The organism is Planococcus dechangensis (assembly GCF_042654465.1).
GTDB lineage: Bacteria > Bacillota > Bacilli > Bacillales_A > Planococcaceae > Planococcus > Planococcus dechangensis.
The window spans coordinates 1-57671 of the sequence record NZ_JBHSGL010000005.1 but is presented as its reverse complement, the minus strand read 5'-3'; the positions used below and the strand labels follow the sequence as shown (position 1 = coordinate 57671).

Below are 57671 nucleotides of genomic sequence, written 5' to 3'. Positions count from 1 at the left end.
TAATTCCACTAATGTGATTCCTTTTTGATTGCCTAGCATTTTAACCGCCCTCCGTTACGATAGGCGGTTTTTTTGCAGCATAGCGGATATAGGAATATGTTTCGCTGCTAAGTCGATAACTTCCATTTTGACTGGCTTTGTTGCTGAAAACTTTCAAATGCACTTTGTACAATTTAACCCGGTCTTCCTGGGCGCATTGTACTTTAGTTCCTGGTCCTGTCGCTGTCTGTTCTTTAAGCAAAAAAGCTTCGCATTGCAAATAAATATCTGCCACATAACGATAATCCCCATCTTTTTGATAGCGAACATAAGAATCAGCCGTATATGGGGAATTAGCCAGCGATTCGGCAGGCAGTTTGCTGTAATTTAACTCCAAAAGCTCTTTATCAATTAATGCTGAAGACAGAAACTCAGGTTCTAGGGAAGTTGGATCAGTAGCACTTGTTTCCAGTATTTTTTCCCATTTGGATGCATGAAGGATAGATGCCATCTCTTGGCGCGCGAGATGCATCGTATCCAGCTTGACTTCTGTCTTAGCATTAAAAGTGGTCATCTGGGGAAATACTGTCATAACCCCGACAAAAACAATCCCGAGAATCACCAGAGCCGCCAGCACTTCGACAAGCGTCAACCCTTTTTCAGTTTTCCATTGCTTCATACGCGCACTCCTTTCTTCCGATCAATTTTTATGGATGATACTTCCTATTAAAAAATTATTTATGACTATATCTGACTGTATTTTTATTATTGCATGTATTTGTTCTTTTGACACGGTGTTTTTATAGGAAAATCAATACTTTTTATTAATTCTTTTGCTTTTATTTCCAATTTTTATAAGATAAAAAGACTACAGAATCGGCCAAAGCCGTTCTGTAGTCTTATTTTGTGTAGGCTGCCACTTTATTGCGCCCTGCCTGTTTGGCACCTGTATAAAGTGCACGGTCGGCGTTGCGGATAATGGCCATGCCGTCATCGCCGTCTTCCGGGGCTGCCGACACGCCGATGCTCATCGTAATGTGCAGTGTCTCGGCCTGTTTATCGCTTTGTATGCTTTGCTGGATCGTGAATTCAGTGTCAGCTATTTGCTTGCGCAAGTTTTCCGCAAGCAATAGCGCCAGTTCTTTGCCGTAATGCGGAAGCAAGACAACGAATTCCTCGCCGCCATAGCGGGCAAGTGTTCCTTCCTCACCGACCGCCTCTCTCAATAAATCAGCCAGCTGGATGAGGATTTCGTTGCCGCTTTGATGCCCGTAAGTGTCGTTAATCGACTTGAAGCGGTCGATGTCCATCATGATGAGCGACAGCTGATCCAAAGAACCGGTTGCGATTTCCTTCATGCAGTTCTCGAGCGTTTCATCCAGATAGCGGTAATTGTACAACTTGGTCAGCCCGCAGCGTTCGCTTTTGGCGATAACTTTTTCCATATAGCCGGATTTTTCGAGCGACACCGCAAAATAGGTACTTAAGATTTCCATGATTTGCAATTGATTGGCCGAAAAAGCGAATTCTTTTCTCGATCCGATCAGCAGCACGCCTTCGATTTTATTGTTTCGGGAAATGGGTGTCGCCATGATGCTTTCGATATCTTTCGGCAGCTGCACCGTCGACAGCTCGATCCATTGCTTTTGCTTGCCGAACAATAGCGGCGCATTGTGCGCGATCACTTGCCCGGCGATGCCTTGCGTATACGGCACAGCCGGCAAATCCATGTCCACCAATCGCCCGTCTTCAAAAATCCGTAAGACGAGCAGTTGGCTGTTGCGGTAATCGATGACGTAGGCGTAATCGGTCTTGAACATCGTCGCCACGTGTTCAATAAACTGGTCGATCACTTCATCCTGGGACAAGCGGTCCGCAAGCTGATGCCCGATATGGCCGGCCTTTTTCAAGTCGATATTGATTTTCTCCGAGCTATTGTAAAGGCGCAGCACGACGGTCATGACCATAAACGGCAAGCCGAGTAGCATCAAGGCAGAAACCCCGATCGCTGCGTCCAATACATAAAGCGTGATCGCATACGGAAAAATCAGCAGCGTGATCAAGAAATCCCATATCGAGTCGAGCGAAATAAATGATTTCGAAGTTTTACTCAAGACGTCGTCCGCATATAAATACAAATGATTGGCGACGAGATAGACAAGCTGGTAAAGCAAACCGTAAGAAACGATGTGCACAAAGCTTGTCGATCCAATTTCGCCTCCTGCTGCAAAAAATATCAGGCCCGTCAATGTCGACAAGACAAAGAACATTAATGAGTTAAATGAAAAACGTTCGTTTCTTGAGACCGCATTTCTCGTGCGGAACAGCAGGACGAGCATCGTCAATTGAGACATAAGAATTTCGATAAACAAGCCGTATTTCAAGAACACCGCAATGGTTACCCATTGGACGAGGTACATCGGCGTTCCGTTGATATTGAGTGGCAAGAGCGCAGTTAAGACTGCAAAAGCGGCGAAGGCCAATAATTCCCACTCAAATAAGACTTCCGGCGGGTAAGATTGATAGACCGCATACAAACCGGCGGGAACAATTAATATCCAAAGTACCCATAAAAGCAATTTCCTTTTTTTATCGCTGTCCATCACATCTACTCCTCATGGGATTCACGCTAATCACTCACGTTCAAGTACTCGCTCAAAAACGGAATGCCCGGCTTGCGCATGTCTGAAAGCAAATAAAGTGAACCCGTGACTATAGTCACTTCCTCGTCTGCTGTTACAGGTAATATATCATATAAATTTTTAATTGTCTTTATTTTACTGTTACTTAAACGAAATAATTTCTCCGCCGGCAATGCACGCTCATTGGAGAAGTCAATAAAGACAAAATTATCGCTGATCGTTTCCAGTTTTCGGAGAACCTTTTCATAGTCTTTATCGCGAAGCATCCCGAGCACGATCCGCACTTGTTCGTCAGGAAAATCCGCTTGAATCGTTTCCACCAATGCGTGGATGCTCGCTTCGTTATGCGCCCCGTCGAAGATCAGCCCCGGTGCTGCCGTCTCGAAACGGTAAGCAATTTCGGCCTGTGCCAATGCTTGATGTGCCGCGGCTTCGTTAAATTCCGCTCCCAGCACTTCCATAGCGGCGTGATATGCCAGGCTGGCGTTCCATTTCTGGTGCGCTCCTTTTAATTTCAACTCGCCTTCGTAAGGGCTGTTCGGTATGATCAATTCAGCGTGCTGCTGCCGTGCTTCTTCTTTCACTACTTGCAGCGCCTCGTTCTCCAGCGGACCTGCGATGACGGGTTTCCATTTTTTGATGATGCCCGCTTTATGGTATGCGATGTCTTTCAGTTCGGTGCCGAGGAAATTGGTATGTTCTTTGGCAATAGACGGAATGATTGCGACTTGCGGATCGATGACGTTCGTCGAGTCAAAGCGTCCTCCCATACCCGCCTCGATAATGGAGACATCAGGCGCGGCGTTGCGGAATTGCAGGAAAGCGGCCGCGGTCAGCAGCTCGAAATCCGTCAACGCCGTCGTCACTTTCGACAGTTCGCACATGACATGGTCGAGCGCTTGACGCGTGACGGGTTCACCGTTCATCTGAATCTGGTCGTGGACGTCGATGATGCCCGGCGAATAAAAGCTGCCCACCGTTTTGCCGTGCGCTCTTAATACCGCTGATAACAGCGCCGCGGTCGAACCTTTGCCGTTCGTACCCGCTATATGGACAAAACGCCCTTGCTTGTGCGGGTTGCCGATTTCCTCGAGTGCAGCAGTAATCGCAGCGAGTCCCGGTTTGATGGCGTTTTCTGTGGTGATGTTCCATTTTTTCTTGTATCGTTCCAGCCCATTGATCATTTTCTAACCTCTATTCTTATCAACGTGATACACTTTTTTAGTATGAGTATATCATGAAGGTGGAATGGATATGTTGAGTTGTTGGGTCATCTATAACGGAAGCCTCGTTTCCGATAAATTCGAAGATCAAGCGCAATTGGTGGCGGAGGCGGCCAAGCGCCAAGGGATTGCTGTAACCGTCAAGAAAAACCACGAAATCCAGATGACGCTCGGGCAAGCACAAGCGTTTCCGGATTTCGCTATTTTATTGGATAAAGACGTCCTGCTCGGCTATTTCCTGAAAAGCCAAGGCGTGCCGGTCTATAACGATCCGGCCATCATCGATTTATGCGACAACAAGGCGACGCAATATATCCGCCTTGCCGAGCAAGATATTCCAATGCCAAAAACGATCGTAGCGCCGAAAGTCTACCCGAGATTCTCGATCCGCGATTCGGGCTATTTTGAAGGAGTGCTCGGTGCACTCAGTTTGCCGATGATCATAAAAGAAGGCCACGGCTCGTTCGGCATGAAAGTGTATTTGATCGAAACGGAAGATGAATTTTACGATAAAGTCGACAGCTTATCCGGCATTGACTATGTGTTCCAGGAATTTATCGAATATAGCCGCGGACGGGACATCCGTGTCAATATCGTCGGTGGAAAAATCGTCGCGGCGATGAAACGGCAATCCGACACTGATTTCCGGGCGAACATCACCAACGGCGGACGCGCGTTTCCTGTTGAGCTTTCACAACAGCAACAACAGCTTGCCCTGGATGCTGCAAAAGCGGTCGGCGCAGTATTTGCCGGGGTCGATCTGTTATACGGGCCAAACAGCCAGACGCTCGTCTGTGAAGTGAATGCCGCTGCCCACATCCGCAATATCCTGAATGTTACAGGCGTCAACGTCGCTGATGCAATGATCACCTACATCAAGGAGGACTTGGCATGATTGTCTTGTATGAAACAGCAGCTGCACATACGAATGCCGGCTTTATCGAAGAACTGAATCGCTTTGCTGTAGCCGATTTGCTAGTGTGGGACGATTGGAGCGACGAGGGGCTCGAATCTTTAGCAAGTCAGTTGAAAGGCCAGTTCGTGTTATTCCGTGTTCGGCGACCACACGCTTCACGTTTTTTGGAAGACCGCGGCGTGCGTCTCATCAACCGTGCCGAAGTGAACCGCGTTGCTAACGACAAATGGCAAAGCTTTCAATTGTTCCAGCTGCTCGGTCTTCCTGCGATCCCAACTTATCGTGCTGCACTTGAATACCCATGCATCGCCAAAACGGAGGATGGCCACGGAGGAGTGCATGTGTGGCTGCTCGAGTCGGAACAGGATATGCCAGCCGTTGATGTTCCGCTTCTCTATCAGCCGGTCGTGCCGCATTTAGCAGACGTCCGTGCGTACGTCATCGGGACGGAAATTGTCGGTGCCGTCAAACGTAGCGCACAAAACGGCTTTAAAGCGAACTTTTCGCTCGGCGCCTCGGTCGAACGATTTGAACTGACCGCAGTGCAGCGAATGGATGTCGAAAAAATTGCCAAAGCGCTCCATAGCGATTACATCGGTGTGGATTTCTTGCTGTTAGATGATGGGCGCCATTTGTTCAACGAACTCGAAGACCCGGTCGGCGCCCGTGCGTTCTATCAAACCCATGACGACAATATCGCACAACTGCTGATGCAGCACATCGCTAAACTGGAAAAGGAATATCCGTTTCGGGAGCCGGACTTGAGTTAGCCCGAACGCGAGCACGAAGTAAGCGAGCGCCCGAACGGAATGACTGACAGCAATATATCTGCAGACAACAAAAAGCGATTCCCAATCCGGGAATCGCTTTTTTTCTTAAAGATTTTTCAATTCTTCCATGCGCTTTTCAACAGTCGCATGCTTTTCAATATAATCTACTTGTTTTTTGCGCTCTTCTTCGACGACCGCTTCCGGTGCTTTTGACACGAAGCGTTCGTTAGAAAGTTTGCCTTCGACAAGTTTGACTTCCTTCGCCCATTTATCGAGCTCTTTTTGCAGGCGTTTCAGTTCTTCTTCAATATCGATCAAGCCTTCCAAAGGCATGAACAATTCCGCTCCGGAGACAACCGCAGACATCGACTTCTCAGGTGCTTCGATGTTGTGACCGATCGTCAAAGTTTCCGGGTTGCAGAAACGTTCGATATACGCCGCGTTTTCTTCGAGCACCGACAGAGTCGCTGCGTCTTTCGCGCTGATGGTCATCGGCACTTTCTTACTCATCGGCGACTGCACTTCCGCACGGATCGTCCGCACAGAACGGATAACGTCCATCAATAGCTTCATGCTGTCTGCCTTTTTGTTGTCGCTAAGTGCCGGGTCCACTGTCGGCCAAGCGGCGATCGTGATCGATTCACCTTCCGTCGGCAAGTTCTGCCAGATTTCTTCCGTGATGAACGGCATGAACGGGTGCAGCAAGCGCATCGTGTTATCGAGCACGTAGGCAAGGACAGAACGCGTCATCGCTTTTGCCTGCTCGTCTTCCCCGTACAATGGCAATTTCGCCATTTCGATATACCAGTCACAGAAATCATCCCAAATGAAATTGTAGAGCGAGCGCCCGACTTCGCCGAACTCATAACGCTCGGCAAGGTTTGTCACTTGCTCGATCGTTTCGTTGAGGCGCGTCAGGATCCACGTATCCGCCACGGATTTTTCTCCGGACAAATCGATGTCCTCGTAACGCATGCCTTCCATGTTCATCATCGCAAAGCGCGAAGCGTTCCAGATTTTATTGGCGAAGTTCCACACCGACTCGACTTTGTCGTTCGAGTAGCGCAAGTCTTGCCCAGGTGATGACGCGGTCGCCAAGAAGTAACGCAAGGAATCTGCGCCGTATTCTTCGATGACATCCATCGGGTCGACGCCGTTGCCGAGCGATTTGGACATTTTGCGGCCTTCCGCATCGCGCACAAGCCCGTGGATCAATACGTCTTTAAACGGCTTCTCGCCCGTGAATTCAAGTGCTTGGAAAATCATCCGCGATACCCAGAAGTTGATGATGTCATAACCCGTCACCAGTGCATCGGTCGGATAATAACGGCTCAGCTCGTCGTTTTGTTCCGGCCAACCTAGTGTCGAGAACGGCCATAATGCAGATGAGAACCATGTATCGAGCACGTCTTCGTCCTGTGTCCAGTTTTCAGCGTCGGCCGGTGCAACGTGTCCGACATAGATTTCGCCGGTTTCATTATGATACCAAGCCGGGATCTGATGTCCCCACCACAATTGGCGCGAGATGCACCAGTCGCGAATGTTTTCCATCCAGTGCAAATAGGTTTTTTCAAAACGGTCCGGCACGAAATTGACGCCGTCTTCGCTTTTCTGGCTATCGACCGCCGCTTTTGCGAGCGGCTGCATGTCTACGAACCATTGCGTTGACAAATACGGCTCCACTACAGCACCGCTGCGTTCGGAGTGTCCGACCGAGTGAAGGTGCTCTTCGATCTTGAACAACACGTCCATGTCTTGAAGGTCTTTGATGATCGCTTTGCGGCATTCGAAACGGTCCATGCCTTCATATTTGCCGGCGTTTTCATTCATTGAGCCGTCTTCATGCATGATCAGCACGCGTTCCAAATTGTGGCGATTGCCGATCTCGAAGTCATTCGGGTCATGGGCAGGCGTGATTTTTACGGCGCCGCTTCCGAATTCCATGTCGACGTAATCGTCCGCTATAATTTCCATTTCACGGCCGATAATCGGCAAGATGATCTTTTTCCCGATCAAATGCTGGTAGCGCTCGTCTTTCGGGTGAACCGCCACCGCCGTATCCCCGAGCATTGTCTCTGGGCGCGTCGTAGCGATTTCGATATGGCCCGATCCATCTGCCAGTGGGTAGCGCATATGATAAAACGCACCTTGTACATCTTTGTAAATCACTTCGATATCGGAGATCGCCGTTTTTGTTGCCGGGTCCCAGTTGATGATGTATTTGCCTCGGTAGATCAACTTTTTCTCATACAGCTTGACGAAGACTTCGCGCACCGCTTCAGACAAGCCCTCATCCAAAGTGAAGCGCTCGCGTGAATAATCAAGCCCGAGGCCAAGCTTCGACCATTGCTGACGGATATGCCCTGCGTATTCTTCTTTCCATTTCCATGATTCTTCAAGGAATGCTTCGCGGCCCATCGAGTAACGCGAACGGCCTTCTTCTTTCAGCTTGCCTTCCACTTTTGCCTGTGTCGCGATGCCGGCATGGTCCATGCCTGGCAGCCACAAGGCGTCATAGCCTTGCATGCGCTTCATGCGCGTCATAATGTCCTGCAAGGTTGTATCCCAGGCGTGTCCCAAGTGAAGCTTGCCCGTTACGTTCGGCGGCGGGATGACGATCGTATACGGCGTCTTGCCGCTTTCCGGTTTCGCTTCGAAAAATTTATTGTCCACCCACCAGTCGTAACGCCCTTGTTCGATCGCTTGCGGTTCGTATTTCGTTGATAATTGTTTGCTCATCCAAATTCCTCCTTCTTGCCAACTTTCGGCTCTGGTTACTGTCGAACTTAAAAATGAATACAAAAAAACTCCTGTCGTCTCGTAAAGGACGAAGGAGTTTTTCGCGGTACCACCTTTATACACAGGCAGAATTCGCCTGGCTCTCAAGTTCGATAACGGATTCGCATCCGGTCGCCGCTACTCATTTCACGGCTACTGCTCCGAGGTGACATTCAAATGCGGCCCATGAAAGCCTCTCACCCGGCGGCTTTCTCTCTGAAATGGTCCTGACACTTTACTATCCTCTTCAACGCATACATATCCTATTGCTCTTATTGTACTCAATAGCCTGATTTAGCGTCAAGCTTTTTCACATAGTAGGTCACCAATGGAGCTGCAATGAGCAAGATGAAGAACAAACGGAATAAATGAAAGCTTGTCACAAGTGGCACGTCCGCTCCCGCTTCTAGAGCCGTGATGGTCATCTCCGCCATGCCCCCAGGAGCTGCACTCAAGAAGAAGTCGAGAAACAAATACTCCGGCAACAGCCGTTCCAACCCGTATGCTAGCCCGGCAGAAAACGCGATAAGCAGCACAGTGTTCAAGAAAACCGCACCGGCTAGGCGGCTGTCCAACGAGTCGCCTAGCTTTTCCATCGACAAGCCGAGATGTGTCCCGATCAACACTTGCGCGATGATGATGACGAGACTCGGCAAATCGATCAAATCGCTGCCGGTCACTGTCTGCACTACGGCCATCGCAAGCACCGGCGCCATCAATTCACGCGCTGGAAATGAAATGCGCTTCATGAGCCAGTATAAGGCATAACCGAATACGAGCGCGATGCCGAATGCATACGGCGAAAAGCGGAAGCTTGTTTCCGCCAGCTCACCAGGTGCGCGGCTGGACAAAAATCCCGCAGCTACCGGCACCGTAAAGACGATGAGCAAAATACGGAAAGTCTGCATGACCGATACGACCGTCACATTGGCCGATTTAACTTCTTCAGAAATCAATACCATCTGCGACAAGCCGCCGGGCATCGAACCGAGCAGCGCCGTCGACAAGCTGACACGCGTCATGCGCTGGAACAAAAAGCCAAGCAGCAAACTGAACACAACGATTGCAATCGTCATGACCAACATATAAGGCAGATCCGCCACCATCAAAATAACCGACTCCTGTGTAAACGAAGCGCCGATCTGGACACCGAGCAACAACAGCCCAAGCGTCCGGAATATTTTCGGCCAGTGGAACTCCATATCGGTCACTTGCCGCAAGATCAGAAATGCTGCCATGGGACCTAACAGCCACGGCAGGAACAGCCCGGTCAAACTAAGCAAAAAACCAGCGCTGAGCGCGATGGCCAAAGTAATGAGAAAACGTTTCACTAAACTACCAACTTTCACTAATTAAAATTCCAAGTAGTTTTATATTACCAGACTATTAGACCGAAAATGAATTTCTATTCAATTTCTTCCTAAAGAATCATCAAAATTATCACCCCAACTGCTTGCGATGCTCCAAAGCAAAGCGGGCACTTCAAATAATAAAAAAACTGCCCCCAAAAACCATTTAACATGGTCTTCAGGGGTCAGCTCGTTTTCATTTATTTTGCCAGTTTCTCAAACACCGTATGGAATGCTTGAACTGTTTTTTCGATATGTTCCGGAGTGTGGGCAGTCGATAAGAACATGCCTTCAAACTGGGACGGCGGCAGGTAGATGCCTTCTTCTGCCATCAAGCGGTAGTACTCCGCAAACAATGCCAAATCCGAACTCGAGGCCGTTTCGAAATCGACCACTTCCTGATCGGTGAAGAAAAAGCCGATCATCGAGCCTGCACGGTTGACCGTGTGCGGGATATTGTATTTCTCAGCCGCTTCACGGAATCCTTTTTCAAGCTGGTCCGCACGTTCATTGAACGTGTCATAGCTCGCTTCGTTCAAGCGTGACAAAGTCTCGAATCCAGCACGCATTGCGAGAGGGTTTCCGGACAAAGTGCCCGCTTGGTAAATCGAGCCGCTCGGTGCGACTTGTTCCATGATTTCACGCTTGCCGCCGAACGCGCCGACTGGCAGTCCGCCGCCGATGACTTTGCCGAGGCAAGTCATGTCAGGGATCACGTTGTAATGCCCTTGCGCGCATGTATAGCCGACGCGGAAACCGGTCATCACTTCATCAAAGATCAACACCGTGCCGTTTTCATGCGTCAAATTGCGCAGCTCTTGCAGGAATCCTTCAGCCGGCGGGACAACGCCCATATTGCCGGCGACCGGTTCGACAATCACTGCCGCCAAATCTTCCCCGAATTCGCGGAACGCAAAACGTACGCTTTCCAGATCATTATAAGGAACTGTGATGGTGTTTTTCGCTACAGATTCCGGAACGCCTGGCGAGTCCGGCAATCCAAGTGTCGCAACGCCTGAACCCGCTTTGATCAACAAGCTGTCTCCGTGGCCGTGGTAGCAACCTTCGAATTTGAGGATCTTGTTGCGGCCGGTATAGCCGCGCGCGACGCGCAGTGCGCTCATCGTCGCTTCTGTACCCGATGAGACCATGCGGATCATTTCGATCGATGGCACACGTTCCTGGACCAGTTTCGCCATATCGTTTTCGAGCTCGGTCGGTGCGCCGAATGAAGTGCCGAGTTCCGCCTGCTCCTGGATCGCCTTGACGACATCCGGTTGGGCGTGCCCGAGAATCAGCGGGCCCCACGACAACACGTAATCGATATATGTATTGCCGTCGATATCTTTAATGGTAGCGCCTTTACCGGATTGCATGAAAATCGGATCCATATTGACCGATTTGAATGCCCGTACCGGACTGTTGACGCCGCCCGGCATTAAGGTTTTTGCTTCTTCGAATGCTGCTTTTGAACGTTCGTAACCCATATTATTTCCCCTCCAGCCAGCGTACCGCGTCTTTTGCGTGGTACGACATCAGAATATCTGCGCCCGCACGTTTCATGCTGAGCAATGTTTCCAAAACGATTTTCTCCTCGTCTACCCAGCCGTTTTGTGCAGCTGCTTTGACCATGGCGTATTCGCCTGAGACATTGTAGGCGACGATCGGAATATCGAAGTTATCACGCACTTCGCGGATGATATCAAGATAGGACAGCGCCGGTTTGACGATCATGAAATCCGCGCCTTCGTTGACATCGGATGAGGCTTCGCGCAATGCTTCCATGCGGTTTGCCGGGTCCATCTGATAGGTTTTGCGGTCGCCGAATTGCGGCGTTGAATGTGCTGCTTCACGGAATGGCCCGTAATAGGCGGAAGCGTATTTGACGCCGTATGACATGATCGGCGTGTTGGTAAATCCAGCCTCGTCCAGCCCGTAGCGGATCGCAGCGACAAAACCGTCCATCATATTGGATGGTGCGATGATGTCTGCCCCGGCTTTCGCCTGTGAAACGGCTGTGCGTGCAAGCAAATCGAGCGACTCGTCATTCAAGATGACGCCGTCTTCGATCACGCCGCAATGTCCGTGGTCTGTATACTGGCATAAGCATGTATCGGCGATGACCACCAATTCCGGATGGCGCGCTTTCGCGAAACGGATGGCTTCTTGCGTGATGGCGTGGTCGTGGTAAGCTCCAGAGCCAACCGGATCTTTGTCTTTCGGAACACCGAACAGGATAACGGATGGAATACCAAGTTCTACCACTTCGTCGAGTTCTTCTCCGAGGCGGTCAATGGAATGTTGATACACGCCCGGCATGGATGAAATTTCATTTTTCACATTTTCGCCTTCTACGACAAATATCGGGTAGATGAAATCTTCTTTTTGGATCGATGTCTCGCGAACCATGGCGCGAAGGTTCACAGAGCCGCGCAAACGGCGATGGCGGTCAAATTTCAAATCTGTCATGAATTGCAACTTCCTTTCATTATTTCATGGATAATCTCTATATACGTATATTTTTGCGGGCGGAAATGAACCGTGCCCCCCGCATCCATAATGGCTCGTTCGGTAATATGCCCGATCGCCGCAGATTGGATATGGCGGAAATCCCCGCCTGCTTCGATATATGCAGAAACGGCCGAAGGGCTCGCGAAAATGATGATGACGCCTTCTAGCTGCGCCATTTGTTTGGCATGCTCCGTTTGTTTCACCGTATCGTAGACGGTCCATTCATCGATTTTCAAGGGCATCGACAAGATGGTATCTTTTGCCAAAGCGCCGCGCACAAACAAGCAGCGCTCGCTGCCGGCAATTGCGGGAAATTCCTGGACAAACACGTCGGCACTGAAGACAGACGGAATAAAGTCGACCGGATAGCCATGCTGTTCTAGTAGCTCAGCGGTTTTATCGCCGACTGCCGCAATTTTCGCATGTGTTTTCAAGCCGATCCGGCAAAAAGCTTCGGCGCTGTTTCGGCTCGTGAAAATGAGCCAGCCATAACGTCCGAAATCTGGTGCATCGGTATTCCGCAGCACCGTTTCGATGAGCGGCACATAGCGCACGCTGGCGCCATACTCGATCGCCAACTGCTGTGCTTCTTTCGGCAAACGGCTGCCCGTAAAGATGATGGTCGGGTGTTTTTTACACATTGCTTTCTGCGATGACGCGCTGAATCAAATCATATCCGCCTTGCGCACTGATTTTATCAGCTACAATGCGTCCCGCTTCGATTGGATCGTTTCCTGCAGCAGACTCTTTATACACTTGGTCGCCTTCTGGAGCGGAAATCAATCCAGTGAATGAAATTTTATCACCAGAGACGGTCGCATAGCCCGCGATCGGCACTTGGCAGCTGCCGTTCATATCTTTCAGGAATTTACGTTCTGCCGTGACAGCAAGTTCCGTCACACGATCGTTCACTTTCGCCAGTTCAGAGAGCAATTCCGCATCGTCTTCGCGACATTCGATCGCCAATGCCCCTTGGCCGATTGCCGGCAAGCAGTCTTCTGTCGACATGAATTCCGTCACCAAATCATCGCCCCAGCCCATGCGTTTAAGCCCGGCCGCTGCCAAGATGATGGCATCAAAATCACCCGCACGCAGCTTCGCTAGGCGTGTGTCGATATTACCGCGGATCCACTGGACATCAAGGTCCGGACGCAACATCAAGAGCTGAGAGCTGCGTCGCAAGCTGCTCGTTCCGACCACTGCGCCGACCGGCAAATCCATCAATTTAACATGATCATTGGCGATATATGCATCACGCGGATCTTCCCGTTCAGGGATGCAGCCGATGACAAAGCCTTCAGGCAATACAGCCGGCATGTCCTTCATGCTGTGGACCGCAAAATCGATTTCTTCATCGCGCAGCGCTTGTTCGATTTCTTTGACGAAAAGGCCTTTGCCTCCGACTTTCGACAATTGAACGTCCAATATACGGTCGCCTTTTGTAACGATCTCCTTGATCTCAAATTCGAACGGCGCACCTGCCGCTTTCATTTTTTCGATGAATTGATTGGTTTGCGTCAACGCCAATTTACTTCTTCTAGAACCTACAATGATTTTTCTCAATTAAATCCTACCCTTCTATTAATACCAAAAATGAAATTCCGATAAACGGCTGCCGAAAAAGAAATTGAGCAGCAAGAATAAAAATGCATATATATGAGCCCAGGCATAATTCATGCCATTCAAGGAGCCTTGCCGGTGCCGCCATAAGATGACGCTGTAGATGATCAACAAGATGAACGATCCGACAATTTTCACATCCAATAAAGAAAACTCTTCAAGTGAGACAACCGCCCATTGAAAGCCAAGGACGAGCGACACGAACAACAGCGGAATGCCGACCAAGATGGAAATGGTCGCGCCTTGCTCGGTTTGGCCGAGCGACGGCAAGCTGGTCCATTGCTTGGTCCATTTTTTCTGCTTCAGCAAACGGTATAGCAGCAAATGCAGAGCCGAGAAAACGAACGACAACGAAAATGCCGCATATGACAGAATAGCGAACGTGATGTGGATGAACAATAGCTCAGACACTAACGCTTCGCCGACTGGCGAGCGTTCGATCTGCACCGGTGCAAACGTATGGATAACCATAAAGATGAATCCGATCATATTGATCAAAAATACCGCAAAGTCAAAGCGGTAAAAAATCCGCAGCACGAGCGACAGCGTAACCAGCAGCCAGGCATAGAAATAAATGCCTTCAAATAACGTCAAAACCGGAAAGCGCTGCGTCTCGATGATGTACAGCACAAGAAACACGGTTTGCATAAGCCAAACAATCCCAAGAAGTGACATGGCGATCCGGATGGCTTTTTTCGTAGTATATAAATAATCGACAAAATAAAAGACAAGACTGACAGCATATAGTATAACCATAGCTTCATGCAGCCTTGCCATTGTTATATCAGCCATCCCATTCCCCTTCGTCTCCATAATTAAAGGCGTTTCGCCTCTACATTTTAACATATAGAATCGAAAACGCCTCATTATAAGATAGCTTTGTCCCGCTTAAACGGGCGGTAAATATGCGATTGGACCAACAGGCAATCAGCGGGGACAAACGCTTCCGACCGATTGGGCTGTTTCTTTAAACAGTATAGCCTGGAGCTTCAATTGTTTCCTGTTGTTTTTCAAGACGCGCTTGCTCCGCTTTTTGGCGGACGGCACGGGCTTGCTTGTCACGCTGTTCTTCCACTTCTTCTTCGATGCCGAAGATCTGCATGAACAACTCTAATTGTTCGCGTGATTTTTTCGCGGTGCCCATTTCTTTCGCCTGCAAAATCGGCTCTTTCAATAATTGATTGATGATTGATTTTGTATGTTTGTTGAGGATTTTCTTTTCACGGTCCGTCAAATCCGGCATCTTGTTTTCGATGCTCGCCATCGTCTCGGCTTGAATGCCGAGCGCTTTCTCACGCAAGGCAGAGATGACCGGGACGACACCGAGTGTACCGAGCCAATCGTTGAATTGCTCTGCCTCTTGTTCGATCATGACGCCAATTTGTTTGGCGGCGCGTTCACGCTCAGCAAGATTCGCTTCGACGATGCCTTGCATGTCATCAATATCGTACAAGAAGACATTTTGAAGGTCGCCGATGCGCGGATCCATGTCACGCGGTACCGCAATATCGACCATGAATAAAGGCTTGCCTTTGCGGAGCTTTTCGACAAACTGCATCAATTCCAAGTCGATGACGAAATCAGTCGACCCTGTAGAAGAAATGAGGATGTCCGCTTCAAGCAATGCACATTGCAATTGATTCAACGGCTTTGCGTTGCCGCCGAATTTGTCTGCCAGCACTTCCGCTTTCTCGAATGTGCGGTTGATCACGGTAATGCGATCTGCGCCGCTGCCTTGTAAGTTTTTGATGGCGAGTTCGCCCATCTTCCCTGCTCCGAGAATGACGACATGCTTGTTCTTCAGCGTTCCGAAAATCTTTTTGCCCAGCTCAACAGCCGCATACGATACCGATACAGCGTTTTCGCCGATCGCCGTTTCGTTATGCGCACGTTTTGCGAGCGTGACGGCTTGCTTGAACAATTGATTGAAAACCGTCCCTGTCGTTCCGATTTCCTGCCCTGCAAGAAAACTGGACTTTACTTGGCCGAGAATTTGCGTCTCGCCCAGCACCATCGAGTCGATACCGGCTGTAACACGGAACAAATGATCAATCGCTTCGTCCTGTTCATGAAGGAACAAATATTGAGAGAATTGTTCCATCGGAATGTTAAAATAAGAAGCCAAAAATTGCTTCACATAAAAACGGCCGGTGTGAAGTTGATCCACTACGGCATAAATTTCCGTTCGGTTGCATGTCGATACGATCACGTTTTCCAATATGCTTTTTTGTTGTTGCAGCGCTTGCATCGCTTGTGGAAGCTCGCTTTCGATGAACGACAGCTTCTCACGGATCGATACAGGTGCTGAACGATAGTTGACCCCGACTACGAGTGTATGCATGGGCTTAAAACACCTTTCACGTTCAATATTTCATTTCCCTAAGTATACCACTTCAAAAGCGGAATATGCCTACGATTTTGTGAACAAGGCATGAACCTGCTTATTAATAATCATTCTAAACTTAACCTTATTCCAATTCTAGCAAAGCGCGAATACCGTAACAAGTATAACGCTTGTAGTCGGAATAGACTGTGAACTTACACACAATATCCATTCTTTTTTGGCTCTTTTATGATTGCACTATTGAGGCATCAGGAACGAGATTATAGAGATGAATATATGTGAAATGGGTGTTGTAGAGATTGCGCTGCAAGGGGCACGCTTGCCGAGGGGCGGGCGTCGAGCCAATGTGCCGCAAAGGGCGCGCCACATTTGTCTCGCCTGTCCCGCGCAGTCCCTCCGGCGTCGGCCCCTTTCCGCTTCATCTCTAGTTTTAGAATAGTAGTAAATCTCATCACTATCTCTATATTTATAACTGATTAGTATCTGCTTGTTGATTTGTATAAGTTCAGGTACTCAGCATCTCGAAATTCATAATTAGTTTATACAACTCCAAATAAGCGTTGCCACTTAGTCCATGAAGCTGATTAAAGAAATAACTTCCTAACTCAAAGAATTCTATGTCATCTCCTAGCCGCACGGCGTATGCGGCTTAACAGCCCGTGCTCCCATATCTGCTAAGCAGATGCGTCGCAAATGAATCGGCTCAACTTCCTTTCGACAATTCATTGGCTAGCCGAAGCAATGAGACAAGTGCTTTTCTTGGCTCATTGCGAGAGGCATGCCCTAAGCGGAAGGCGGTTTTTTCGATAAGAAGCCTATAGAGAACCATGTATTTCACTCATTTGTCTAATCATCCTTAACCGTTGCTACTAGCTATAGATAAAAACCAATAAAAAAAACAAGGACCGAAAAATCAATGATTTTTCGGTCCTTGTCTGTTTTCAGCTCATGCGTTTTTCGATTTGCTTCCAGGCTTCGTCTTTGCCGAGCCCTGTTTCGGAAGAGAAGACGATTAATGGATCGCCTTTTTCCATGTCCAGTGTTTCGCGGACAATTTTCTTATGCTTGTCCCATTTGCCTTTTGGAATTTTATCCGCTTTAGTGGCAATGATGATGCACGGGATATTGTAATGCTTCATGAAATCATACATCATCTGGTCATCTTTACTCGGCGGATGGCGCAGGTCGACGATTTGAATCACCGCACGCAATTGCTCGCGGCTGGTGATGTAGGTCTCGATCATCTTGCCCCATGCTTCACGTTCGGTTTTCGAGACTTTCGCATAGCCATATCCTGGTACATCGACAAAGAACAATTGCTCTTCAATCTTATAGAAGTTCAAAGTTTGTGTTTTGCCGGGTTTGGATGAGATCCGCGCCATGCTTTTGCGGCCGATCAATTTGTTGATAAAAGATGACTTCCCGACATTCGACCGTCCGGCAAGTGCAAATTCAGGCAGTTCCGTCTCCGGGTATTGTGCAGGGCGTACTGCGCTGATCACCAATTCTACGTTATGGACTTCCATTATTTGTCTCCTTCCAATGCAATCTCGAGCGCTTGTTCCGCTTGGCTGACGAGATGGAATTCCAATTCTTCACGAATGGATTCTGGCACATCATCGAGATCGCGTTCGTTTTCTGCAGGGACGATGATCGTCTTCAATCCTGCTCGGTGGGCACTCAAGGTTTTTTCTTTCAGCCCACCAATCGGCAAGACACGCCCGCGCAGCGTAATTTCGCCTGTCATCCCGACATCGCGGCGCACAGGGCGCTTCGTGAGTGCAGACACCAGCGCAGTCGCAATCGTCACACCGGCAGAAGGACCGTCTTTTGGAACGGCTCCTTCCGGCACGTGGATATGGATATCATGCGATTTGTGGAAGTTCGGATCGATGCCAAGCGCTTCCGCTTGAGCACGCACGAATGATAGGGCGGTTTGTGCCGACTCTTTCATGACGTCTCCGAGCTTTCCTGTCAATTGCAGTTTGCCCGTACCGGCAGACAAGGATACTTCAATCTGCAAGGTATCGCCGCCGACAGCCGTGTATGCAAGTCCAGTCGCTACGCCTACTTGATTCTCCGTTTCAGCGACGCCGTAACGGAATTTCTTTTTGCCGAGATACTCTTCGACTTCTTTCGCTCCAACCGTTACATGCTCTTGTTCTTTCGACACAATTTGCTTGGTCACTTTACGGCAAATCGATGCGATTTGACGCTCCAAGCCGCGTACGCCGGCTTCCCGTGTATAGTAACGGATCATGGCGACGAATGCATCTTCTTCGAATGACAGTTGCTCTTCGGACAAGCCATGTTCTTTCACTTGCTTTGGAGCCAAATGGTTTTTGGCGATGAGTTTCTTTTCAAGCTCCGTATAGCCGGCAATCGAAATGACTTCCATCCGATCGCGCAAAGGTCCTGGAATCGATCCGAGGTCGTTTGCGGTTGCGATGAACAGCACATTCGACAGGTCATAGCTTTCTTCGATGTAATGGTCGCTGAACGTATTGTTTTGCTCCGGGTCCAGCACTTCGAGCATAGCCGAGGACGGATCGCCGCGGAAATCGTTGGACATTTTGTCGATTTCATCGAGCAAGAATACCGGGTTGACCGTTCCTGCTTTTTTCATCCCTTGAATGATGCGTCCTGGCATCGCGCCGACATAAGTCCGGCGGTGGCCGCGGATTTCCGATTCGTCACGCACGCCGCCTAGCGAAATGCGGACGAAATTACGGTCGAGTGATTCGGCGATCGAGCGCGCAAGTGAAGTTTTCCCAACTCCCGGGGGCCCGACGAGGCACAGAATCGGCCCGCGCAATGACTTGGTCATCTGTTGGACGGCCAAATACTCGAGCACGCGTTCTTTGACTTTTTCCAATCCGTCGTGATCACGGTTCAATACTTCTTCTGCATAGTTGATATCGAGGCGGTCTTCGGTCGCTTCCGACCAAGGAATCGTAATGAGCCATTCGATATAATTGCGGATAATGCCGCTTTCTGCTGCGGCAGAAGGCAGCTTCTCATAGCGGTCCAATTCTTTCAGCGCCGTCTTCTCAGTCGATTCGGGCATGCCGGCATCATTGATGCGCTTTTTGAGGTCCGCAACTTCTGCGCCTTTGCCATCCTTGTCGCCAAGTTCGGTTTGGATCGCTTTCATCTGCTCGCGCAAATAAAACTCTTTCTGGGTTTTTTCCATCGCTTTTTTCACGCGGTCGTTAATGCGCTTTTCGATATCTTGGACTTCCTGTTCATTGTGCAGACGGCTGATCAATAGTTCCAGGCGCTTGCTGATGTCGAAAGTCTCGAGCACTTCCTGTTTTGCCGGCATTTTCAGTGACAAATGGGAAGCGACCATATCAGCCAGGCGGCCCGGCTCTTCGATATCTGACACTGTATTGAACGTCTCGGTCGTCACTTTTTTCGAGTTTTTGCCGTATACTTCAAATTGCTCCAACAAAATACGCATCAATGCATCTTGTTCGGCATCGCGCTCCGGTTCATCGGGGAACGATGTCACTTCGACTACAGTAAATTTGTCTTCTTCTTCATAGTCTTTCCACTGGCCGCGCTCTAAGCCCTCGACGAGCACGCGGATCGTGCCGTTCGGCAATTTGAGCATTTGCTTGACGTACGCCAAAGTGCCGATTTTATGCAAGTCATCTTTTTCTGGCTGTTCAACGGCCATATCTTTTTGGGCAGCCAAAAAGACGATTTGATCATCCATCATCGCTTGTTCTAATGCCGCTATGGAACGGTCGCGCCCGACATCGATATGCAGAACCATTGCCGGGAAGACGAGCAGCCCGCGAAGTGGCAAGAGCGGGACTCGCTTTGTTACTTTTTTCTTCGCCATTGTAATCCACCTCCGTTAATTCTCTATAACTCGAGTACTGCTAAGTATTTTCGTGAAAAAAAGGGCTGACTCCCGTACGCGCGGATGTGCACGATTCAGAGTCAGCCCGTATCATCCTATTCTTGTGTATCCGCCGGACAATTTAAGCGGATGTTTTTTCGTTGCTGCTGTTGTCTAACACCGTGCCGTCTTCAAGAATCAATTTAGGCTGGACATTATCCGTCACCGTCTCTTTCGTGATGACGCATTCGGTAATGTCTTCACGGGATGGCAAATCATACATCACATCAAGCATGATGTTTTCGATGATTGAACGCAATCCACGCGCGCCTGTTTTGCGTTCGATCGCAAGGCGGGAAATTTCCACCAATGCTTCGTGTTCGAACGTCAATTTCACGCCATCAAGCTCCATCATTTTCTGATATTGCTTGATCAATGCGTTTTTCGGCTCTGTCAGAATTTGCACAAGTGCATTTTCATCCAATTGCTCTAAGCTTGCGAGTACCGGCAAACGTCCGATGAATTCAGGAATCAAGCCGAATTTCAGCAAGTCTTCCGGAATCAATTGGCTAAGAAGAGACTTGTCGTCCAACTCTTCTTTGTTCGGGTCTGCGCCGAAACCTATAATCTTGTTGCCGAGACGGCGTTTGATGATCTGCTCGACACCATCGAACGCGCCGCCGACGATGAACAAAACGTTCGTCGTATCGATTTGGATGAATTCCTGATGAGGATGCTTGCGTCCGCCTTGCGGGGGAACGCTTGCTGTTGTACCTTCCAAGATTTTCAGCAATGCTTGCTGAACGCCTTCGCCCGAAACATCGCGTGTAATTGATGGGTTTTCGGATTTGCGCGCCACTTTATCGATTTCATCGATATAGATAATGCCTTTTTCTGCACGTTCTACATCGTAATCAGCTGCCTGGATCAGTTTGAGCAAGATGTTTTCGACATCTTCCCCGACATAGCCGGCTTCAGTGAGTGATGTAGCATCGGCAATTGCAAACGGTACATTCAGGATGCGCGCGAGTGTTTGCGCTAGCAAAGTTTTCCCGCTTCCTGTAGGCCCGATCAAAACGATATTCGATTTCGAAAGCTCGACATCGTCGATTTTGCTGTTGGAGTTCACGCGCTTGTAATGGTTATAAACTGCTACAGCCAATGATTTCTTCGCTTTTTCCTGGCCGATGACATAACCGTTCAAGGTATCCAAAATCTCTTTTGGTTTTGGAACTTCTTTGAATTCGACTTCTTCTTCCGTGCCGAGCTCTTCCTCTACGATTTCCGTGCAAAGTTCGATGCACTCGTCGCAAATATATACACCTGGTCCAGCGACCAGTTTACGAACTTGTTCCTGCGGCTTACCGCAAAATGAACACTTTAAATGCTCTTTTTCGTCATTGAATTTGAACAATGTAGTCACCCCTATTCAAGCCATTATCTTACAAGATTAATCTGATTGTATCAACTAATTAGAACTATTCCAATCAAACCGTCTTTATATATGAAGAAACTCTAACTATAGAAAACAAAAACTATATTTTGTGCGGCAATAATTCAAAGCGATTGGGTCGATTTAACATTATGTATAGAAAACAAGGTGCGGATGCCGCACCTTGTTTTATTGAAAGATCTTATTGGTTTTATTCAGAAGCCTTAGCGTCGTCAGAGATTTTAGCGTTCTCTACTAGGAACTCAACCGTGTTTTGCATGCGGATGTCGTTCTCAAGCATTTCAGTGCCGCCAAGCGCTGTTTTGATTTGTTCTTTGTCCATGTTGAACTGGCTAGCCATTTTTTCAAGCTCTTTGTCGATGTCTTCAGAAGTGACTTCCATGTTTTCCGCTTTAGCGATCGCTTCAAGCGTCAATGATACGCGTACACGTGTCTCGGCATCAGCTTTCATTTGCTCGCGGAGTGCATCTTCGTCTTGTCCTGAGAACTGGAAGTACAATTCCTTGTTCATGCCTTGTTGGCTTAGGCGCTGTTCGAAGTCCTGCATCATGCGGTCGATTTCCGTGTTGATCATCGCTTCAGGAATTTCAACTGTTGCGTTTTCAGCAGCTTGTTGCACGAGGTCATCGCGTAGTTTAGCGTCAGAAGCAGTTGCTTTTTCAGCTTTCAAGCCGTCTTTCATTTTCGTGCGAAGTGCATCAAGGCCTTCTACTTCTTCGTCAAGTTCTTTAGCGAACTCGTCGTTAAGCTCTGGCAATTCTTTTGCTTTCACTTCGTTTACCGTTACTTTGAACGTTGCTGCTTTTCCAGCAAGTTCTTCTGCATGGTATTCTTCAGGGAAAGTAACTTCCACTTCTTTTTGTTCGCCGGCTTTAGCGCCGACCAATTGCTCTTCAAAACCTGGGATAAATGAGTTTGAACCGATTTCTAGCGAGTAGTCATTGCCTGCTCCGCCTTCAAACGCTTCTCCGTCTACGAATCCTTCGAAATCGATCACAGCAGTATCGCCATTTTCGATTGCGCTGTCTTCTTTGACAGTCAATTCAGCCATACGTTCCTGGCTTTCTTTCAATTGCGTTTCGATTTCCTCGTCCGTTACGTTGACGTCTTCTTTCGTAACTTCAAGGCCTTTGTATTCGCCAAGCTGCAATTCAGGCTTTACTGTCACTTTCGCAGTAAAGACAAGCGGCTGGTTCTTTTCCAAAGTTTCGATGTCGATTTCAGGGCGGTCAACTGGGTTGATTCCTGACTCTTCGACTGCGTTCGCATATGCATCGGGAAGGATGAAATCAAGTGCGTCTTGGTAAAGTGATTCTACACCGAAACGCTTTTCGAACATTTGGCGTGGCATTTTCCCTTTACGGAAACCTGGTACGTTAATTTCTTTGACGACTTTTTTGAATGCTTTATCAAGTGCGCCGTTTACTTCTTCAGCCGGTACTTCTACTGTTAAGACTCCGACGTTACCTTCTTGCTTTTCCCATTTTGCTGACATGTATAAGCCCTCCAAACATTTTTTTACAAAGTGTGTACTTTATTTGTACGAATTTTTGACAACCTCCACATTATATCATACATACGAGCAGGTTCAACTATTTCTAACCATTGCGCAATTCTATGTAGGCCTCCGCTTGCTTCAGCAGATCTATCAGTTCTAAGTTGGCATGTTCCGGCGTTTCCCCGCTGAACAAACTGTCGAGATAAAGACGGTAAGCCTCCGCAATGTCCGCTTCCTCGAAATCTTCCCAGAAAAACGGATACAGCAAGTAGATATGCCGGTCGACCAATTCCATCGCCATCTGCAATTTCGCAGGTTCTTTCTCCAGCGCACTTTCGAGCATCATGCGGATATTGAGCAGCCGGGTATCTTTCAAGGGGTCTGGGAGTGCTTCAATGGCAAACTCACGCATATAATGAAACTTTTCTAAATGGACAGTTCCAGAGAGCCCTTGTTCACGCAGCATCAATAATAAATAAGACTTTGCCACCCAGTCCACCTGAGGGTGTGCGATGAGCTTTTGTAATTGTTTTTGCATCGCAGCGTATGCGTCTTTCGGGAGTTCGGTCACGCGCTGTTCCTGCTCAAGCGGGCTCAACTGCAAGAACGGCTCTGTCGCGTAGCGTTCGACATCTTTTTTAAACGAAGCGGTGCTGTCTGCTATGCGCTCATTCAACTCGCGCAATTGATGGAATTGCTCGAGGCGCTCTGCTGGCAGAACGTTTTCCTCGATCAGCACTTCGATCATTTTTTCCGCTTCCTGAAACTCTTTCACTTGCATTAAAATGCTTATGTATAACTCCATCGTCTCCAAGTAATGGATGGGTCCGATGCGCAGCAATTCTTTGACCACTTCGAGGGCTTCTTCATAGTCGCCCAGCTCATACAAGCTATATGCATATCCGCCAAGAGCTGCTGCGTGCTCCGGCTCATAGACAAGCACTTGATACAATTTGTCGCGCGCTTCTTCGTATCGTTCATTCTTCAAACTGGTCATGCCTTCCGTCAACAGACGCGTGACGGTCGTCGGGAAAACAATGACATTGCCCTTGCGTGTTAAATCTCCAAATTTCTTCCGCATCCTACCACCTCTTTGTCCATTCATCATACCATAGGAATTAGCTCAGTAAAAACCTAAGCTGGCGCTATTATGCGCCAGCTGGCTGACCATTCAAGACAAGCTGGTAGCGGACTTCTGCCTTTAAAGAATGAGCGACTGGGCAATACTTCTCTCCACTCACCTGGATTGCGTGAAGCACTTTATCTTTCTCGATATCGCCCTCGACCAAAAACGTCACCGTTACCGCTAAAAACTCTTTTGGCGGCGCTTTGCGCTTTTCCCCTTCGGTGACAATTTCAATCGAACGCACCTTGCCCATTTTTGAACGCAGGATCATGATGACATCCATTCCGACACAACCCGCGAGCGATCCGAGAAGCGCTTGCATGGGCAACATGCCTTGTTCGTGCCCGACCCCTTTATGGGCATCCATCTTCAACACATGGCCGCCTTGCCCGCTCGCTTCAAAAACAAAATCCCCTTGCCATTTCGTGCTGAGCTTCAACAATTCCGTTTCCACATCTATCACCCTCTCCGCTTTTCTCTAGTGTATCACCAGAATTCAGAACATTTCATCTTTTAGCAAATAAAAAACTGCCCGCAAATGCGGAGCAGTTTTAAATGAGGACATGGGCAGCGACGTATGCTATGTAACAAACCACTTCACGCGCAAAAAACGGTGCCGTTTTAAAAAAGCTTGTGAACTCGGTCGTAGGAGTTGGAGATGAATGCGCATCAATTCCCGCATGCTCTGCCATAAGCAATGCTCGTTTCATATGCAATGGATCGCTGACGACCAAAAAACTCGATAAATCGTTTGCCGCGGCAAGCTCGCCGGCAAACTTGAAGTTTTCGGAGGTGACGAGTGATTCGGTTTCAATGAGAATATCTTCAGCCGGCACATTATTACGGATGGCAAAACCCCGGCTGACCGCTGATTCCGCAAAATCCGCACCGTCGGTAATGCCGCCAGTGAAAATGATTTTCTTCACATAGCCTGCTTCGTATAAATCGATTGCATGGCGTATCCGCTGTTCGAGCACAGGAGAAGGCTCTTCGCCGATGATTTTCGTGCCGAGGACAATTGCCGCATCTGCTTCAAATATTTCCGACTCATTGCCGAATGCCCATATGCTTAACGCGGTCGATGCGATGAGGCTCGCTTGAAGAAGCGAGAAAATGATCAAAATTCGTTTCCAGTTGATGTTAAACACGAGTCATTTCCACCTTTAGGTCTGTTTTTTCTCTATCTTTTTCCATTGTACTCGAATGCACGCAAATAAACAGCAGAAAATCAAATGGCCATCATTTGCTCACAAATGAATGGCCACGATAGCGACAAATCAAACCCGGCTTCCCAATTAGGGTCCAAGCTTTTATTTTGCCTGTTGAAAGGAAACTGTAAAAATGGACATCTCAAATTAACAACTCACTGCAAAGCAATAACATTCAATTAACCTCTCAAAAGAACAGCCGTCCTTTTCCGATGATGACAGAACTGCCGCCGATCTTCACTTTCTCAATGCTGCCGACCTGGCCAGTCACCGTGATATCGATCGTACTCGGCCTACCCATCTCATAGCCTTGTTCACTGCGAATCGTGAAAACGCCAGTATCAGCTGTAGGCAAAGCACCGTGTTCAACCAAATAAGCACCGAGCGGACCGCTAGCAGCGCCAGTGGCCGGATCTTCAGCAATCCCCATGGCCGGGGCAAACATTCTTCCGTGAACCGCCGATTCAGCATCTTCTGTCTCAGTCGTAAAAGTGAAAATGTGTTGCGTGTCCGGATGGTTGCTGAAATGCCGTTCCCATACATCGAGCCGGAAATGGACACGCCGGATCGATTCAAGCGACCGCAGTGGAATGAACAAAAAAGGCACGCCGGATGATACGGTCTGAACCGGCAAATCAGGATGAAGCTCTTGCTCTGTTAAAGAAAGCAGTTGGGCTGCAAGTTTTCTGTCGTGCAATGCTTTGTTGAAAATGGGCACTGGTTGTGTCATCTCAACAGTAAGAATCTGTCCTTTGCCTTTATGGACTGATACCGGGATATCCCCGATTTGTTCTTCCAGCACCCAGTCGTTTCGGCCATCGTTTGTCTGGACCGTCTCTGATGATGCTAAAACATATGCGGCGCCAATCGTTGGGTGCCCAGCCATCGGAAGTTCCATTTGAGGCGTAAAGATCCGCAGCTTCCGGATATTTTCGCCTTTTGTCGGCGGGAACACAAACACCGTTTCGGAAAGATTCAGCTCCGCAGCGATCTTTTGCATCATTTCTGTCGTCAAATCCGGCCTTGCTTCTATAACAGCCAATTGGTTTCCGCCAAAAGGCGCAGCGGTGAATACATCTACTAATGTATAATCCAAAGTTTTCATCGCCAGGCTCCTTACTGTCCGTTTTTGTACAGCAAACTGAATGTGCTGATTCCATTCTTTTGGGGGTTGCCAAACTTTCACTAGTAGCGCCAGGATCGTTCTTTCAACCAATTATTGCTTTGTTTGATTATACCATCTCTCCAACCTGTCATCCTGCTCAAAATTGTTGCTCCATGTTCTTTACACGAACCTCGACGACCATGAAGACGGCATTTACTATTTCCACAACGACAAATTATTGAAAAACAAAAAAAGCAGCCTCTGCAAGAGAGGCTGCTTTTGTAGCGTATGGCAATATTACGTCCCAGGAGGGATTCGAACCCCCGACCGACGCCTTAGAAGGGCGTTGCTCTATCCAGCTGAGCTACTGAGACATGACTTTCCTTCTGAAAGACAATTTTAATTATAGAAATCATTCGAAGAAAAGTCAATGCTATTTCAAAAAAATATCATAATGTTTATTTCAGCCACTCCGGCATGGCTTCGCTGAGCTTGCGCAATGCTTGTCCACGGTGGGAGATGGCTGCTTTTTCTCGCGGCTCAAGTTCCGCCATGGCGCGTTCCTGCGACGGTACGTAAAAAATAGGGTCATAGCCGAAGCCGTTTTCGCCGCGGCGCAGGCGTAAGATTTCGCCTTCGCAAGAACCCGAGAAAGTCACCGTCTCTTCACCTGGTGCTGCAACCGCCAAAACACAGCGGAAACGCGCTGTACGTTCCGTATCGGGTACTTGCGCCAACTTCTCCAGCACTTTGTCGATATTGGCGTCGTCGCTTTTTTCCCCGCCGGCATAACGCGCCGAATAGACGCCCGGCTCGCCGTCCAATGCATCGATTTCAAGGCCACTGTCGTCCGCGATAACCGGTATGCCAAGTGTTTGTGCTACGCCTTCCGCTTTTAAGATCGCATTTGCTTCGAAGGTCGTTCCGGTTTCTTCGATATCCAAATCTTCAGCGACATCTTTCAATGTCAGCACTTCATAGCCTAAAGGCGCGAGCAAGGTTTCAAAGTCTTTCGCTTTTCCTTTGTTTTGTGTGGCGATGATAATTTTTTTCATGATGCTGACTCCACCTTTTCACCGATGCGATGAGCCAATTCACCGAGGGCGTGCTTCTGGATGTCGATCAATTGGCGAATGCCGTGCTCGCCAAGGTCGAGCATTTCATTCAACTCCGTACGGCTGAACGTTGCTTCTTCGCCGGTTCCTTGCATTTCCACAAATTCTCCGGATCCAGTCATCACTAAATTCATGTCAACAGCAGCCGTGGAATCTTCTGCATAGTTCAAATCCAGAATGGCTTGCTTATCGCTCGTGATGCCGACGCTTGTCGCCGCCAAATAATCCGTCACCGGAAATACCGGAATATCCAACTTGCCGAGTGCGATGGACATTGCGATAAAAGCGCCTGTAATCGACGCCGTACGTGTCCCGCCATCTGCTTGAATGACGTCGCAATCGATCCAGAGCGTACGCTCCCCGATTTTCTCCAAGTCTACGACAGCACGCAATGAACGGCCGATCAGGCGTTGGATTTCCATTGTGCGGCCGCCGAGCTTGCCGCGTGTTGCTTCACGCTGGTTGCGGCTATTGGTCGCACGCGGGAGCATGGAGTATTCAGCCGTGATCCAGCCTTTGCCCTGGCCTCTCAAAAAGCTTGGCACCCGTGATTCAATGGTGGCGGTGCAGATGACTTTCGTCTGGCCGACTGTAATCAAAACAGAGCCTTCCGGATGAATCAAATAATCCGTTTCCACTTCCACTTGGCGCAATTCATCAATTTGTCTTTCATCTATTCTTATCATGTAAAATCCTCCTCATATATTCAAAAAGCTTACCATATTTTTACCGCAACAACAAAAACCCGGCGGCTGAGCCGTCAGGTTTTCGCGAACTGGATCGAACGGATGCTAGGCTCATCAATGGCGAGCCATTTTCGGATGATCGTGCGGAAAATCTCCGTTGAACCAGAAGTATAAAATTGGTGGACAGGCGGCTTTTTGCGCTCAGCAAACTTATCTGAATAGCTTAAGTGCCGTGACACATCTTTTGCCGTTTCTTGTGCAGATGACAAGACAGTGACTGTCTTGCCAAGTTCCTGTTCGATAAACCCTTGCAACAACGGATAATGCGTGCAGCCGAGAATCGCTGTATCGAATTCCTTCGACTTGATGATGCTCAGCGTTTCCTTGACAATGCGCCGCGCAAACTCCCCTTCGTATTCATCACTTTCCACGAGCGGAACAAAACGCGGGCAGGCCAGCTGAATGACCTCGGACGACGACACAAGCGATTTGATCGCCTTTTCGTAAGCGCCGCTTTTGACGGTCCCAGCTGTCCCGAGAACCGCGATTTTTTTGGTCGATGACGATTTGATGGCGGCTCTGGCGCCAGGGAAAATAACACCGATGACCGGGATGGAAAGTTTCTTCTGAAGCGAATTGAGCGCTGCGGCTGTTGCTGTATTGCAAGCAATGACCAGCATTTTGACGTTCATTTTCACTAGCGCTTCTGCCATTTGCCATGTATAGCGCCGAACTTCTGCAAGCGGACGGGGACCATATGGACAACGCGCATTATCGCCGATATAACAGATTTTTTCATTAGGCAAAAGTTTCATAATCTCTTTGGCGACGGTCAATCCGCCGACGCCCGAATCAATGACTCCGATTGGCGCATTCAATGTCATAGCCCCGCTCCTATTTCATGTTGATATGCATTTTCTCCAATAATGACGAAAATTGCTCGACTTCTTCTTCGCTGAAATCTTCCAGAACGGTTTGTAAATAGTCCTGGCGTTTTTTGATAACTTCTTCAATGATGCGTTCGCCTTCTTTTAACAATTTGATGCGTACGACACGGCGGTCTTGTTCTTCGCGTGTCCGGACCACCAGATCGTTTTTCTCCATGCGGTCGACAAGGTCCGTCGTTGTACTGAATGCAAGAAACATTTTGTTCGACAAATCGCCGATGGTCATATCGCCATGTTCGAAAAGCCATTGCAAGGCGACGAATTGCGGCGGTGTGATGGTATAAGAATGCAGGATTTCGCGTCCCTTTTGCTTGATGATGCCGGATATGTAACGCAGTTCTTTCTCCATAAACGCCACACGCTCTAAATCATGGCGTCCGGTTAGTTTGTCTTCAGTCATAGACTCGTTTCACTCCCTAGCTGCTGTTGTTTTCTTTAATAGTGAAGCTTTCTTCCTGAGAAGGCAAGGCTTGCTTCATTTTCGCGAGGAAGTCAGACTTCCCGCACCGAGCATTTTTTTGTCTTCCGGTGTCCAAGGCGAGCCTTTGCCAGTCGTTTTGGAAATTTGGACGATGGCGCCTCTGCCGGTGAAGCATGTTTGTGATTTGTCGTTGACCACCCAATAATGGATGTCCGCTGACGAATTGCCGATGGATGCCACTTTGACATACACTTTAAGCTGTTCATCGAAAAACACTTGCCGTACAAAGTCCACTTGCATATCTGCTACAACCGGAATCAAATCGCTGTCTTTTTGCAGCCAGCTCTGCATAAGCCCGATCGACTTCATAAACTCAATTCGCGCGTACTCGAAATATGCAATCGGCACTGTGTTATTGACGTGTCCGAACATATCGGTTTCTGAAAAACGCACATGCACGGGTGCATAGAACTCGAAACCTTCCTGCCAGTGTGTAAATTCCTCTATGTATGCCGCTTTCATTCCAGTTCCCCCTATATTCAACTTCTCGTTTTTTTAGTATAGCAAAAACTGGCGTAAAGGACATCCGTTTCCATCAAGCTAGGGAGATTTCAGTGAAACAAAAAACTCCGCCATAAAGGCGGAGTGTTGATTAGTCGACCATGTGATCGCTTCCGAAGAAGTTGCGGAACATTTGGATCGTTGTATCGCGGTTCAAAGCTGCGATAGAAGTCGTCAAAGGAATTCCTTTTGGACAAGATTCAACACAGTTTTGCGAGTTACCGCAATCAGCCAATCCACCTTCGCCCATGATAGCGTTCAAGCGCTCATCACGGTTCATTGCACCAGATGGATGCGCGTTCATCAAGCGGACTTGTGAAAGCGGAGCTGCACCGATAAAATCAGATTTTTCGTTGACGTTCGGGCATGCCTCGAGGCAAACACCGCAAGTCATACATTTAGACAATTCATAAGCCCATTGGCGCTTGCGCTCAGGCATGCGTGGACCTTCGCCAAGATCATGCGTACCGTCGATCGGCACCCATGCTTTGACTTTTTTCAATGAGTCGAACATGCGGCTGCGGTCTACGATCAAATCGCGGACGACAGGGAATGTTCTCATCGGCTGAAGACGGATCGGTTGTTCCAGCTGATCGACAAGAGCTGTACACGACTGGCGTGCTTTGCCGTTGATGACCATAGAACATGCACCACATACTTCCTCAAGACAGTTCATGTCCCAGTTGACTGGAGTGGTACGTTTTCCTTCTATATTGACCGGGTTGCGTCGGATTTCCATCAATGCCGAGATGACATTCATGTTGGCGCGATATGGCAATTCGAACTTTTCCCAGTATGAGCTATCATCTGTGGAGTTTTGGCGTTCGATTTCGAAAATAACCGTTTTTGCTGCTTCACCCATGGTAAATTAGCTCCCTTCTTAAATGCTATGCTTTCGCTGAATAGTCGCGTTTGCGTGGCGGGATCAAGGAAGTATCGACTTCTTCATAATGGAAGATCGGCTCATCATAACCGTTGAATTTCGCCATTGTCGTCTTCAAGAATTCCTCATCATTACGTTCCGGGAATTCCGGTTTGTAATGGGCTCCGCGGCTTTCGTTGCGCTTCAAGGCGCCAATTGTAATGGCACGCGCAAGATGCAGCATATTTTTCAGTTGACGTGTGAACATTGCGCCTTGGTTGCTCCAAAGTTGTGTGTCAGTCATGCTGATATGGTTAAAGCGTTCAAGCAACTCGACGATCTTTTTGTCGGTTTGTTCGAGACGGTCATTATAACGTACGACTGTCACGTTGTCCGTCATCCATTCGCCAAGCTCTTTGTGCAAGATATAAGCGTTTTCAGTACCGTCAAGGGCAAGTAGCTCATCCCATTTGCGCTGCTCTTCAGCTTCGTGCTGCGCAAAGATGTCATTCGGCAAATCTTCTGCCAAAACCTCAAGTCCTTTGACGTAGTCAAGCGCATATGGTCCTGCGACCATTCCTCCGTAGATTGCAGACAGAAGCGAGTTTGCGCCGAGACGGTTTGCACCGTGCTGGGAATAATCGCATTCGCCCGCTGCCAATACGCCTGGAATGCTAGTGAACTGATGATCGTCAACCCATAGTCCGCCCATCGAATAGTGGACAGCCGGGAAGATCTTCATTGGCACTTTACGCGGATCGTCGCCTGTGAATTTCTCATAAATTTCAATGATGCCCCCAAGTTTGAGGTCGAGTTCTTTCGGATCTTTATGGGAAAGATCGAGATAAACCATGTTCTCGCCATTGATGCCGAGCTTTTGGTTAACGCATACATCGAAGATTTCACGTGTTGCGATATCACGCGGTACAAGGTTTCCATAAGCTGGATATTTCTCTTCAAGGAAATACCATGGCTTGCCGTCTTTATATGTCCAGATACGCCCGCCTTCGCCACGCGCTGATTCAGACATCAAGCGAAGCTTGTCGTCTCCAGGAATCGCTGTCGGGTGAATTTGGATGAATTCGCCGTTCGCATAATACGCGCCTTGCTGATAAACGATCGAGGCCGCAGAACCTGTGTTGATAACAGAGTTCGTGGATTTTCCGAAGATAATCCCCGGTCCGCCGGTTGCCATGATCACGGCATCAGCGCGGAACGATTTGATCTCCATTGTCGTCAAGTTCTGGGCAGTGATGCCTCTCGATACGCCTTGCTCATCAAGAACGAGGCCAAGGAATTCCCAGCCTTCGTATTTGGTGATCAAGCCTGCTACTTCATAGCGGCGGACTTGCTCATCAAGTGCATAAAGCAATTGCTGGCCGGTAGTAGCGCCTGCAAATGCCGTTCTGTGGTACATCGTGCCGCCGAAACGACGGAAATCGAGCAAACCTTCCGGCGTACGGTTGAACATGACACCCATACGGTCAAGAAGACGGATGATTTCTGGTGCAGCATCTGCCATCGCTTGAACCGGCTTTTGGTTCGCCAAAAAGTCGCCGCCATAAACGGTATCGTCAAAGTGAATTGCTGGGGAGTCCCCTTCACCTTTTGTATTCACCGCTCCGTTGATGCCGCCCTGTGCACACACAGAGTGAGATCGTTTTACCGGAACGATGGAAAATAGATCGGCAGGTGAGCCTGCTTCAGCAACTTTGATCGCTGCCATAAGACCTGCTAGGCCACCACCGATAATAGAAACTTTGCCTTTCGCCATTGTAGTATTCACTCCTCTTTTAGTTCACCAATGTTTGAACCATTCTTAAACGAACGCAAACAATGCTCTGATACCGATGATTGTTAATACAATAAAGACTAGAAGTGTGAAATAAGTTGAGTAGCGTTGTGCTTTTTCTGAAACCGTGATTCCCCACGTTACAAAGAAAGACCACAATCCGTTCGCCAAGTGGAACGTCGCAGCTACAACACCCAAGATGTAGAATACAAGCATGAATGGGTTCGACAAGATGTTTTCCATCATGCTGAAGTCCGCTTCTGCTGCACCGATTGCAACTTGGAATCTTGTCTCGAAGACGTGCCATGCGATAAAGACCACAAGGAAAATTCCCGTATAGCGCTGCGCGACAAACAACATATTACGCATATAGCTGTAATGACCCGGGTTGTTTTTCGCTGTGAACGCTATGTATAATCCGTAGAAAGCATGATACATTAGCGGCAAGTAGATGACAAAGATCTCCAAGAAGTACACGAATGGAAGATTTGCCATGAAATGAGCCGCACGGTTAAACTCCTCCACCCCTTGCGTAGCGAAATGGTTGACGATCAAATGCTGCGTCAGGAATAAACCGATCGGAATGACTCCGAGTAAAGAGTGCAGCCTGCGCATTAAAAATTCACGATTGTTATCCAAAAATTTTACCCCCCTCAAAACATTAGTTGGCAATGTGAAAAATATTCTTATATCAACAAAATATCTTCGCATTGCAATAAGCATCATGTACAAGAATATGACATATTTATTGTACTCCCCCCCTCTAGGAGCGTCAAGGCAATGAACACTTTTAGAGCAGTAGAAACGGGGCTTTCATTGGCTTTCTCGCTATATTAAATAGGTAGGAAATCATGCAAAGCTATACTTCAACAAGCTATAGCGACTGCCATAAGCGCATTTTTCAGGCTTTTCTATTCAAAACCGGGACCTGTATAACCCCGATAGAGATTTGAACAAATTGTGAATTTTTACACAAGCCGTTTTTTCCGCAAAAAAAGCCCGCTTTACGCGGGCTCAGTTGATTATTGTACGGTAGCAGGGGTTAATCCGTAGGCATCGTGAAGTGCATTGGCTGAACGCTTCATCGTATCCGACGGAACTACGACCGATATTTTGATTTCTGAGGTACTGACCATTTTCACCGGAACATCCTGCCCTCGGAGAATGTCGAACATTCTCGCTGCGACTCCAGGATTAGACACCATGCCGGAGCCGACGATCGATACTTTCGCCAAACCGGTTTCAACATCCATTGCTGTAAAGCCAATGTGCCCACGGGCTTCCGATAACACGCGCTTAGCCTCTTCTAGGCTGTCTTCTTTAATAGAGAATGACACCGATGGCGGAAACTCGTCGCTGATGCTTTGGACGATGATATCCACGTCGATCAAGTGTTGTGCAAGTGTCGTGAAAATATTGGCGAGAGAGCCATTGAAAGGTTTGCTATAGCTGACCGTAATGCGCGCAATGTCAGGTTCGAACGCTACGCCACGGACGATTAGATTTTTTTCCACTGTGATCACCTCTTGAATAGTTGTTCCCGGTTCATCCGAGTAGCTGGCACGGACCGATAAGGGCACTAAATTGTTTTTCGCGAATTCCACGGCACGTGGATGAAGGACGCCAGCTCCGAGATTGGCCAGTTCGAGCATCTCATCATACGAAATTTGTTCCAGCTTCCGTGCTCCTGTCACATAGCGCGGGTCGGAAGTATAGACGCCATCGACGTCTGTATAGATTTCGCATTTTTCCGCTTTTAAAGCAGCAGCCAAAGCGACAGCGGTCGTATCCGATCCACCGCGACCGAGCGTCGTGATATTGCCGCTACGGTCAACGCCTTGGAATCCGGCGACCACACAAAATAAGCCTGAATCGAGTGCATCTTCGAGACGCTTTGTATGGATTGTTTCGATGCGTGCATTGCGCGGGACCGATTCGGTTTCGATGCCGGCTTGCCAACCCGTAAAGCTGAGTGCGTCATGGCCTAGCTTTTTAAATGCCATCGCTAGCAAGGAAATGGTCACTTGTTCACCTGTCGCCAGCAGCATATCCATCTCCCGCTTAGGCGGCTCTTGTGAGATGTCACTTGCTAAGCCGAGTAATGCGTCTGTTGTTTTACCCATTGCCGATACGACGATGACGACGCGCTTGCCTTGTTCTTTTTCCCGGATGGCGCGTTTTGCCACACCGAGAATCTTTTCAGGAGTCGCCACAGACGTCCCCCCGAATTTCATTACGATTGTTGTCATTTCCTTCACTCCCACTTAAATTAAGTGGCCCTCAACAAAAAGGAGGCAACTCGCCGATTGCTCGGCAAGCTACCTCCCTTCTCATGTACGAATTTGTCCGTCCATGTGAGATAGCCCTCCAGAGTTTGCACTCTGACAGCCCTGCATTTCTTAAATGCAGAACCAGCGTATGCGCAAGCAGTGCGCCATACACTTCGGCGGCCGTCCCTTTCGGCATTCTTCTACGATTCTGCAAATCTCGGAATGCTTACTAATGGCGTCCGCGCCTCTATCATCACTTTTACAAGTGATTCAAATGTGGTTATACAATAACACGTTCTTATTCCTGTTGCAACGGTTGTTGCTGAAAATGCTGCTCGATTTGCTGCGCCAGCTTCTGCGGAATGCCCGCTTGCTGGATTTCTGCAGCGTTTGCTTCTTTGATTTTCCGCACAGACCCGAAATGCTTGAGCAATTGCTGTTTGCGTTTCGGACCAACACCTTCGAGGCCATCGAGTGCTGACTGGATCGAATTTTTGCCGCGCAATTGGCGGTGGAATGTAATGACAAAACGGTGGACTTCATCTTGGACGCGTTGCAATAAATAAAATGCTTCGCTCGTGCGTTTCAGCGGCACCGCTTCAACAGGGTTTCCGTAAAGAAGCTGTGAGGTCTGGTGTTTGACGTCTTTGGCCAGCCCAGCAATCGGAATGTCCAATCCGAGTTCATCTTCCAATATTTCACGCGCCGCTTCGATCTGCCCTTTGCCGCCATCGATGATGATGAGGTCAGGAAGCGGAAGGCCATCTTTCAAGACACGGCTATAGCGTCTGCGGACGACTTCCCTCATAGCCGCGTAATCATCCGGTTTCGAGCCGGTACGCGTTTTGTATTTACGGTAATCTTTTTTCGATGGTTTTCCATCCACAAAGACGACCATCGCCGATACCGCATCTGCTCCTTGGATATGGGAGTTATCAAATGCTTCGATGCGCAGCGGCGTGTGGATGTTCATCGCTTCCCCTAGATCTTTGCATGCGCCGACTGTCCGCTCTTCTTGGCGTTCAAGCAATTGGAATTTTTCTTTGATGGCGATTTCGGCATTCTTACGCGCCAACAGCACCAAATCCTTTTTCTTTCCACGCTGTGGTACTAGTACTTTAGCGCCCAACCATTCTTTTAGAAATTCTTCATCTTCTGCTTCCGGAAGCAAAATTTCCTGAGGTTTGATGTGATCCGGCTTTTCATAGAACTGCCCGAGGAACGTCAAAAATTCTTCTTCCGGGTCGCGGTAAAGCGGAAACATCGAGACTTCCCGCTCAATCAATTTGCCTTGACGGACGAAAAATACTTGCACACACATCCAGCCTTTATCAACAGCATAAGCAAAAACATCTCGATTGGTGAAATCGTTCATCGCCATCTTCTGTTTTTCCATGACCGTTTCGATATGGCTGATTTGGTCGCGGTATTCTTTCGCGCGTTCAAACTCCAGATTATCTGCAGCTTCGCTCATTTTTTGCACTAAGTCTTGCTTTACTTCGCGGAATCCCCCATTGAGGAAACGGGTGATGCCGTCAATCATTTCACGGTAGGTCTCTTTTTCAACCGGCTTGACGCACGGCGCGAGGCATTGGCCCAAATGATAATACAGGCAGACACGGTCAGGCATCGTATGGCATTTGCGTAACGGATACAAGCGATCCAAAAGCTTTTTCGTCTCGCTAGCCGCATAAGCATTCGGATAAGGGCCGAAGTACTTGCCTTTGTCTTTTTTCACTTGCCGCGTAATGACCAATTTCGGATGGCGTTCGCCTGTGATTTTCAAATACGGATAAGTTTTGTTGTCTTTCAGGCGGATATTGTATTTCGGGTCATGTTTTTTGATGAGCGTCAACTCGAGAATCAACGCTTCCTTATCGGAAGAAGTGACGATGTATTCAAAGTCTTCGATTTCGTTGACGAGCCTTTGTGTTTTCGTGTCGTGGCTGCCTGTGAAATAAGAGCGCACACGATTTTTCAACACTTTCGCTTTGCCGACATAAATGATCGTCCCTTGTCGGTCTTTCATCAAATAACAGCCCGGTTGGTCAGGTAAAACCGCCAATTTATGCTGCATCATTTGATTTATCATTTTCTCACCCTATTTAAAAAACCGGGTTCCACGAATGGGACCCGGTTTTGGAATTATGCGTGTTTTTCAACCAATTCAGCCAAAGCTTCTTTCGGACGGAAGCCGACAACTTTATCGACTGTTTCGCCATTTTTCATCAAAAGAAGTGTCGGGATGGACATGATGCCGTATTCGCTAGCTGTTTGTTGATTTTCATCAACATCCACTTTTACGATTTTAACTTTGTCGTCCATGTCTGCATCTAGTTCTTCAAGAACTGGAGCGATCATTTTACAAGGCCCGCACCATGCTGCCCAAAAGTCTACTAATACTAGACCGTCTGAAACTTCCTGTTTGAAATTCTGATCTGTTCCTTTAACGATTGCCATGTATAATTCCTCCTTAAGTGATAACCAAACTATATTGTGATTATAGCAGACGCATTATAGCGTAGCTATTTATTTGCCTAGTCTTTCCATACCCGGCTGTTGTTGCCGGTAAACGAAAGATTAAACTAAGAAGTTGAGTCTGCAGTTGCTTTCCGTTTCGGCGCTCGCTTTCCGCGGGCACAACATCAGCCGCTTCATCCCCATTTGCAGTCAAAAAAACAGCCCGCTGCTTGGCTGGCGGGCTGCCGTGATTACATGACTTTCTTGAATTCTTCAGTGAGCAACGGGATGACGTCGAAAAGGTCTCCGACGATGCCGTAGTCTGCTACTTTGAAGATGTTTGCTTCCGGGTCTTTGTTGATCGCAACGATGACTTTGGAGTTGGACATTCCTGCCATGTGCTGGATCGCCCCGGAGATTCCTGCAGCGATGTAAAGGTCAGGTGTAACGACTTTTCCTGTCTGGCCGATTTGAAGCGAGTAGTCGCAGTAATCAGCATCACATGCACCACGTGAAGCGCCGACTGCTCCTCCGAGAAGGTTGGCCAGTTCATTCAATGAATCAAAGCCTTCTTTGCTCTTGACGCCGCGTCCGCCGGCGATGATGACTTTCGCTTCCGAAAGATCGACGCCTTCTGCAGATTTGCGGACAACATTTTTAATGATTGTGCGCAAGTTCGTGATATCGACCGACAAGCTCGACACATCACCAGAGCGCTCTTCGCGTTCAAGTGGCGTGATGTTGTTCGGGCGTACGGTGATGAAGACGACGCCGTCATCTTTCAACTTCACTTTTTCGAATGCTTTACCGGAATAGATCGGGCGGATGAACACTGCATCTGCGCCTTCCCCTTCGATGTCTGTCACATCCGAGATCAAGCCGGTTTGCAACTTCGATGCGATTTTCGGTGATAAGTCTTTGCCGACAGCTGTATGGCCGAAGACAATCGCTCCTGGCTGTTCTTGTTCGATGACCGCCATGAATGCTTGGCTATAGCCATCAGATGTATAAGATTTCAAATGCGGGTGTTCGACAGTGATGACACGGTCTGCGCCGTAAGCCACCAATTCGCTGCCGAACTCGCCGACTGCTTCACCGAGCAGGACAGCGACAACTTCTCCGCCACCTGAAATTTTCTTGGCTGCAGCAATTGCTTCAAATGATACGTTGCGCAATGCGCCTTCACGCGTTTCGCCCAATACTAATACTTTTTTCGACATAGTCCGTTAACCCCCTAAGTAGATGTGAAAATAAATGATTGGCGTACGTTTATATAACTTTCGCTTCGCTGCGAAGCAAGCTGACCAGTTCAGAAACTTGTTGTGGAATTTCGCCTTCCAGAATGCGGCCGGCCTGTTTTTTCGGCGGCAAGTAAACTTCGATTGTTTGCGTTTTCGCTTCAACATCTTCTTCTTCGATATCAAGATCATCAAGCTCAAGCTCTTCAAGCGGCTTTTTCTTCGCTTTCATGATCCCAGGTAGCGATGGATAACGCGGCTCGTTCAAGCCTTGCTGAGCCGTTACCAATAATGGCAATGATGTTTCAAGCTCTTCTGCATCGCCTTCGATGTCACGGATGATTTTCACCGTATCGCCATCGATTTCGAGGCTGGTGATCGTCGTCACGTAGTTGATGTCGAGTAAATCAGCGACACGCGGCCCGACTTGTCCAGATCCACCGTCAATTGCAACGTTTCCTGCCAAGATCAAGTCCGCTTCTTTGTCTTTCAAATACTCTGCCAATATGTAAGCTGAAGTAAACTGATCAAGCTCTTCTACATCATCTTCTGTATTGATCAAGACCGCTTTGTCAGCGCCCATTGCAAGTGCTGTGCGCAATTGCTTTTCTGCTTCTTCGTCGCCGATCGTGACTACCGTCACTTCGCCGCCGTGAGCGTCGCGGACTGTAATTGCTTCTTCAATCGCATACTCGTCATATGGGTTGATGATGAACTCGGCGCCATCTTCTTGAATCTGGCCACCAGAAACCACTAGCTTTTCTTCTGTGTCGAATGTGCGTTTTACCAATACATAAATGTTCATGAACGTAAACCTCCCAAGTATTATTTCCCTTTGAATTGTGCTTCTCGTTTTTCCAGGAATGCTCCAATGCCTTCTTTGGCGTCTTCAGATACGAATACCGTACCGAAAGAATCCGCTTCTGCTTTAACTCCTTCATGATAAGCTGCATGTTTCGAATACTGCAGCATATCGATAGCCGCTTTCACGGAAACGGGGCTTTTTTTCGCAATCTTCTTCGCAATTGAAAGCGTTTGCGGAAGAAGGTCTTCTTCGCCGTAAGCGCGGTTCGCTAGGCCAAGCTGTGCTGCTTCTGTTCCCGAAATCGGATCGCTCGTCAATAGCATTTCAGCAGCCTTAGCGACGCCGACAAAACGCGGCAATCGCTGCGTTCCTGCAAATCCTGGGATCAAGCCCAATTGAAGTTCAGGCAATCCTAGTTTAGCATTTTCCGTTACAAAACGCATATGGCAACTCATGGCAAGTTCCAAGCCGCCGCCAAGTGCTGCTCCGTGGATTGCCGCAATGACCGGCTTGTGGAAAGTTTCCACACGCTCGAACACAGCTTGTCCGCTCGCGGACAGTTTCGAGAATTCTTCGCCCGAAGTTACTTTCGTGAACTCCTTGATGTCAGCTCCTGCAGAGAAAAAGCGGCCTTCTCCGTGCAAGACGATCGCGCGTACATCGGCGTCGTTTTCCACTTCATTCAAAAGTTCATCCACTTCCAAAATCAATGCGCGCGACAAGGCGTTTGCCGGCGGACGATTGATCGTGGCAATGGCTACTCCATCTTCTTTTTTCCACGTGATAAATTCCATCTGCTCATCCCTTCCCTTATGCTTGCATGCCTTTTAGCAACAAACGCTGTACTTTTGGTGCTAGTTCGACCAAATCATACTTGTGTTCGTTCATCACCCACGTAGTTATGGTCTCATCCATTGTACCAAAAACCATCTGGCGGGCTAGACGAATATCCATATTTTGATCAAACTCGCCTGATTCTATGCCGCTGATGAGAATTTGGTCCATCAACTTCAAATAACCGCGGAGCACATTATTGATTTTTATACGGATTTCATGATTGGACTGCCGGAGCTCGAGTTGCGTTACGATCGCTAAATGCAAATCGCCCGCTAGTAAGCTGAAATGGCTGTTGATCATCATCCCGAGCTTATCGGCAGCTGAGGCGTCTTGTGCGATGATTTTTTCCAATTCACTTACGAACACGCCCATTTTTTCCTGGAACACGGAAATGAGGATATCTTCTTTGTTTTTGAAATACAGATAAATAGTTCCATCTGCTACACCGGCTTGCTTGGCAATTTTCGAAACTTGCGCTTGGTGATAGCCGTTTTCTGCGATGACGATTACGGCAGCATCGATGATCTGTTTGTATTTCGGTTTATCTTTTCTTACCATCGTTTCACCACCCAAAAAAATATGAAAATATGAATGGCGATTCATTCATATTTTCATATTATCGTTTTGTTGTATATGTGTCAAGCTTTTACCGATTTATGAAGGAACGGCTTCGTCCCGTTTGGCGACTTCCTCGTCTACCAATGAGCGGCGGAGGATTTTCCCGACTGCTGTCTTCGGCAGTTCTTTGCGGAACTCATAAATACGCGGAACTTTAAATGCTGCCAGATGCTCTCGGCAATGCTTGTCGAGTTGTTCTTCTGTAACAGTATACCCCTCTTTCAGGACAATGTATGCTTTTACCGTTTCTCCGCGATAAGGATCAGGGATTCCGGCAACGACACATTCCTGGATCGCTTCATGCTCGTAAAGAATTTCTTCGATCTCACGCGGGTAAATATTAAAGCCGCCGGCTATGATCATGTCTTTTTTCCGGTCAACGATAAAGAATTGGCCTTCATCATTCATGTAGCCTAGGTCCCCTGTCAATAACCAGCCGTCGACAATCGTGGCAGCAGTATCATCTGGGCGGTTCCAGTAGCCTTTCATCACTTGAGGGCCTTTAATGGCAATTTCACCGATTTCACCGTTTGGAACCGGTTCAGTTGTTCCTGGTAAAAAGATTTCACTATCTGTATCCGGATACGGCATACCGATCGAGCCTTTTGTCCGTTCGCCCCATACAAGATTCGAGTGACTGACTGGTGAAGTTTCCGTCAGGCCATAGCCTTCGACGAGCTTGCCTCCGGTGATGCGCTCAAACTTCTCTTGGACTTCTGTCGGCAGTGGCGCCGATCCGCTCAAACATGCTTCAATAGAAGACAAATCATATTTGGCGATGTCCGGATGGTTCAATAAGCCGATATAAAGTGTCGGTGCGCCTGGGAACAGTGTCGGTTTTTGCTTGTTGATCGTTTTCAAGGCTTGCTCCGGATCGAATTTCGGCAGCAGTACCATCTTATTCCCTTGCATGACCGACAAGATCAACACCGTCGTCAAGCCATATACGTGGAACAGCGGGATGATACCCATGATCGTTTCTTCGCCGCGCGTCGACTTGTAAAGCCAAGCATCGCACATCGTTGCGTTGGAAATCAAATTGCGATGCGTCAGCATGACGCCTTTAGGCGAACCAGTCGTTCCTCCTGTATATTGCAAAAGCGCCAAATCTTCCTCAAAATCAAACGGCGGCTCTGAAATATTTGGACTAGCGGTTTTCATGATTTCCGTAAACAAATGATTGAGGCCGCGATGCTCGACTTTCACGACCATGCCGTATTGTTTTTTCTGGATAAATGGATATACCAGGTTTTTCGGAAATGCCAAGTAATCTTTGATGCCGGTGATGATGACATTTTCGAGCTTTGTTTCTTTCAGCACTTTATTGATGCGCGGGAATAGAATATCAAGGGAGATGATGGCTTTGGCACCTGAGTCGTTCATCTGGTAAGAAATTTCACGTTCGGTATAAAGCGGATTGGTCATAACGACAACACCGCCTGCATAAAGTATTCCATAGAAACTGATGACCGCCTGTGGGCAGTTTGGCAGCATGATGGATACACGGTCGCCTTTTTGGATGCCGAGCTTTTGGAGATAATTCGCCATCTTCATGGCAGATTGGTAAAGCTCCTCGTAACTGACATCTTTTCCAAGAAAATGAATTGCCGTCTTCTGTGGAAAATCTTCGTAAGCTTTTGTCAAATATTCCTGTACCGGTATGCTGGGATATGTGAGCGTGTGCGGAACTTCTGGCGGGTAATGAGCCAACCACGGTTTATTAGACATACTTTCTACCTCCCCTTATTTATCGGAATCATGAGAATATTCCTAATTTTATTATAAAGAAAGATGGCAGCGCTTTCAAACTTTATTTTTAATATCATTTTTTCTAATAAAAAAACGGCGCAATGGCCGCTTTTAAAAAACAAACAGAAAAACAATTCCTACTAATACGAACAAGATGCAAAAAACAATTAAAATTTTAATGAGGTTTTCCATGCGTTCCAACTCCTATGAAATACTTGCGCCAATGACGAAAGACAAACCGATTGAAATCGTCATCGAAATCAAGCCGACTGAGCGGTTATCACGCGCAATCTCTTCATCGACTTTGAATTTCGGCGTCAAAAATTCAAACAGCATATAGGCAAAAATCAACAGCGTAAATCCGAACAAGCCCCAGCCGATCATTTCCAGGAGCGTGGAATGCTGTTCGATAGAAAAACGAAAAATGTTCGTGACGCCGAAAATCTTCCCGCCGGTTGCCATCGCCACGGCGAGGTTGCCGCTTTTGATTTCTTCCCAGTTGTTATATTTCGTCACTGCTTCAAAAAGCGCCATCGCTACAATCAAGCATAAAACGACAACACTGAAATATCCTGCCGTCTCAACGAGAGGATGAGTCCAAAATCCATCTTCGAACATCTTCAACCTTCCTTTCCGGTGCTTACTTTAATTCAGCGACCGTTACACCTGAACCGCCTTCGCCTGCTTCACCGAAACGGTAGCTTTTCACGCGCGGATGTTTTTTCAAATACTGCTGTACGCCTTGACGAAGCGCGCCGGTTCCTTTGCCGTGGATGATCGATACTTGGTGGTAATTCGAAAGCAGCGCATCGTCCAAATATTTCTCCACGCGCGACAACGCATCTTCATATCGCTCGCCACGCAAGTCGAGTTCCATCTTCGTATAGCCGTCGCGCCCTTTTAAAGTGGTCATCGTGCGCGTTTGTTTTTGCTTTTCAGGTTTTGTGTAATTGAGGTCTGACTCAGGCAGCTTCATTTTCAAGATGCCGACTTGAACGATCCATTCATGGTCGGATACTTTTTCCAGCAGCGTGCCTTTTTGCCCGAACGACAGCACTTTCACTTCATCATTCGGTTTCAACGGCACCGGCTCGTTGATCTTTTTCGCCTTTTTCAATACACGGTTTTCAGGCGTCGCATTTTCCAGACGCTTTTTCGCATCGATCAGTTGGTGCTCTTTGATACCGGTCTGCTGCGTCAACTGCATCTTGCGCAACTCGCTGATAACAGCTTCCGCTTCTGCACGAGCCTGCTCAACAATTTTCCGTGCTTTGTCTTTCGCTTTGTCTTCCAGTTGTTCCTGGCGGCTTTCGTAATCCGCCAAACGTTTCGCCAAGTCGTCTTTCAATAGTTCCGATTGTTCGAGAACGGCTTTTGTTTCTTCGGCATCATGCTCCGCTTCCCGGCGGCTCTTCTCTAGTGATGCGATCATTGAATCGACTTCTTTGCGGTCGGTGCCGGTGAAGCTTTTCGCATGTGCAATGATATGCTCGGGCAAGCCGAGACGCTTCGAAATTTCGAATGCGTTGCTGCGGCCTGGAACACCGATCAACAGACGGTAGGTCGGGCTCAATGTCTCTACATCGAATTCGACACTGGCATTGGCGACTCCTTCCCGGTTATAGCCATAAGCTTTCAGTTCCGGATAATGAGTGGTGGCAATGACGCGCGCACCTCTGCCATGAACTTCATCGAGCAAAGAAATTGCCAAAGCTGCTCCTTCTTGCGGGTCGGTACCTGCCCCGAGTTCATCGAAAATGACCAGCGAGTTCTCGTCGAATTTCTCCAAGATATCGACGATGTTGACCATATGGGAAGAAAACGTACTCAAGCTTTGCTCGATCGATTGCTCGTCCCCGATATCCGCGAAGATCTGATCGAATACCGCGAGTTCCGAACCTTCGAGCGCCGGCACCGGAATGCCTGCTTGTGCCATCAATGTCGCTAGGCCGACCGTTTTCAAGGTAACGGTCTTGCCCCCCGTATTCGGGCCAGTGATGACGATAGCCGTAATGTCGCGGCCGAACTCGATATCATTCGGCACGACTTCTTCCTGTGGGATGAGCGGGTGGCGCGCTTTTTTCAAATTGATATAACCTTCTGTATTCATGTCTGGCTTGGAGCATTTATGCGTCTGTCCATATTTCGCTTTCGCTAATATGAGATCGACTTCAGCCAATACCCCCACCAAGGTGAATAAGTCATGGGCGACTTCCTGCACTTCGGCGGATAGCATTTGCAAGATGCGGTCGATTTCATCTTTTTCTTTCAGTTTGAGGCGGCGCACTTCGTTGTTGGCCTGCACAACCGCATCCGGTTCGATAAACAAAGTCTGCCCTGAAGACGATTGATCGTGGACAATGCCGCCGTAATGGCTTCTGTATTCCTGCTTGACCGGTATGACGAAGCGGTCGTTGCGGATCGTCACGATGGAATCCGACAGCATTTTCGAGGCATTGCGCCCGCGAATCAAACTCTCCAGCTTTTCGCGCACGCGGCTTTCCTGCGCACGCAGCGACTGTCGGATGCTGCGCAGTTCAGCACTGGCGCTGTCGACAACCATCCCGTTATCATCAATGCACGCATTGATGTCATGTTCCAGCTGTGTCAAAATCGGCATGCTTTCTTTCTTTTCCATGAAATGGGGAATTCTGATATCCCCTTCTTGGTCGATTGCTTCCAGAAAATGGCGCAAAATCCGGCTGGCCCTGATGGTAGCGGAAACTTCCATCAATTCCACTGGGCTCAAGGTTCCGCCGATCTGCGCGCGTTTGGCATGGGGGCGAATATCGAATATCCCGCCCATCGGCACATTGTTTTTGATGCGCAGAACTTGGTAGGCTTCATCCATTTCTTCTAGCAAACGGTTTACTTCCGCAATGTCTGTCGACGGCAATAGCCCTTTCACTAAGTCTTTGCCGAGTGATGAGGTGCAAAACGCTGCCACAGCTTCACGGATTTTATAGAATTCGAGAGTTCGTAATGCGCGCTCCGCGATCATATAAACTCCTCCTTTATCGTTTCAAAAAATCTTTCAGTTTTTCAAGCGGCCATGTATTGACGATATTGTCTTTTTTCAGCCATGCTTTTTGTGCGTGTCGGACACCGGTTTCCATGACGTCCAATCCTTCGATTGCATGGGCATCGGTATTGATGGCCACCGGCACCCCTTTGTCCTGCGCCATGACCAGCCACTCTACAGCAAGGTCGAGGCGATACGGGCTGGCGTTCAATTCGACGATCTTGCCGTATTGCTTCGCCCAGTCGAGAATTTGTTCAACGTCCGGGTCATAGCCGTCACGCTTGCCAACGATGCGGCCGGTCGGATGGGCGATCATATGGACATTGGGATTCTTCATCGCTGTCAGTATGCGTGCCATGATTTGTTCCTGCGGCTGTTGGAAACTCGAATGGATACTCGCGATGACGAAATCCAATTGACTCAATACTTCGTCATCAAAATCCAAGCTGCCGTCCGGCAAAATGTCCATTTCTGTTCCTGACATGACTTCTATATCGCCGTACTGCCCATTGGCTTCTTTCAGTTTGGCGTTTTGTTCGAGCAAACGCTCAGGCGTTAAGCCGTTGGCGACTTTGAGATATTGGGAATGATCGGTGATGACCATGTATTCATAGTTGCGCTCACGGCAGGCATCGATCATTTCGTTGATAGAATGCGCGCCGTCGGACCAAGTTGTGTGCATATGGAGGTCTCCGCGGATATCTTGTATCGAAACAAGCGACGGTAACTCATCAATGCGGTCGATTTCACGGCCATCTTCGCGTACAGTCGGCGGGATGAACGGCAGATCAAAATGGGCATAAAATTGCTCTTCGGAATCGAATGTCAAGATCGATCCATCTTCTTGCTCGACACCGTACTCGCTGATTTTTTCTTTTTTGGCTTTGGCGAGCTGTCGCATGCGCACATTGTGGTCTTTCGAGCCAGTAAAGTGATGAAGTGCCGTTGCAAACTCCTTCGGTGCGACAAGCCGGAAATCGACATCGATCGGCTCAACCACTTCCACAGCGACCGACACTTTCGTATCCCCAGATGCGATAGTTTCGGTTACCGGCAATCCGGCAAGCAGCTGCTCTTTCACCTTAGCAGGGTCGTCTGTTGCGATAATAAAGTCAAGGTCTTTGCTCGTTTCTTTCGTGCGCCGGAAACTGCCAGCCACTGAAAAATCGCTAATGCCGGAAATCGTCGTCAGCAAGTTCTCGATAAATGCCACCGTTTCTTCCGTTTTCCAAATGGGGTGGCGGCCTGGGTCGGTCGCGAAGTTCTCAAGTTCCAAGAGGATTTTCTCTTCTGACTTCGCCCCGAAACCCGGAAGTGCCTGCACGCGCTGGTCGAGGCATGCCTGTTTCAAGCTTTCCATTGAATCGACGCCGAGTTCCTTATACAATTTGGCGATTTTCTTGCCGCCAAGCCCTTGCAGCTTCAGCATCGGGACAAGCCCTTTCGGCACTTCTTCCTGAAGCTCTTCGAGAACCGATGATTTACCTTCGGCGAGAAGTTCCGTGATGACGTCGCCTGTGCCTTTTCCGATGCCTTTCAGCTTGGTCACGTCTTCAATTTCGTCCAAACTGCGTTGATCAAGTTCAAGCGCTTGTGCGGCTTTGCGGAAAGCCGATACTTTAAACGGGTTGTCCCCTTTTAATTCCATATATAATGCTATATTTTCCAAGGTGCGGATAATAATTTTTTTATTCATCCAAAATAAGCCCCCTTATCGGTTCATAAAAAAACTTCCCTCGTAAGAGAGAAGTTCCTACTACATATAAATATACCACCATTCCTTCACTTTCTCAGAGAAATAAGGCGTATGCTCAAGCAGTGCACGGGCAATTCTGGAATTTTCGAGCTGGTTTTGTATTGCATCGATTGGCAATAGCGCAAACACATAGACTGCGAAAAATAACAGGACATAAGCTTCAATAAATCCAAGCACAGCACCGAGGATGCGGCTAAGAAAGCCAAGAACCGGTATATATTTTACAAAATCGAACATCGAGGCGATCAGCATGAGCAAAAACTTCACTACAAAGAAAATCAATGCAAAAGCCAATAGCTGGTAAAAAGTTTCATCCAAATTCAATTGCTCGACTGCGATCGCAAAACGTGAACTGTCATCGACAGTCGGATACGGCACCCATAGCACAAAGTTTTCAGCCAGCGGGCGGAAGTATGTGTAAGCGACAATTAGCGCTACCACAAAACCGACCATATGGAAAAATTGCAGCACCAATCCGCGTTTAAAGCCGATCAACAAGCCAGCTAACAGCAATACCAATAAAATTAAATCAAGCATTATCCGTCAACCCTTCAAGTTATTCAGTTCAATTTGCATTTGTTCTAGCTGCTCTTTCAGTTTAAGATATTCATGTGTCGCATTTACTGCGGTCAATACGGCGAGCTTCGCTTGGTCAAGCGATGGATTGGCGGCATTAATCTCCCGCATCTTGCTGTCGACCATCGAAGCGACAAGCCTCATATGGCCGGATGTTTCGGTACCGAACATCTTATATGTATGGCCATATATATCAACGACTGTGCGAATTTTATGCTGTTCCTGCACTGCGCGTTCCCCCTTTAGAATTCTATAGACCATCATAACACGAACACAAGCGGATTGTGAATCATAAGAAAGAGGCGAGCCCATGTCGAATAGCGTCTTAAAACTGACGGAAGAAATGCTTCAACAACTGATCAATCATTACCAAAAAGCGGAAATCAATTCAAAAAATCCCCACGCCCGCTTTACCGCCAAACTGCCGGATGCTACGATCACTGTCTATAATTCCGGAAAAGTGATGTTCCAAGGAGCCGGCGCCGATCGGGAAACCGCAATATGGGGCGCAGCGGAACGTTCCGAACAAACAAATCAGGCAAAAGGCGATAAACTGCCGCCGAATTTTGAACACTTATCGGTGCTCGGCTCGGATGAAACCGGCACCGGAGACTTTTTCGGCCCAATCACCGTCGCGGCATGCTTTATCCCATCCCACCAAATCGCATTAGCGAAAGAGCTCGGCGTCAAAGATTCCAAGCAGCTGACGGATGATTATATGCGCAAAATTGCGCCGGATTTGCAAGCGTCGTTCCCTTATAGCGTGCTGACCTTGAATAATGAGAAATATAACGACGTGCAGTCACAAGGCTGGTCGCAAGGCAAGATCAAGGCATTGCTTCATAATCAGGCGCTCAAGCATGTGCTGCGGAAAATCGCTCCGGAGAAACCGGATGCCATCCTGATCGATCAATTCGCCGAACGTGGCATTTATTATAAACACATCGCAAAAGAATCGGAGATCATCCGTGAAAATGTATTGTTTTCCACAAAAGCGGAAAACCTCCATGTGTCGGTTGCCTGCGCGTCGATCATCGCGCGCGTTGCCTTTCTCGAAGAAATGGACCGGCTCAGCGCAACTGCCGGCATGACCTTGCCAAAAGGCGCCGGCGCAATTGTTGACAAGACCGCCGCAAAAATCCTCTTATCACGCGGCGAATCTTTTCTCCGAACCATCACGAAAGTCCATTTCGCCAACACTAAAAAAGCGCAAGCCTTAGCGGCAAAGAAAAAGAATACATGAAAAAAATGCCTGGAGCTCTTCACGAGTTCCAGGCATTTTTCATTCATTGACTTTTCAAATCTTCATTTCACGAGCCGATTCTCGGGTTACGGCTTCAGCCGCTTGCCAAAGAGGCAGTGTCCATGAGAATTTGTTTAGCGCAGTTCAGCGCCCGACTCAGTGAGCGCATTGATGACTTTGTCATGCGCCGCGTTCACTTCTTCGTCCGTCAAGGTTTTCTCCGGATCAAAATACGTCAGCGAGAAGGCCAAAGATTTTTTGCCGTCTTCCATTCCTTCGCCTTCGTACAGATCAAAGACACGGACATCTTTCAATAGCTTGCCGCCCGCTTTGCGGATGACTTGCTCGATTGACTGTGCCTCTACGATTTTCGACAGCACTAGCGCCACGTCGCGCGAAATTGACGGGTAACGCGGAACCGGCGTGTAGATGAGCCCTTCTGTTTCCAAGGTCAGCAATGTCGCCAAGTTCAATTCCACAGCGATCGTTGTTTTCAAGTCGCGTTTTTTCTGCTCGGACGGATGCAGTTCACCGATCACGCCAATACGCGCTCCATCCAACATGATAAATGCCGTTCTGCCAGGGTGCAAGCCGTCAAGTTCGCCGCGTTCAAATGAAAATTTAAAGCCAAGTTTTTCGGCAAGTCCCTCGACAATGCCTTTGGCGACGAAAAAGTCGACTGGCTTTTTCTCTCCTTGCCAGCCATGGTCAAGCCATAATCCAGTCATGACAATAGCCAATTGTTCCTGCTCATCGAGCAATTCGTCTTGCCCTTTCAAGAACACAGCACCCGTTTCATACAAAGCGACTGAATCGGTACGTCTGGCTGTGTTATATGCGAGCGACTCGAGCAAATGAGGCAGCAGGCTTTGGCGCAGTACGCTGCGTTCTTCACTCATCGGCATCAATAGGCGCGTCGTTTCGGTCGGCTCCAATGCAAATTGAGTGGCGGATTGCTCAGAACTTAAGGAATAAGTCGTTGCCTGCAGCAGCCCCGCGCCTTCCAAAAAGTGGCGGACAATGCGGCGCTTGGCCTGATACGGGCTTAGTCCGCCTGGTGTAGCGTCAGTGCGCGGCAAGGTCGCCGGAATTTCGTCGTAGCCGTAAAGACGGGCAATCTCTTCTACAACATCTTCTTCAATTTGGATATCCTGGCGGCGCGTCGGCACTTGGATAATCAATTGATTGTTAGCCGCTTCTGTTTCAAATTTCAAACGGCTCAAAATATCGAGCATGTCTTCCAACGGAATTTTCATGCCAAGACGGCTATTGATGAAGTCAGGTGAGACTTTTACGGTGCGCTCTTGCTTATCCAACTCATCGAATACGAGCGATCCGCCGAGTACTTCCCCGTCAGCGAGTTGTGCCAATAATTGCGCAGCGCGCTCAGCAGCCGGGATGACGCGGTTCGGGTCGACGCCTTTTTCATAACGTGAACTCGCATCGCTTCTTAAGTTATGGTCTTTTGATGTCCGGCGGATCGAATCAGCCGCAAAATAAGCCGATTCGATGACGACCGTCGTCGTGCTATCGCTCACTTCTGAGTTCGCCCCGCCCATCACGCCGGCAAGCGCGACTGGGTCTTTGCCATTGGTGATAACCAAATGATGCGGGGACAATGACCGTTCCGTATCATCGAGCGTCGTAATTTTCTCGCCTTGTTTCGCCTGGCGCACGGTGATATTGCCAGTGCCAAGTGAATCATAGTCAAAAGCATGCAAAGGCTGTCCATATTCCATCAATACATAGTTCGTCACATCGACGACGTTATTGTGAGGGCGTACGCCTGCAGCCATTAAACGCTGCTGCAGCCAAATCGGCGATTCTTTCACCGTAATGTTGCGGACAACTTTTGCGACGTACAACGGGTTTGCTTCAGGTGCATTGATTTCCAAGCTCAGCATACTTTCTGCACGGTCATTTGCTTCAGCATACTCAATATTCGGCAAGCTCACTGCTTCTTCCAAAATGGCGCCGACTTCATACGCGACACCGAGCATGCTCATCGCATCTGCACGGTTCGGCGTCAAGCCCAGTTCAAGGACCGTATCGTCCAAGTCGAGATAGGACACAACATCGGTGCCTGGTTCTGCAGCTTCAGGCAATACGTAAATGCCTTCTGCGTAATTTTTCGGCACGAGTTTCGATTCAATGCCGAGTTCCTGAAGCGAGCAGATCATGCCGTTTGATTCCTCGCCGCGCAGTTTCGCTTTTTTGATTTTCATGCCGCCGGGAAGTTTCGCACCCGGACGTGCCACGATGACCGATTGCCCTTGTGCAATATTCGCTGCTCCGCAGATGATCTGGTCGATTTCCCCGCCCCCGACATCCACTTGGCAAATTGACAATTTATCTGCTTCCGGATGCTTCGCACATTCCGTCACATAACCGATGACCAAGTTCGCCAAACTTTCCGAACGGTCGATCACCGCGTCGACTTCGATGCCTGCACGCGTGATTTTCTCCCCTAGTTCTGCAGGGGGCAAATCTTGTGTATTTACGTATTCTTTCAACCATTTTGTTGATACTAACATGAAGGTTCCTCCTTATAATTCCGTTCGTTGAAATTGCGTTAAGAAGCGGACATCGTTCGTGTAGAAATGGCGGATGTCTTCAATCGCGTACTTCAGCATCGCGATGCGCTCCGGCCCCATGCCAAATGCAAATCCGGTCAGGCGCTTCGAGTCGTAGCCAGCCATTTCCAGCACGTTTGGGTGCACCATGCCGGCGCCGAGAATTTCGATCCAGCCGGTCTTTTTGCAGACGTTGCAGCCGTCACCGCCGCATTTAAAGCAGGAAATATCCATTTCAACAGATGGCTCAGTGAACGGGAAGAAACTTGGGCGCAAACGGATTTCGCGGTCTTCTCCGAACATTTTTTTGGCGAATACGGACAAAGTCCCTTTCAAATCGCTCATGCGGATGTCTTCTCCGACAACGAGTCCTTCGATTTGCGTGAATTGATGCGAATGAGTCGCATCGTCATTGTCGCGTCGGTACACTTTACCCGGGCAGATGATCTTGATCGGCTTGCCGCCTTTCGCTTCCATCGTGCGAGCCTGTACGGGCGATGTATGTGTGCGCAGCAAAATATCTTCTGTTACATAGAAGGAATCCTGCATATCACGTGCTGGATGGCCTTTCGGTAAATTGAGTGCTTCAAAGTTATAATAATCTTTTTCCACTTCCGGCCCTTCTGCGATTTCATAGCCCATCGACAAGAACAAGTCTTCGATTTCTTCCACCACACGCGTCAGCGGATGTGGATTGCCTGTTTTGGCAGGACGGCCCGGCAACGAAATATCAATCGTTTCCCGCTGCAGTTTTTCATTGATCGCCTGTTCTTCCAAAATGACCATGCGGGCATCCAAAGATTCCGTCACTTCTCCGCGCACTTCGTTGACGAGTGCACCCATTTTAGGGCGTTCTTCTGCCGGCAATTTGCCCATGCCTTTCAAAACATCGGTAATCGGTCCTTTTTTCCCTAAATACGCCACACGGACTTCGGTCAATTGTTTGACCGTTTGTGCCGATTCAATTTTTCCAAGTGCTTCATTTTTCAATTCCTGCAATCTTGCTTCCATTTTCTCTCCTCCTTGAACATAAAAAAGCCCCGCCCCAAAAAGGGACGAGGCATTGATTCGCGGTACCACCCTAGTTATCGCACTCATGCGATCACTCGATTCGTTAACGGCTCTTCACCGGTCTGACTTTACGGCACGCGGCCGGTCCCCGTCAGACAGCTCGCGGGGTGAACTTCTGGTGTCTCTGCATATCCGCGCTTTCAGTCGAGGGCGGACTTCCTTGGATGCAGTGGAACAACATACTTTTCCCGGTCGATGCTTTTGTTATTTCTATTCAATTATAATGAACTTTCGCCGGTTAATCAAACACCAGTTTTCACAATGAGGCTATAAAGCAAAATTCCCGTCGCCACCGCCACGTTCAGCGACTCGGCAGGCCCATATAGTGGCACCATGAGATTTTGTGTCGTCTGCTCCAAAAGCTGCGGTTCGACGCCGCTTCCTTCATTGCCGACAATAAGCGCAAACTGCTGCTGGGACTCGGCTTCGTACATCGGCACGGATTTGTGCAGCGCCGTACCGTACACCGGAATGTCCCGGCCGTTCAAATTTCCGACCCAATCGAACAAATCGCCTTTAACGATCGGCACCTGGAAATGTGCACCTTGCGCCGAGCGCACCGTTTTCGGGTTGAACGCATCCGCCGATCCTTTTCCGAGAACTACTGCATCGATGCCTGCCGCCGCCGCTGTGCGGATCATCGTGCCGACATTGCCCGGATCTTGGACGGCATCCACCAATAACAGCGTCTGCCATTGTTCTTGCTGCGCCGCGTCAAACTCAGGCTGTGCGCAATGCGCGAAAATGCCTTGAGTGTGTTCGGTTTCTGCAATCTCCTTGGCGATCTGTGCCGTCACGACATAAAGCGGCACACCTTCTATGTCCCAATTGTCCGGAATCGTTGTGCCTTCACGGACAATCAAGCCTTTGATCAATTCTTTTTTGGTCAATGCCTCTTCCGTCAAATGGAAGCCTTCGATCAGAAACTCCGCGAACTTGTCGCGTTCTTTTCGTGTCGTACTCAATTTTTTCCAGTGTTTGACGATTGAGTTTTGCAAAGATTCAATTCGCTTCATAATACGTTCACCACTTTTTTCAGAATAGCTTCAGTATAGCATAGGCACAGTTTACGCTGTAAAGAAATCAAAGCCGAGCGCCGTGACGATGCCGAAAACGAGCGTCCAAACACCGATGCTGATGACCATCCAGACGGTCGTATTGCGCTTGGTCGCACCTAACGTCATACCGATGAATGCCGCGATGTGTGTGCCGATTAGAATGGGTCCTAGAAGCGACAGACCGGGCAAGCCGTATTTATTCCAGATGCGTACTGCTCGTTCGCTTTTCTTCGATGCCGCTTTTCCTTTTGCTTCCTGGCGCTTTGTATACCAGTCACGAAATTTATCAAAGCCGATGATCAACATGAGCACCGTCAGCATATTGCCGATGAATGCCACAAGCATCACCATGCTAGGCGACAAGCCCCAGACGATGCCAAGCGGAATGACGAGCGCGATTTCAAACCATGGAATCGCCGCTCCGATAAAAATCAAGGCATATTCATAAATCATTCCGTCTCCTCCTTAAAATGTTTGCGGATTTCCAAATAATAAATCAAGTTTTGGCCAAAAGCGAGAGCTAATATTCCCCATACGATGTAAAGGCGTGGAACCGGTGCGACCATGATGAAGACGGCTAAAAGCGGCAACGCCCAAGTCATGAACGTGTAGACTTTCTGGACCGCTTTTCTCGTAATGAAAGTCATTCCTTCGTCTTCCTCCATATATTCCGGCGGACGCATCGAGAACGGAGAGATTCTTTTATCTGGATGATGCTTGTTATGAGACCTTAATACAAACAGATAAACGACGATCAGCACGAGGTAAACAGCCAGTGCAACGAACGTTAAAAATCCATCAAATGCCTGGGCTTCTATGCTTAAGCTCGTGTCTGTCTGAGTGACGGTGACAAAATTCGACGTCAAGCCTACAGCCATAACTGCAAGTATGAAAATAAATGCCATATTCCATAACGGATAGGTCATGCGGAAATCCTGTTTCATGTTTACTCCTCCTCCAACCAAAATAATTCTCCTACGTCAACCTGCAAGGCATTAGCCAGCTTTAATGCCAAAGTGATCGACGGCGAAAACTCGCCTTTTTCGATGAACGCAATGGTCTGCCGCGTCACTTCTACTTGTTTGCCCAGCTCGCTTTGGGTATAGCCATATCTTGCCCGCAGTTCCTTGACACGATTCCTTAACATTGGCAACCCTCGATTCATGTATAGTTTATATAACATAATGTAATGTATAATTAACATTAAGTCAAGTTTACCTAACATATGTATCGATTCGGATTTTGTAAATCAATAAGGAATCGCGGCATTTACTAATTGGGGAATCGCTTCCTTGGTAAAGTATGTGGATAAAGATGGCTGGAATTGGTTTGCGCGACTCTAGATACGAACTCCATTCTCAATATGTTCTATATATTTCCATAAGAAAAAGCCCGGCATCGGCCGGGCTTCATAATCAATCAAATGTAATTTTCGTTACGGTGTCGCGGTCGAGTTTTTTGATCACTTCAATGATCAATTTTACTGCATTCTCGTAATCGTCGCGGTGCAGGATGCCTGCGTGTGAGTGGATATAGCGAGTCGCTACACCGATCGCCAGCGCAGGTACGCCGTTGGCAGTCAAATGGATTGAACCGGCATCTGTTCCGCCGCCTGCAATCGTTTCGAACTGATACGGAATCCCTGATTCTTCCGCTGTATCGAGCACCAATTCACGCAAGCCTCGGTGAGAGACCATTGATGCGTCAAATAACAAGATTTGCGGACCATCGCCCATTTTGCTATTGGATTCTTTTGACGTGATTCCCGGTGTGTCTCCGGCAATCCCAACATCGACAGCAAAGCCAATATCCGGTTGGATAAATGCAGTCGCAGTTTTCGCACCACGCAGGCCAACTTCTTCCTGGACCGTTCCAACGCCATATACGACGTTCGGGTGGTCGACGCCTTTCAAGCCTTTCAAAACATCGATGGCGATCGCACAACCGATGCGGTTATCCCATGCTTTTGCCATCAATAGCTTTTCATTGTTCATGACCGTGAATTCGAAATAAGGTGTCACCATATCGCCTGGCGTTACGCCCCACTCTTTTGCTTCCTCACGGGAAGATGCACCGATATCTATGAACATGTCCTTGATTTCCACCGGTTTTTTGCGCGCTTCCGGTGACAGGATATGCGGCGGCTTCGAGCCGATGACGCCTGTCACTTCCTTGCCGCTTCTCGTCGTGATCGTCACGCGCTGTGCGAGCATGACTTGGTTCCACCAGCCGCCGACTGTTTGGAATCTCAAGAAACCTTTGTCGTCGATTTGGGAAATCATGAATCCGACTTCATCCAAATGGCCGGCGACCATCACTTTAGGTCCGTCTGCAAGCCCTTCTTTTTTCGCGATCAAGCTGCCTAAATTATCCGTTTCAACAGAATCGGCAAAAGGGGCTATGTATTTTTTCATGACTTCACGGGATTGGCGTTCATTGCCGGGGATGCCATTCGCATCCGTAAGATCTTTCAACATTTGTTGTGTTTCATCTAGTTTCGACATTATTTCGACCTCCTAAATAGTCATTGCTGTTCCATTATATAGGAATGCGCCAATGTTATCAAAAAATTCTTTTAATAGCCTTCTTGCTGGCGTTTGTAATTGGTTTCATTTTTTTCAATATAAGCTTGCAGTACTTCCTCGTAGCTGAACCCTAATGCTGTAGCGATCGCACCGAATGTTTGCCATAAAGTTTTGTACGACTCAAACTCGGCCCGTTCTGCAAATTGGCCGACTCTTGCATGAGCAGCCAAAAACAATTCGGTTAAATCCTGTTCTTCAAGCGGTCTAGGCCATTCCTTCAGCTCATCGAAGTTTTTTTCAATTCCGAGCGATAATAGAAAATGGATGCAATCGACGTATTCTTCCAGCAAAGTTTCTTTGGGTGATGGTCCTTTTGTGCTCCAGAACTTAAAGCATCTGGTTTCGTTCGCAAGTTCAGACAGCTCTACTTGAAGCGCCAGCACCTTTTTTTGGAATATTGGCACCTCGACATTTCGGTTTGACTGGATGTAACGATCCAATTCCCGTTGCATATGAAATAGCTCTTGTAAGTTCATAAACTTGCTCCTTTTCCAAAAAATATTGAAACTTCATCGCTTCTGTTACGTATTATACACAAGACTATTCTGTTAGGGGGCATAACGATGGCATTTTTGATCCGCTTGATTATAATCGCCTTGATCATTTATATGTTTTACCGTCTCCTGAAATTCATTTTCGACCCGAAACGAAAGCTCGATGCAGCACTGGAGTCCGGCACTTATTATTTTCACGACGATGTACGGAACGTCCGGAAAAACTTTTTTATCGCTTTGCGCGGTGTCCAATTCGAAGGTGAGAAATATTTGGGGACGACCAAGGATGCTTTTGATGTCGTGTCTATCTTCGTATGGACTGAGACTCCGGATAAATTGATCGGCTTCACGAAAGAAGACTTTCATTTTTTGGAAAAAGAAATTCACATGAATTACCCGGACGCGGATATTTCCTGGAAAAGCCCAATTGAACAATTGATGAAAAAAGAAGGAGAAGCCTGGGTAGTGACCCCTTAAAGTTAGAGTTTTAGTTATGCAGCTAATTGGCTGGCATGAATTCGGTAATTCACCGGACTCATGCCGGCCAATTTTTCTTTAAT

53 protein-coding genes, 1 tRNA gene, 1 riboswitch and 2 other annotated features (1 of these 57 running past the window's edge) are annotated in these 57671 nt (G+C 48.2%); of the genes, 4 read left to right on the top strand and 50 right to left on the bottom strand.

Features of this window, described 5'->3' with window-relative positions; all coding sequences use genetic code 11:
- The 4 genes from ACFO5U_RS03300 to ACFO5U_RS03285 all read right to left on the bottom strand — a co-directional run.
- Positions 1 to 39, bottom strand: partial view of a prepilin-type N-terminal cleavage/methylation domain-containing protein gene (locus tag ACFO5U_RS03300; protein WP_377276684.1) — the start only. 438 nt of this gene lie to the left of the window's left edge; the window shows 39 of its 477 coding nt (coding positions 1–39); its start codon is at positions 37 to 39; its stop codon lies off the left edge, out of view.
- Between the two features lies 1 nt (position 40).
- Positions 41 to 658 (bottom strand): type IV pilus modification PilV family protein, encoded by a 618-nt coding sequence (locus tag ACFO5U_RS03295; RefSeq protein WP_377276683.1) that lies wholly within the window; start codon positions 656 to 658, stop codon positions 41 to 43.
- Between the two features lie 220 nt (positions 659 to 878).
- Positions 879 to 2582, bottom strand: a complete 1704-nt coding sequence (locus tag ACFO5U_RS03290) for a sensor domain-containing diguanylate cyclase (RefSeq protein WP_377276681.1) — start codon at positions 2580 to 2582, stop codon at positions 879 to 881.
- Positions 2583 to 2608: 26 nt separating this feature from the next.
- Complete coding sequence (locus ACFO5U_RS03285; protein WP_377276680.1) at positions 2609 to 3805, bottom strand: bifunctional folylpolyglutamate synthase/dihydrofolate synthase; 1197 nt, start codon at positions 3803 to 3805, stop codon at positions 2609 to 2611.
- A 70-nt stretch (positions 3806 to 3875) separates the two neighbouring features.
- Here ACFO5U_RS03285 and ACFO5U_RS03280 point away from each other — a divergent pair, with 70 nt between their 5' ends.
- The gene (locus tag ACFO5U_RS03280; protein WP_377276679.1) at positions 3876 to 4739 is read left to right on the top strand and encodes an ATP-grasp domain-containing protein; all 864 of its coding nucleotides are present in this window, start codon (positions 3876 to 3878) and stop codon (positions 4737 to 4739) included.
- The gene (locus ACFO5U_RS03275) at positions 4736 to 5530 is read left to right on the top strand and encodes an ATP-grasp domain-containing protein (protein ID WP_377276678.1); all 795 of its coding nucleotides are present in this window, start codon (positions 4736 to 4738) and stop codon (positions 5528 to 5530) included. Before ACFO5U_RS03280 ends, ACFO5U_RS03275 begins: the two co-directional genes overlap by 4 nt.
- Positions 5531 to 5635: 105 nt before the next feature.
- Here ACFO5U_RS03275 and ACFO5U_RS03270 read toward each other — a convergent pair whose 3' ends face one another.
- From ACFO5U_RS03270 to zapA, 38 genes are all read right to left on the bottom strand, one after another.
- Positions 5636 to 8269, bottom strand: coding sequence for a valine--tRNA ligase (locus tag ACFO5U_RS03270; RefSeq protein WP_377276676.1), 2634 nt, complete (start codon positions 8267 to 8269; stop codon positions 5636 to 5638).
- Positions 8270 to 8350: 81 nt separating this feature from the next.
- Positions 8351 to 8568: a binding site (T-box leader), on the bottom strand.
- 21 nt (positions 8569 to 8589) lie between these two features.
- Positions 8590 to 9657 (bottom strand): AbrB family transcriptional regulator, encoded by a 1068-nt coding sequence (locus ACFO5U_RS03265; RefSeq protein WP_377276675.1) that lies wholly within the window; start codon positions 9655 to 9657, stop codon positions 8590 to 8592.
- A gap of 200 nt (positions 9658 to 9857) precedes the next feature.
- Entirely contained in the window at positions 9858 to 11144 is a 1287-nt protein-coding gene (gene hemL / locus ACFO5U_RS03260; RefSeq protein WP_377276674.1) for a glutamate-1-semialdehyde 2,1-aminomutase, read from the bottom strand.
- A 1-nt stretch (position 11145) separates the two neighbouring features.
- Positions 11146 to 12126 carry a porphobilinogen synthase gene (gene hemB, locus ACFO5U_RS03255; RefSeq protein ID WP_377276673.1) on the bottom strand — a complete coding sequence of 327 codons (981 nt, stop codon included), beginning with the start codon at positions 12124 to 12126 and terminating at the stop codon, positions 11146 to 11148.
- Entirely contained in the window at positions 12123 to 12809 is a 687-nt protein-coding gene (locus ACFO5U_RS03250; protein WP_377276671.1) for a uroporphyrinogen-III synthase, read from the bottom strand. Before ACFO5U_RS03250 ends, hemB begins: the two co-directional genes overlap by 4 nt.
- Positions 12802 to 13731 carry a hydroxymethylbilane synthase gene (gene hemC, locus ACFO5U_RS03245; protein WP_377276670.1) on the bottom strand — a complete coding sequence of 310 codons (930 nt, stop codon included), beginning with the start codon at positions 13729 to 13731 and terminating at the stop codon, positions 12802 to 12804. The genes ACFO5U_RS03250 and hemC overlap by 8 nt, the downstream gene beginning before the upstream one ends.
- Before the next feature lie 18 nt (positions 13732 to 13749).
- Entirely contained in the window at positions 13750 to 14580 is an 831-nt protein-coding gene (ccsA, locus tag ACFO5U_RS03240) for a cytochrome c biogenesis protein CcsA (protein WP_377276668.1), read from the bottom strand.
- Positions 14581 to 14755: 175 nt separating this feature from the next.
- Positions 14756 to 16129, bottom strand: a complete 1374-nt coding sequence (hemA, locus tag ACFO5U_RS03235) for a glutamyl-tRNA reductase (RefSeq protein WP_377276666.1) — start codon at positions 16127 to 16129, stop codon at positions 14756 to 14758.
- A gap of 944 nt (positions 16130 to 17073) precedes the next feature.
- The gene (gene yihA / locus ACFO5U_RS03230; protein ID WP_377276665.1) at positions 17074 to 17658 is read right to left on the bottom strand and encodes a ribosome biogenesis GTP-binding protein YihA/YsxC; all 585 of its coding nucleotides are present in this window, start codon (positions 17656 to 17658) and stop codon (positions 17074 to 17076) included.
- On the bottom strand, positions 17658 to 19982 hold the full coding sequence (lon, locus tag ACFO5U_RS03225; protein WP_377276663.1) for an endopeptidase La: 2325 nt from the start codon (positions 19980 to 19982) through the stop codon (positions 17658 to 17660). Before lon ends, yihA begins: the two co-directional genes overlap by 1 nt.
- A gap of 142 nt (positions 19983 to 20124) precedes the next feature.
- Positions 20125 to 21396 carry an ATP-dependent protease ATP-binding subunit ClpX gene (gene clpX, locus ACFO5U_RS03220; protein WP_377276661.1) on the bottom strand — a complete coding sequence of 424 codons (1272 nt, stop codon included), beginning with the start codon at positions 21394 to 21396 and terminating at the stop codon, positions 20125 to 20127.
- A 229-nt stretch (positions 21397 to 21625) separates the two neighbouring features.
- Positions 21626 to 22930 (bottom strand): trigger factor, encoded by a 1305-nt coding sequence (tig, locus tag ACFO5U_RS03215; RefSeq protein ID WP_377276659.1) that lies wholly within the window; start codon positions 22928 to 22930, stop codon positions 21626 to 21628.
- Between the two features lie 103 nt (positions 22931 to 23033).
- Entirely contained in the window at positions 23034 to 24014 is a 981-nt protein-coding gene (locus tag ACFO5U_RS03210) for a tetratricopeptide repeat protein (RefSeq protein WP_377276658.1), read from the bottom strand.
- 67 nt (positions 24015 to 24081) lie between these two features.
- Positions 24082 to 24513 (bottom strand): OsmC family protein, encoded by a 432-nt coding sequence (locus ACFO5U_RS03205; RefSeq protein WP_377276657.1) that lies wholly within the window; start codon positions 24511 to 24513, stop codon positions 24082 to 24084.
- Positions 24514 to 24610: 97 nt separating this feature from the next.
- Positions 24611 to 25207, bottom strand: coding sequence for a YdcF family protein (locus ACFO5U_RS03200; protein WP_377276655.1), 597 nt, complete (start codon positions 25205 to 25207; stop codon positions 24611 to 24613).
- Positions 25208 to 25454: 247 nt separating this feature from the next.
- Entirely contained in the window at positions 25455 to 26372 is a 918-nt protein-coding gene (locus ACFO5U_RS03195; protein ID WP_377276654.1) for a PhzF family phenazine biosynthesis protein, read from the bottom strand.
- 300 nt (positions 26373 to 26672) lie between these two features.
- Positions 26673 to 26746: transfer RNA gene (locus tag ACFO5U_RS03190), tRNA-Arg, on the bottom strand.
- Positions 26747 to 26830: 84 nt separating this feature from the next.
- A complete protein-coding gene (locus ACFO5U_RS03185) occupies positions 26831 to 27427 on the bottom strand; it encodes an XTP/dITP diphosphatase (RefSeq protein WP_377276653.1) in 597 nt (198 codons plus the stop codon).
- Positions 27424 to 28173: a ribonuclease PH gene (rph, locus tag ACFO5U_RS03180; RefSeq protein ID WP_377276651.1), complete on the bottom strand. Its 750-nt coding sequence runs from the start codon at positions 28171 to 28173 to the stop codon at positions 27424 to 27426. The genes ACFO5U_RS03185 and rph overlap by 4 nt, the downstream gene beginning before the upstream one ends.
- Positions 28174 to 28247: 74 nt before the next feature.
- Complete coding sequence (gene racE / locus ACFO5U_RS03175; RefSeq protein ID WP_377279443.1) at positions 28248 to 29051, bottom strand: glutamate racemase; 804 nt, start codon at positions 29049 to 29051, stop codon at positions 28248 to 28250.
- A gap of 16 nt (positions 29052 to 29067) precedes the next feature.
- Complete coding sequence (locus ACFO5U_RS03170) at positions 29068 to 29520, bottom strand: MarR family winged helix-turn-helix transcriptional regulator (protein ID WP_377276650.1); 453 nt, start codon at positions 29518 to 29520, stop codon at positions 29068 to 29070.
- Between the two features lie 75 nt (positions 29521 to 29595).
- The gene (locus ACFO5U_RS03165; RefSeq protein ID WP_377276649.1) at positions 29596 to 30063 is read right to left on the bottom strand and encodes an acyl-CoA thioesterase; all 468 of its coding nucleotides are present in this window, start codon (positions 30061 to 30063) and stop codon (positions 29596 to 29598) included.
- A gap of 130 nt (positions 30064 to 30193) precedes the next feature.
- A complete protein-coding gene (sdhB, locus tag ACFO5U_RS03160; protein WP_377276647.1) occupies positions 30194 to 30964 on the bottom strand; it encodes a succinate dehydrogenase iron-sulfur subunit in 771 nt (256 codons plus the stop codon).
- 25 nt (positions 30965 to 30989) lie between these two features.
- Positions 30990 to 32738 (bottom strand): succinate dehydrogenase flavoprotein subunit, encoded by a 1749-nt coding sequence (gene sdhA, locus ACFO5U_RS03155; RefSeq protein WP_377276646.1) that lies wholly within the window; start codon positions 32736 to 32738, stop codon positions 30990 to 30992.
- 45 nt (positions 32739 to 32783) lie between these two features.
- On the bottom strand, positions 32784 to 33395 hold the full coding sequence (locus ACFO5U_RS03150) for a succinate dehydrogenase cytochrome b558 subunit (protein ID WP_377276644.1): 612 nt from the start codon (positions 33393 to 33395) through the stop codon (positions 32784 to 32786).
- 383 nt (positions 33396 to 33778) lie between these two features.
- The gene (locus ACFO5U_RS03145; RefSeq protein WP_377276642.1) at positions 33779 to 35005 is read right to left on the bottom strand and encodes an aspartate kinase; all 1227 of its coding nucleotides are present in this window, start codon (positions 35003 to 35005) and stop codon (positions 33779 to 33781) included.
- Between the two features lie 103 nt (positions 35006 to 35108).
- A riboswitch (Lysine riboswitch) is annotated at positions 35109 to 35284 on the bottom strand.
- A 40-nt stretch (positions 35285 to 35324) separates the two neighbouring features.
- Entirely contained in the window at positions 35325 to 37118 is a 1794-nt protein-coding gene (gene uvrC / locus ACFO5U_RS03140; RefSeq protein ID WP_377276640.1) for an excinuclease ABC subunit UvrC, read from the bottom strand.
- 53 nt (positions 37119 to 37171) lie between these two features.
- Positions 37172 to 37486: a thioredoxin gene (gene trxA / locus ACFO5U_RS03135; protein WP_377276639.1), complete on the bottom strand. Its 315-nt coding sequence runs from the start codon at positions 37484 to 37486 to the stop codon at positions 37172 to 37174.
- 251 nt (positions 37487 to 37737) lie between these two features.
- Positions 37738 to 38706 carry an electron transfer flavoprotein subunit alpha/FixB family protein gene (locus ACFO5U_RS03130; protein WP_377276637.1) on the bottom strand — a complete coding sequence of 323 codons (969 nt, stop codon included), beginning with the start codon at positions 38704 to 38706 and terminating at the stop codon, positions 37738 to 37740.
- A 49-nt stretch (positions 38707 to 38755) separates the two neighbouring features.
- Positions 38756 to 39529 (bottom strand): electron transfer flavoprotein subunit beta/FixA family protein, encoded by a 774-nt coding sequence (locus ACFO5U_RS03125; RefSeq protein ID WP_377276636.1) that lies wholly within the window; start codon positions 39527 to 39529, stop codon positions 38756 to 38758.
- Positions 39530 to 39549: 20 nt separating this feature from the next.
- On the bottom strand, positions 39550 to 40323 hold the full coding sequence (locus tag ACFO5U_RS03120; RefSeq protein WP_377276634.1) for an enoyl-CoA hydratase: 774 nt from the start codon (positions 40321 to 40323) through the stop codon (positions 39550 to 39552).
- A gap of 16 nt (positions 40324 to 40339) precedes the next feature.
- A complete protein-coding gene (locus tag ACFO5U_RS03115) occupies positions 40340 to 40924 on the bottom strand; it encodes a TetR/AcrR family transcriptional regulator (RefSeq protein ID WP_377276632.1) in 585 nt (194 codons plus the stop codon).
- A 96-nt stretch (positions 40925 to 41020) separates the two neighbouring features.
- Positions 41021 to 42712, bottom strand: a complete 1692-nt coding sequence (locus tag ACFO5U_RS03110) for an AMP-binding protein (protein ID WP_377276630.1) — start codon at positions 42710 to 42712, stop codon at positions 41021 to 41023.
- A gap of 225 nt (positions 42713 to 42937) precedes the next feature.
- Positions 42938 to 43351 (bottom strand): DUF350 domain-containing protein, encoded by a 414-nt coding sequence (locus ACFO5U_RS03105; protein ID WP_377276629.1) that lies wholly within the window; start codon positions 43349 to 43351, stop codon positions 42938 to 42940.
- 22 nt (positions 43352 to 43373) lie between these two features.
- The gene (locus tag ACFO5U_RS03100) at positions 43374 to 45734 is read right to left on the bottom strand and encodes an endonuclease MutS2 (protein WP_377276627.1); all 2361 of its coding nucleotides are present in this window, start codon (positions 45732 to 45734) and stop codon (positions 43374 to 43376) included.
- A 13-nt stretch (positions 45735 to 45747) separates the two neighbouring features.
- The gene (polX, locus tag ACFO5U_RS03095; RefSeq protein ID WP_377276626.1) at positions 45748 to 47451 is read right to left on the bottom strand and encodes a DNA polymerase/3'-5' exonuclease PolX; all 1704 of its coding nucleotides are present in this window, start codon (positions 47449 to 47451) and stop codon (positions 45748 to 45750) included.
- A 60-nt stretch (positions 47452 to 47511) separates the two neighbouring features.
- The gene (locus ACFO5U_RS03090) at positions 47512 to 48048 is read right to left on the bottom strand and encodes a CvpA family protein (RefSeq protein ID WP_377276625.1); all 537 of its coding nucleotides are present in this window, start codon (positions 48046 to 48048) and stop codon (positions 47512 to 47514) included.
- A 6-nt stretch (positions 48049 to 48054) separates the two neighbouring features.
- Complete coding sequence (gene zapA, locus ACFO5U_RS03085) at positions 48055 to 48315, bottom strand: cell division protein ZapA (RefSeq protein WP_377276623.1); 261 nt, start codon at positions 48313 to 48315, stop codon at positions 48055 to 48057.
- A gap of 82 nt (positions 48316 to 48397) precedes the next feature.
- Between zapA and rnhC the strand changes: the two genes are divergently transcribed.
- A complete protein-coding gene (gene rnhC / locus ACFO5U_RS03080; RefSeq protein ID WP_377276622.1) occupies positions 48398 to 49330 on the top strand; it encodes a ribonuclease HIII in 933 nt (310 codons plus the stop codon).
- A gap of 134 nt (positions 49331 to 49464) precedes the next feature.
- On the opposite strand, the gene pheT is transcribed toward rnhC, so the two are convergent.
- The 8 genes from pheT to ACFO5U_RS03040 form a co-directional block, all read right to left on the bottom strand.
- On the bottom strand, positions 49465 to 51864 hold the full coding sequence (gene pheT / locus ACFO5U_RS03075) for a phenylalanine--tRNA ligase subunit beta (protein WP_377276620.1): 2400 nt from the start codon (positions 51862 to 51864) through the stop codon (positions 49465 to 49467).
- Positions 51865 to 51876: 12 nt separating this feature from the next.
- A complete protein-coding gene (gene pheS, locus ACFO5U_RS03070) occupies positions 51877 to 52914 on the bottom strand; it encodes a phenylalanine--tRNA ligase subunit alpha (RefSeq protein ID WP_377276618.1) in 1038 nt (345 codons plus the stop codon).
- A 37-nt stretch (positions 52915 to 52951) separates the two neighbouring features.
- Positions 52952 to 53179: a binding site (T-box leader), on the bottom strand.
- 37 nt (positions 53180 to 53216) lie between these two features.
- Positions 53217 to 53990, bottom strand: coding sequence for a TrmH family RNA methyltransferase (locus ACFO5U_RS03065; protein WP_377276616.1), 774 nt, complete (start codon positions 53988 to 53990; stop codon positions 53217 to 53219).
- Between the two features lie 51 nt (positions 53991 to 54041).
- Positions 54042 to 54485: a small multi-drug export protein gene (locus ACFO5U_RS03060; protein WP_377276614.1), complete on the bottom strand. Its 444-nt coding sequence runs from the start codon at positions 54483 to 54485 to the stop codon at positions 54042 to 54044.
- Positions 54482 to 54976, bottom strand: a complete 495-nt coding sequence (locus ACFO5U_RS03055) for a hypothetical protein (protein WP_377276612.1) — start codon at positions 54974 to 54976, stop codon at positions 54482 to 54484. The genes ACFO5U_RS03060 and ACFO5U_RS03055 overlap by 4 nt, the downstream gene beginning before the upstream one ends.
- A gap of 2 nt (positions 54977 to 54978) precedes the next feature.
- Positions 54979 to 55179: a helix-turn-helix transcriptional regulator gene (locus tag ACFO5U_RS03050; RefSeq protein ID WP_377276611.1), complete on the bottom strand. Its 201-nt coding sequence runs from the start codon at positions 55177 to 55179 to the stop codon at positions 54979 to 54981.
- A 268-nt stretch (positions 55180 to 55447) separates the two neighbouring features.
- On the bottom strand, positions 55448 to 56536 hold the full coding sequence (locus ACFO5U_RS03045) for a M42 family metallopeptidase (RefSeq protein WP_377276609.1): 1089 nt from the start codon (positions 56534 to 56536) through the stop codon (positions 55448 to 55450).
- A 71-nt stretch (positions 56537 to 56607) separates the two neighbouring features.
- Positions 56608 to 57093 carry a dUTP diphosphatase gene (locus ACFO5U_RS03040; RefSeq protein ID WP_377276607.1) on the bottom strand — a complete coding sequence of 162 codons (486 nt, stop codon included), beginning with the start codon at positions 57091 to 57093 and terminating at the stop codon, positions 56608 to 56610.
- Between the two features lie 87 nt (positions 57094 to 57180).
- On the opposite strand from ACFO5U_RS03040, the gene ACFO5U_RS03035 reads away from it, so the two are divergent.
- A complete protein-coding gene (locus ACFO5U_RS03035) occupies positions 57181 to 57588 on the top strand; it encodes a sigma-w pathway protein ysdB (protein WP_377276605.1) in 408 nt (135 codons plus the stop codon).
- Positions 57589 to 57671: the final 83 nt, after the last annotated feature.

What these genes read in the sequence shown, in the direction of transcription:
- ACFO5U_RS03295 (WP_377276683.1), bottom strand. Translation starts at nt 658, where the DNA reads ATGAAGCAATGGAAAACTGAAAAAGGGTTGACGCTTGTCGAAGTGCTG.
- ACFO5U_RS03110 (WP_377276630.1), bottom strand. Translation starts at nt 42,712, where the DNA reads ATGTCTAATAAACCGTGGTTGGCTCATTACCCGCCAGAAGTTCCGCAC.
- ccsA (WP_377276668.1), bottom strand. Translation starts at nt 14,580, where the DNA reads ATGGCTGATATAACAATGGCAAGGCTGCATGAAGCTATGGTTATACTA.
- ACFO5U_RS03210 (WP_377276658.1), bottom strand. Translation starts at nt 24,014, where the DNA reads ATGCGGAAGAAATTTGGAGATTTAACACGCAAGGGCAATGTCATTGTT.
- ACFO5U_RS03130 (WP_377276637.1), bottom strand. Translation starts at nt 38,706, where the DNA reads ATGTCGAAAAAAGTATTAGTATTGGGCGAAACGCGTGAAGGCGCATTG.
- pheS (WP_377276618.1), bottom strand. Translation starts at nt 52,914, where the DNA reads ATGGAAGCAAGATTGCAGGAATTGAAAAATGAAGCACTTGGAAAAATT.
- hemA (WP_377276666.1), bottom strand. Translation starts at nt 16,129, where the DNA reads ATGCATACACTCGTAGTCGGGGTCAACTATCGTTCAGCACCTGTATCG.
- ACFO5U_RS03105 (WP_377276629.1), bottom strand. Translation starts at nt 43,351, where the DNA reads ATGTTCGAAGATGGATTTTGGACTCATCCTCTCGTTGAGACGGCAGGA.
- rph (WP_377276651.1), bottom strand. Translation starts at nt 28,173, where the DNA reads ATGATAAGAATAGATGAAAGACAAATTGATGAATTGCGCCAAGTGGAA.
- rnhC (WP_377276622.1), top strand. Translation starts at nt 48,398, where the DNA reads ATGTCGAATAGCGTCTTAAAACTGACGGAAGAAATGCTTCAACAACTG.
- lon (WP_377276663.1), bottom strand. Translation starts at nt 19,982, where the DNA reads ATGGCGAAGAAAAAAGTAACAAAGCGAGTCCCGCTCTTGCCACTTCGC.
- tig (WP_377276659.1), bottom strand. Translation starts at nt 22,930, where the DNA reads ATGTCAGCAAAATGGGAAAAGCAAGAAGGTAACGTCGGAGTCTTAACA.
- ACFO5U_RS03195 (WP_377276654.1), bottom strand. Translation starts at nt 26,372, where the DNA reads ATGAAAACTTTGGATTATACATTAGTAGATGTATTCACCGCTGCGCCT.
- hemB (WP_377276673.1), bottom strand. Translation starts at nt 12,126, where the DNA reads ATGACAGATTTGAAATTTGACCGCCATCGCCGTTTGCGCGGCTCTGTG.
- trxA (WP_377276639.1), bottom strand. Translation starts at nt 37,486, where the DNA reads ATGGCAATCGTTAAAGGAACAGATCAGAATTTCAAACAGGAAGTTTCA.
- ACFO5U_RS03275 (WP_377276678.1), top strand. Translation starts at nt 4,736, where the DNA reads ATGATTGTCTTGTATGAAACAGCAGCTGCACATACGAATGCCGGCTTT.
- ACFO5U_RS03065 (WP_377276616.1), bottom strand. Translation starts at nt 53,990, where the DNA reads ATGAAGCGAATTGAATCTTTGCAAAACTCAATCGTCAAACACTGGAAA.
- uvrC (WP_377276640.1), bottom strand. Translation starts at nt 37,118, where the DNA reads ATGATAAATCAAATGATGCAGCATAAATTGGCGGTTTTACCTGACCAA.
- ACFO5U_RS03055 (WP_377276612.1), bottom strand. Translation starts at nt 54,976, where the DNA reads ATGAAACAGGATTTCCGCATGACCTATCCGTTATGGAATATGGCATTT.
- ACFO5U_RS03120 (WP_377276634.1), bottom strand. Translation starts at nt 40,323, where the DNA reads ATGGAATTTATCACGTGGAAAAAAGAAGATGGAGTAGCCATTGCCACG.
- ACFO5U_RS03115 (WP_377276632.1), bottom strand. Translation starts at nt 40,924, where the DNA reads ATGGTAAGAAAAGATAAACCGAAATACAAACAGATCATCGATGCTGCC.
- sdhB (WP_377276647.1), bottom strand. Translation starts at nt 30,964, where the DNA reads ATGGGTGAAGCAGCAAAAACGGTTATTTTCGAAATCGAACGCCAAAAC.
- ACFO5U_RS03125 (WP_377276636.1), bottom strand. Translation starts at nt 39,529, where the DNA reads ATGAACATTTATGTATTGGTAAAACGCACATTCGACACAGAAGAAAAG.
- ACFO5U_RS03185 (WP_377276653.1), bottom strand. Translation starts at nt 27,427, where the DNA reads ATGAAAAAAATTATCATCGCCACACAAAACAAAGGAAAAGCGAAAGAC.
- polX (WP_377276626.1), bottom strand. Translation starts at nt 47,451, where the DNA reads ATGAATAAAAAAATTATTATCCGCACCTTGGAAAATATAGCATTATAT.
- ACFO5U_RS03165 (WP_377276649.1), bottom strand. Translation starts at nt 30,063, where the DNA reads ATGAAAGCGGCATACATAGAGGAATTTACACACTGGCAGGAAGGTTTC.
- ACFO5U_RS03040 (WP_377276607.1), bottom strand. Translation starts at nt 57,093, where the DNA reads ATGAACTTACAAGAGCTATTTCATATGCAACGGGAATTGGATCGTTAC.
- hemL (WP_377276674.1), bottom strand. Translation starts at nt 11,144, where the DNA reads ATGGGTTACGAACGTTCAAAAGCAGCATTCGAAGAAGCAAAAACCTTA.
- ACFO5U_RS03250 (WP_377276671.1), bottom strand. Translation starts at nt 12,809, where the DNA reads ATGTGTAAAAAACACCCGACCATCATCTTTACGGGCAGCCGTTTGCCG.
- ACFO5U_RS03170 (WP_377276650.1), bottom strand. Translation starts at nt 29,520, where the DNA reads ATGACTGAAGACAAACTAACCGGACGCCATGATTTAGAGCGTGTGGCG.
- ACFO5U_RS03285 (WP_377276680.1), bottom strand. Translation starts at nt 3,805, where the DNA reads ATGATCAATGGGCTGGAACGATACAAGAAAAAATGGAACATCACCACA.
- ACFO5U_RS03090 (WP_377276625.1), bottom strand. Translation starts at nt 48,048, where the DNA reads ATGCTTGATTTAATTTTATTGGTATTGCTGTTAGCTGGCTTGTTGATC.
- ACFO5U_RS03270 (WP_377276676.1), bottom strand. Translation starts at nt 8,269, where the DNA reads ATGAGCAAACAATTATCAACGAAATACGAACCGCAAGCGATCGAACAA.
- yihA (WP_377276665.1), bottom strand. Translation starts at nt 17,658, where the DNA reads ATGGAAGTCCATAACGTAGAATTGGTGATCAGCGCAGTACGCCCTGCA.
- ACFO5U_RS03060 (WP_377276614.1), bottom strand. Translation starts at nt 54,485, where the DNA reads ATGATTTATGAATATGCCTTGATTTTTATCGGAGCGGCGATTCCATGG.
- ACFO5U_RS03100 (WP_377276627.1), bottom strand. Translation starts at nt 45,734, where the DNA reads ATGATCGCGGAGCGCGCATTACGAACTCTCGAATTCTATAAAATCCGT.
- ACFO5U_RS03290 (WP_377276681.1), bottom strand. Translation starts at nt 2,582, where the DNA reads ATGGACAGCGATAAAAAAAGGAAATTGCTTTTATGGGTACTTTGGATA.
- ACFO5U_RS03045 (WP_377276609.1), bottom strand. Translation starts at nt 56,536, where the DNA reads ATGTCGAAACTAGATGAAACACAACAAATGTTGAAAGATCTTACGGAT.
- ACFO5U_RS03035 (WP_377276605.1), top strand. Translation starts at nt 57,181, where the DNA reads ATGGCATTTTTGATCCGCTTGATTATAATCGCCTTGATCATTTATATG.
- sdhA (WP_377276646.1), bottom strand. Translation starts at nt 32,738, where the DNA reads ATGGCGAAAGGCAAAGTTTCTATTATCGGTGGTGGCCTAGCAGGTCTT.
- ACFO5U_RS03145 (WP_377276642.1), bottom strand. Translation starts at nt 35,005, where the DNA reads ATGACAACAATCGTAATGAAATTCGGGGGGACGTCTGTGGCGACTCCT.
- ACFO5U_RS03280 (WP_377276679.1), top strand. Translation starts at nt 3,876, where the DNA reads ATGTTGAGTTGTTGGGTCATCTATAACGGAAGCCTCGTTTCCGATAAA.
- pheT (WP_377276620.1), bottom strand. Translation starts at nt 51,864, where the DNA reads ATGTTAGTATCAACAAAATGGTTGAAAGAATACGTAAATACACAAGAT.
- ACFO5U_RS03050 (WP_377276611.1), bottom strand. Translation starts at nt 55,179, where the DNA reads ATGTTAAGGAATCGTGTCAAGGAACTGCGGGCAAGATATGGCTATACC.